Annotated in this window: 53 protein-coding genes, 4 tRNA genes and 1 pseudogene (1 of these 58 only partly in view); 28 read left to right on the plus strand and 30 right to left on the minus strand. The window is 66.4% G+C overall.

Annotation, left to right across the window (positions count from 1 at the left end; all coding sequences use genetic code 11):
- The 4 genes and pseudogenes from J8I82_RS38375 to J8I82_RS19440 all read left to right on the plus strand — a co-directional run.
- Positions 1-120 (plus strand): annotated as a pseudogene (locus J8I82_RS38375) (allantoinase); the annotation flags it as partial.
- 12 nt (positions 121-132) lie between these two features.
- Positions 133-651: a 2-oxo-4-hydroxy-4-carboxy-5-ureidoimidazoline decarboxylase gene (gene uraD, locus J8I82_RS19430; protein WP_209760407.1), complete on the plus strand. Its 519-nt coding sequence runs from the start codon at positions 133-135 to the stop codon at positions 649-651.
- A gap of 182 nt (positions 652-833) precedes the next feature.
- The gene (locus J8I82_RS19435) at positions 834-1901 is read left to right on the plus strand and encodes a porin (protein ID WP_209760408.1); all 1068 of its coding nucleotides are present in this window, start codon (positions 834-836) and stop codon (positions 1899-1901) included.
- A 238-nt stretch (positions 1902-2139) separates the two neighbouring features.
- A complete protein-coding gene (locus J8I82_RS19440) occupies positions 2140-2385 on the plus strand; it encodes a hypothetical protein (protein WP_029045604.1) in 246 nt (81 codons plus the stop codon).
- Between the two features lie 119 nt (positions 2386-2504).
- On the opposite strand, the gene J8I82_RS19445 is transcribed toward J8I82_RS19440, so the two are convergent.
- Entirely contained in the window at positions 2505-4826 is a 2322-nt protein-coding gene (locus J8I82_RS19445) for an NADP-dependent malic enzyme (RefSeq protein WP_209760409.1), read from the minus strand.
- A gap of 296 nt (positions 4827-5122) precedes the next feature.
- The gene (locus J8I82_RS19450; RefSeq protein WP_209760584.1) at positions 5123-5749 is read right to left on the minus strand and encodes a DUF4136 domain-containing protein; all 627 of its coding nucleotides are present in this window, start codon (positions 5747-5749) and stop codon (positions 5123-5125) included.
- 286 nt (positions 5750-6035) lie between these two features.
- Between J8I82_RS19450 and pepN the strand changes: the two genes are divergently transcribed.
- The 3 genes from pepN to J8I82_RS19465 all read left to right on the plus strand — a co-directional run bounded on the left by pepN (position 6036) and on the right by J8I82_RS19465 (position 10120).
- Positions 6036-8750, plus strand: a complete 2715-nt coding sequence (gene pepN, locus J8I82_RS19455) for an aminopeptidase N (RefSeq protein ID WP_209760410.1) — start codon at positions 6036-6038, stop codon at positions 8748-8750.
- 96 nt (positions 8751-8846) lie between these two features.
- Entirely contained in the window at positions 8847-9863 is a 1017-nt protein-coding gene (locus J8I82_RS19460; RefSeq protein WP_063237169.1) for a class 1 fructose-bisphosphatase, read from the plus strand.
- 181 nt (positions 9864-10044) lie between these two features.
- Positions 10045-10120 (plus strand) — tRNA-Thr (locus J8I82_RS19465).
- A 98-nt stretch (positions 10121-10218) separates the two neighbouring features.
- On the opposite strand, the gene J8I82_RS19470 is transcribed toward J8I82_RS19465, so the two are convergent.
- The 3 genes from J8I82_RS19470 to J8I82_RS19480 all read right to left on the minus strand — a co-directional run bounded on the left by J8I82_RS19470 (position 10219) and on the right by J8I82_RS19480 (position 12853).
- Entirely contained in the window at positions 10219-10359 is a 141-nt protein-coding gene (locus J8I82_RS19470; RefSeq protein WP_209760411.1) for a hypothetical protein, read from the minus strand.
- A 108-nt stretch (positions 10360-10467) separates the two neighbouring features.
- Complete coding sequence (gene ppk2, locus J8I82_RS19475; protein WP_209760412.1) at positions 10468-11385, minus strand: polyphosphate kinase 2; 918 nt, start codon at positions 11383-11385, stop codon at positions 10468-10470.
- 79 nt (positions 11386-11464) lie between these two features.
- A complete protein-coding gene (locus tag J8I82_RS19480) occupies positions 11465-12853 on the minus strand; it encodes an FAD-binding oxidoreductase (RefSeq protein WP_209760413.1) in 1389 nt (462 codons plus the stop codon).
- A 242-nt stretch (positions 12854-13095) separates the two neighbouring features.
- Between J8I82_RS19480 and J8I82_RS19485 the strand changes: the two genes are divergently transcribed.
- Positions 13096-14208, plus strand: coding sequence for a CapA family protein (locus J8I82_RS19485; RefSeq protein WP_209760414.1), 1113 nt, complete (start codon positions 13096-13098; stop codon positions 14206-14208).
- A 69-nt stretch (positions 14209-14277) separates the two neighbouring features.
- Here J8I82_RS19485 and J8I82_RS19490 read toward each other — a convergent pair whose 3' ends face one another.
- Positions 14278-14433 (minus strand): hypothetical protein, encoded by a 156-nt coding sequence (locus tag J8I82_RS19490; protein WP_209760415.1) that lies wholly within the window; start codon positions 14431-14433, stop codon positions 14278-14280.
- A 287-nt stretch (positions 14434-14720) separates the two neighbouring features.
- Positions 14721-16334, minus strand: coding sequence for a flagellar assembly protein A (locus J8I82_RS19495; protein WP_209760585.1), 1614 nt, complete (start codon positions 16332-16334; stop codon positions 14721-14723).
- Between the two features lie 266 nt (positions 16335-16600).
- Between J8I82_RS19495 and J8I82_RS19500 the strand changes: the two genes are divergently transcribed.
- Entirely contained in the window at positions 16601-17467 is an 867-nt protein-coding gene (locus J8I82_RS19500) for a class I SAM-dependent methyltransferase (RefSeq protein ID WP_209760416.1), read from the plus strand.
- A gap of 1 nt (position 17468) precedes the next feature.
- Here the strand turns inward: J8I82_RS19500 and J8I82_RS19505 are convergent, their stop codons facing one another.
- Positions 17469-18062 carry a DUF1415 domain-containing protein gene (locus J8I82_RS19505; protein WP_209760417.1) on the minus strand — a complete coding sequence of 198 codons (594 nt, stop codon included), beginning with the start codon at positions 18060-18062 and terminating at the stop codon, positions 17469-17471.
- A gap of 102 nt (positions 18063-18164) precedes the next feature.
- Here J8I82_RS19505 and J8I82_RS19510 point away from each other — a divergent pair, with 102 nt between their 5' ends.
- Positions 18165-19436, plus strand: coding sequence for a TIGR03862 family flavoprotein (locus J8I82_RS19510; protein WP_209760418.1), 1272 nt, complete (start codon positions 18165-18167; stop codon positions 19434-19436).
- Here the strand turns inward: J8I82_RS19510 and J8I82_RS19515 are convergent.
- Together J8I82_RS19515 and J8I82_RS19520 are read right to left on the minus strand one after the other, a co-directional pair.
- Positions 19433-21058, minus strand: coding sequence for an NAD(P)/FAD-dependent oxidoreductase (locus tag J8I82_RS19515; RefSeq protein ID WP_209760419.1), 1626 nt, complete (start codon positions 21056-21058; stop codon positions 19433-19435). The genes J8I82_RS19510 and J8I82_RS19515 overlap by 4 nt on opposite strands.
- A 76-nt stretch (positions 21059-21134) precedes the next feature.
- A complete protein-coding gene (locus J8I82_RS19520; RefSeq protein ID WP_209760420.1) occupies positions 21135-21515 on the minus strand; it encodes a hypothetical protein in 381 nt (126 codons plus the stop codon).
- Positions 21516-21690: 175 nt separating this feature from the next.
- Between J8I82_RS19520 and J8I82_RS19525 the strand changes: the two genes are divergently transcribed.
- Together J8I82_RS19525 and J8I82_RS19530 are read left to right on the plus strand one after the other, a co-directional pair.
- Positions 21691-23127 (plus strand): aminotransferase-like domain-containing protein, encoded by a 1437-nt coding sequence (locus tag J8I82_RS19525; RefSeq protein WP_209760421.1) that lies wholly within the window; start codon positions 21691-21693, stop codon positions 23125-23127.
- A 206-nt stretch (positions 23128-23333) separates the two neighbouring features.
- A complete protein-coding gene (locus J8I82_RS19530; protein WP_209760422.1) occupies positions 23334-24839 on the plus strand; it encodes a sensor domain-containing diguanylate cyclase in 1506 nt (501 codons plus the stop codon).
- Positions 24840-24907: 68 nt separating this feature from the next.
- Here the strand turns inward: J8I82_RS19530 and lpxO are convergent, their stop codons facing one another.
- The 3 genes from lpxO to J8I82_RS19545 all read right to left on the minus strand — a co-directional run bounded on the left by lpxO (position 24908) and on the right by J8I82_RS19545 (position 26920).
- Positions 24908-25810 (minus strand): lipid A hydroxylase LpxO, encoded by a 903-nt coding sequence (gene lpxO, locus J8I82_RS19535; RefSeq protein ID WP_209760423.1) that lies wholly within the window; start codon positions 25808-25810, stop codon positions 24908-24910.
- A gap of 139 nt (positions 25811-25949) precedes the next feature.
- Positions 25950-26273 (minus strand): hypothetical protein, encoded by a 324-nt coding sequence (locus tag J8I82_RS19540; protein ID WP_209760424.1) that lies wholly within the window; start codon positions 26271-26273, stop codon positions 25950-25952.
- A gap of 203 nt (positions 26274-26476) precedes the next feature.
- Entirely contained in the window at positions 26477-26920 is a 444-nt protein-coding gene (locus tag J8I82_RS19545) for a carboxymuconolactone decarboxylase family protein (RefSeq protein ID WP_209760425.1), read from the minus strand.
- A 132-nt stretch (positions 26921-27052) separates the two neighbouring features.
- Here J8I82_RS19545 and pdxR point away from each other — a divergent pair, with 132 nt between their 5' ends.
- Complete coding sequence (gene pdxR / locus J8I82_RS19550; RefSeq protein ID WP_209760426.1) at positions 27053-28501, plus strand: MocR-like pyridoxine biosynthesis transcription factor PdxR; 1449 nt, start codon at positions 27053-27055, stop codon at positions 28499-28501.
- Between the two features lie 154 nt (positions 28502-28655).
- Complete coding sequence (locus J8I82_RS19555) at positions 28656-28964, plus strand: hypothetical protein (protein WP_209760427.1); 309 nt, start codon at positions 28656-28658, stop codon at positions 28962-28964.
- A 49-nt stretch (positions 28965-29013) separates the two neighbouring features.
- Here J8I82_RS19555 and J8I82_RS19560 read toward each other — a convergent pair whose 3' ends face one another.
- Positions 29014-29697, minus strand: coding sequence for a Fe2+-dependent dioxygenase (locus J8I82_RS19560; RefSeq protein WP_209760428.1), 684 nt, complete (start codon positions 29695-29697; stop codon positions 29014-29016).
- Positions 29698-29877: 180 nt separating this feature from the next.
- Here J8I82_RS19560 and J8I82_RS19565 point away from each other — a divergent pair, with 180 nt between their 5' ends.
- Positions 29878-30159: a hypothetical protein gene (locus tag J8I82_RS19565; RefSeq protein ID WP_209760429.1), complete on the plus strand. Its 282-nt coding sequence runs from the start codon at positions 29878-29880 to the stop codon at positions 30157-30159.
- A 129-nt stretch (positions 30160-30288) separates the two neighbouring features.
- Here J8I82_RS19565 and J8I82_RS19570 read toward each other — a convergent pair.
- The 4 genes from J8I82_RS19570 to J8I82_RS19585 form a co-directional block, all read right to left on the minus strand.
- A tRNA-Met gene (locus J8I82_RS19570) sits at positions 30289-30364 on the minus strand.
- Positions 30365-30442: 78 nt separating this feature from the next.
- The gene (locus J8I82_RS19575) at positions 30443-30682 is read right to left on the minus strand and encodes a hypothetical protein (RefSeq protein ID WP_209760430.1); all 240 of its coding nucleotides are present in this window, start codon (positions 30680-30682) and stop codon (positions 30443-30445) included.
- A 175-nt stretch (positions 30683-30857) separates the two neighbouring features.
- Complete coding sequence (locus tag J8I82_RS19580; RefSeq protein ID WP_209760431.1) at positions 30858-31118, minus strand: hypothetical protein; 261 nt, start codon at positions 31116-31118, stop codon at positions 30858-30860.
- 257 nt (positions 31119-31375) lie between these two features.
- Positions 31376-31452: transfer RNA gene (locus J8I82_RS19585), tRNA-Arg, on the minus strand.
- 134 nt (positions 31453-31586) lie between these two features.
- On the opposite strand from J8I82_RS19585, the gene greB reads away from it, so the two are divergent.
- Complete coding sequence (gene greB / locus J8I82_RS19590) at positions 31587-32153, plus strand: transcription elongation factor GreB (RefSeq protein ID WP_209760432.1); 567 nt, start codon at positions 31587-31589, stop codon at positions 32151-32153.
- 12 nt (positions 32154-32165) lie between these two features.
- On the opposite strand, the gene J8I82_RS19595 is transcribed toward greB, so the two are convergent.
- From J8I82_RS19595 to J8I82_RS19610, 4 genes are all read right to left on the minus strand, one after another.
- Positions 32166-34697, minus strand: coding sequence for a RelA/SpoT family protein (locus tag J8I82_RS19595; RefSeq protein ID WP_245179918.1), 2532 nt, complete (start codon positions 34695-34697; stop codon positions 32166-32168).
- Between the two features lie 91 nt (positions 34698-34788).
- Positions 34789-34992, minus strand: a complete 204-nt coding sequence (gene rpoZ / locus J8I82_RS19600) for a DNA-directed RNA polymerase subunit omega (RefSeq protein WP_006578656.1) — start codon at positions 34990-34992, stop codon at positions 34789-34791.
- Positions 34993-35084: 92 nt separating this feature from the next.
- A complete protein-coding gene (gene gmk, locus J8I82_RS19605; RefSeq protein WP_209760433.1) occupies positions 35085-35747 on the minus strand; it encodes a guanylate kinase in 663 nt (220 codons plus the stop codon).
- Positions 35748-35801: 54 nt separating this feature from the next.
- The gene (locus tag J8I82_RS19610) at positions 35802-36737 is read right to left on the minus strand and encodes a YicC/YloC family endoribonuclease (RefSeq protein WP_209760434.1); all 936 of its coding nucleotides are present in this window, start codon (positions 36735-36737) and stop codon (positions 35802-35804) included.
- 205 nt (positions 36738-36942) lie between these two features.
- On the opposite strand from J8I82_RS19610, the gene J8I82_RS19615 reads away from it, so the two are divergent.
- From J8I82_RS19615 to hemW, 5 genes are all read left to right on the plus strand, one after another.
- On the plus strand, positions 36943-37980 hold the full coding sequence (locus J8I82_RS19615) for a serine/threonine protein kinase (RefSeq protein ID WP_209760435.1): 1038 nt from the start codon (positions 36943-36945) through the stop codon (positions 37978-37980).
- Between the two features lie 55 nt (positions 37981-38035).
- Complete coding sequence (locus J8I82_RS19620; RefSeq protein WP_029045631.1) at positions 38036-38950, plus strand: PP2C family protein-serine/threonine phosphatase; 915 nt, start codon at positions 38036-38038, stop codon at positions 38948-38950.
- 108 nt (positions 38951-39058) lie between these two features.
- Positions 39059-39778, plus strand: a complete 720-nt coding sequence (gene rph / locus J8I82_RS19625) for a ribonuclease PH (protein ID WP_209760436.1) — start codon at positions 39059-39061, stop codon at positions 39776-39778.
- Positions 39779-39792: 14 nt separating this feature from the next.
- Positions 39793-40410: an RdgB/HAM1 family non-canonical purine NTP pyrophosphatase gene (rdgB, locus tag J8I82_RS19630; RefSeq protein WP_209760437.1), complete on the plus strand. Its 618-nt coding sequence runs from the start codon at positions 39793-39795 to the stop codon at positions 40408-40410.
- Positions 40407-41651, plus strand: coding sequence for a radical SAM family heme chaperone HemW (hemW, locus tag J8I82_RS19635; protein ID WP_209760438.1), 1245 nt, complete (start codon positions 40407-40409; stop codon positions 41649-41651). The genes rdgB and hemW overlap by 4 nt, the downstream gene beginning before the upstream one ends.
- Before the next feature lie 78 nt (positions 41652-41729).
- Here the strand turns inward: hemW and J8I82_RS19640 are convergent, their stop codons facing one another.
- The gene (locus tag J8I82_RS19640; protein ID WP_209760439.1) at positions 41730-42236 is read right to left on the minus strand and encodes an outer membrane lipoprotein; all 507 of its coding nucleotides are present in this window, start codon (positions 42234-42236) and stop codon (positions 41730-41732) included.
- A 297-nt stretch (positions 42237-42533) separates the two neighbouring features.
- Here J8I82_RS19640 and J8I82_RS19645 point away from each other — a divergent pair.
- Positions 42534-42623, plus strand: a tRNA-Ser gene (locus J8I82_RS19645).
- A 43-nt stretch (positions 42624-42666) separates the two neighbouring features.
- On the opposite strand, the gene J8I82_RS19650 is transcribed toward J8I82_RS19645, so the two are convergent.
- Genes J8I82_RS19650 through J8I82_RS19670 form a run of 5 tightly spaced genes read right to left on the minus strand, consistent with a single transcriptional unit; the run spans position 42667 to position 46629 of the window.
- Positions 42667-43041, minus strand: a complete 375-nt coding sequence (locus J8I82_RS19650) for a hypothetical protein (protein WP_209760440.1) — start codon at positions 43039-43041, stop codon at positions 42667-42669.
- Positions 43042-43086: 45 nt separating this feature from the next.
- Positions 43087-44262 (minus strand): osmoprotectant ABC transporter ATP-binding protein OsmV, encoded by a 1176-nt coding sequence (locus tag J8I82_RS19655; protein WP_209760441.1) that lies wholly within the window; start codon positions 44260-44262, stop codon positions 43087-43089.
- On the minus strand, positions 44259-44909 hold the full coding sequence (locus J8I82_RS19660; RefSeq protein ID WP_209760442.1) for an ABC transporter permease: 651 nt from the start codon (positions 44907-44909) through the stop codon (positions 44259-44261). The genes J8I82_RS19655 and J8I82_RS19660 overlap by 4 nt, the downstream gene beginning before the upstream one ends.
- Before the next feature lie 15 nt (positions 44910-44924).
- Positions 44925-45860 (minus strand): glycine betaine ABC transporter substrate-binding protein, encoded by a 936-nt coding sequence (locus J8I82_RS19665; protein WP_209760443.1) that lies wholly within the window; start codon positions 45858-45860, stop codon positions 44925-44927.
- 52 nt (positions 45861-45912) lie between these two features.
- A complete protein-coding gene (locus J8I82_RS19670) occupies positions 45913-46629 on the minus strand; it encodes an ABC transporter permease (protein ID WP_209760444.1) in 717 nt (238 codons plus the stop codon).
- A gap of 676 nt (positions 46630-47305) precedes the next feature.
- Here J8I82_RS19670 and J8I82_RS19675 point away from each other — a divergent pair.
- The 6 genes from J8I82_RS19675 (at position 47306) to J8I82_RS19700 (ending at position 54145) form a co-directional block, all read left to right on the plus strand.
- Complete coding sequence (locus tag J8I82_RS19675) at positions 47306-48235, plus strand: pirin family protein (protein WP_209760445.1); 930 nt, start codon at positions 47306-47308, stop codon at positions 48233-48235.
- Between the two features lie 445 nt (positions 48236-48680).
- Positions 48681-50240, plus strand: coding sequence for an ABC transporter ATP-binding protein (locus tag J8I82_RS19680; RefSeq protein WP_209760446.1), 1560 nt, complete (start codon positions 48681-48683; stop codon positions 50238-50240).
- Entirely contained in the window at positions 50233-51342 is a 1110-nt protein-coding gene (locus tag J8I82_RS19685; RefSeq protein ID WP_209760447.1) for an ABC transporter permease, read from the plus strand. Before J8I82_RS19680 ends, J8I82_RS19685 begins: the two co-directional genes overlap by 8 nt.
- 18 nt (positions 51343-51360) lie before the next feature.
- Positions 51361-52281 (plus strand): ABC transporter permease, encoded by a 921-nt coding sequence (locus J8I82_RS19690; protein WP_209760448.1) that lies wholly within the window; start codon positions 51361-51363, stop codon positions 52279-52281.
- A 55-nt stretch (positions 52282-52336) separates the two neighbouring features.
- A complete protein-coding gene (locus J8I82_RS19695) occupies positions 52337-53482 on the plus strand; it encodes a BMP family ABC transporter substrate-binding protein (RefSeq protein ID WP_209760449.1) in 1146 nt (381 codons plus the stop codon).
- Between the two features lie 369 nt (positions 53483-53851).
- A complete protein-coding gene (locus J8I82_RS19700; protein WP_062797448.1) occupies positions 53852-54145 on the plus strand; it encodes a YkvA family protein in 294 nt (97 codons plus the stop codon).
- 70 nt (positions 54146-54215) lie between these two features.
- Here J8I82_RS19700 and J8I82_RS19705 read toward each other — a convergent pair whose 3' ends face one another.
- Together J8I82_RS19705 and J8I82_RS19710 are read right to left on the minus strand one after the other, a co-directional pair.
- Positions 54216-55193 (minus strand): quinone oxidoreductase family protein, encoded by a 978-nt coding sequence (locus J8I82_RS19705; protein ID WP_209760450.1) that lies wholly within the window; start codon positions 55191-55193, stop codon positions 54216-54218.
- 42 nt (positions 55194-55235) lie between these two features.
- On the minus strand, positions 55236-55245 hold the final stretch of the coding sequence (locus tag J8I82_RS19710; protein WP_209760587.1) for a methylglyoxal synthase. The gene runs 392 nt beyond the window's last position; 10 of the gene's 402 nt are visible here — the last part of the coding sequence; its start codon lies off the right edge, out of view; it ends in the stop codon at positions 55236-55238.

The following is a 55245-nucleotide window of genomic DNA, read 5'->3' on the forward strand; positions in this document are numbered from 1 at the left end:
TTCCGCGCGCTGCAGCGCTTCCTCGACTACGTGCAGGGCCATGACAAGGTGTGGATCTGCCGCCGTGTCGACATCGCCCGCCACTGGGTCGAGACCCATCCCTACACACTCGCCAGGTAACCCGGATTCAGCATGAGCCAGACCTATACCCTTGCCCAACTCAACACCATGCCTGTCGCGGAATTCGTGCAGGTGCTGGGCGGCATCTATGAACATTCGCCGTGGTTCGCCGAGGCCGCTGCCACGCAGCGCCCCTTTGCCGATGCCGCCGCGCTGGCGCAGGCGCTGCGCAGCGCCGTGGATGAAGCCGGCGAGGCCGCGCAGCTGAAGCTGGTGCGCGCCCACCCGGAGCTTGCCGGCAAGGCCGCGGTGCGCGGCGAGCTGACCGCCGAGTCCACGCGCGAGCAAAGCGGCGCCGGCCTCGACCTGTGCACGCCGCAAGAGTTCGATCGCCTGCAGGCGCTCAACGCCGCGTACAACCAGAAGTTCGGCTTTCCGTTCATCCTCGCCGTGCGCGGATACGACCGCCACGGGATCATCGCGGAGTTCGCGCGCCGCGTCGAAAACTCGCCGCAGGAAGAGTTGCAAACTTGCATCAACCAGATCCATCGCATTGCGCAGTTCCGTCTCGACGACTTAGTATCCGCCTGACAAAAAAGCGTCACCTGTATAACAAAAAACGCTGTACCCGATGCCGCCGGTCCCCAAGCAACACCACCACACCGAGCCAAAGCCAGGCGGCACGAATAAAAGCACAAAGACATTAAAAGAACCCGACAGGGACCCAGTACACAACGTTCCAAGCAGGATCCAGAAACCACGGAGGTCTAAACATGCAGAAGCAGTACAAGCCGGCACTGAAGCTGGCGGCGGTAGCGGCTACCCTTCTTTCCGGCACGGCCATGGCCCAGTCCAGCGTGACGCTGTACGGCCAGGCCGACATGTTCGTCGGCGCGGTCAAGAGCCCGGGTACGGGCGAGCGCGCATGGGTCGCCAATTCGGGCGGGATGCAGACGTCTTACTGGGGTATCAAGGGCACCGAAGACCTGGGCAGCGGCACCAAGGCCATCTTCGACCTGAACGGCTTCTTCCGTACCGACAGCGGCAACAGCGGCCGCTTCACCGGCGACTCGATGTTCAGCCGCAATGCCTATGTCGGCCTGCAGAACGACAAGGCCGGCACCATCAAGCTGGGCCGCAACACCACGCCGTACTTCGTGTCGACCATCCTGTTCAACCCGCTGATCGACTCGTACGTGTTCTCGCCGACGATCTTCCACACCTACTTCGGCGCGACCAGCGGCGCAGTGGTGGATCCGGGCGTCATCGGCGATTCGGGCTGGAACAACTCGGTGCTGTACTCCACGCCGAATTTCGGTGGCCTGACCGCCAACTTCATCTACGCCTTCGGCGAGCAAGCCGGCGCCGCCGGCAAGAACAAGTGGGGCGGCAACCTGATGTACTTCAGCGGCCCGTTCGCGGCCACTGTTGCCTACCAGCAGGTGCGTTTCGACAACGTACCGACCGACTTGAACTCTGCCGGCCTGTCGCGCCAGGACGCCGCGCAGGTCGGGCTGTCCTATGACTTCAAGGTGGTCAAGCTGTTCGCGCAGGGCCAGTACATCAAGACCCGCGCCACGACCGCGCCGTCTGGCGACACCAAGCACATCGACGGCCAGTTCGGTGCCTCCGTGCCCATCGGCGCCGGCAGCCTGCTGGCCTCCTACGCCTATGGCAAGGTCGACAACTCGCTGGGCGACTTCAAGCGCAACACCTTTGCCGTCGCCTACGACTACAACCTGTCCAAGCGTACCGACGTCTACGCCGCCTATTACTACGACAAGATCACCGGCATCGAGCACGGCGATACCTTCGGCGTGGGCGTCCGCCACAAGTTCTGATGGCGTAACCGTCTCACCGGCAGTCCTGATGCCCGCCCTTCCGGCGGGCTTTTTATTGCACTTGCACCAATCACTTGTAGCAGGAAAACATCAGGGAATGCTGCGTTGCGCCATTAGATGCCAAGCGCATGGCGGATCGGAAGCCTTCGCTCCATAGCGGGATTCAATTGGAAGCGCCACCTTGCGCTACCTAGATTGGTGTTCCAGGCCTCAAAACTCGATCCTAGAGAGGTGACTCATGCGGCGATATGCGAAGACGCGATCCGAACTGATGGCCATCCTGAACCAGTGCCTCGACAACAACCCCGAGTGCGGCGAATGCGAGCTGCACGCGGTGCGAATGCACCAGCCTGACCATACCGGATGCAACTGGAGCGCCGAGGTCGATTTTCGACAGGAATACGTCGAAAACCTCGACACCCAGCTGGCCGCGGCCAAGTCCATCATCGTGGTCATGCGCGAGCAGTACAACGTGCTGCAATAGCCACCGCACCGAATGCTGCCGCGCGAGTCGTGTGGCAAGGCAGCATTTAACAAAAAGCCGGGTCACCGACCCGGCTTTTTGCTTCCTGGCGCAATGCCAGCAGCTACCCTCTCAGCACATCAGCGGATGGCATTGCACTCCGCCACCGCCACCGCCGTCATGTTGACGATGCGGCGCGTGGTTGCCTGCGGGTTCAGGATGTGCACCGGCTTGGCCGCGCCCAGCAGGATCGGGCCCACGGTCACGCCCTGCCCGCCCGTGATCTTGAGCAGGTTGAAGGCGATGTTGGCGGCGTCCAGCGTCGGCATGACCAGCAGGTTGGCGCTGCCGGCCAGCTTGGTCGTCGGCAGGAAGTGGCGGCGCACGTCTTCGTCCAGGGCGGCGTCGCCCTGCATCTCGCCTTCCACTTCCAGGTGCGGTGCCGCCTTCGCCAGGATCGCTGCAGCCTCGCGCATCTTGCGCGCCGACGGACGCGTCGAGGAGCCGAACATCGAGTGCGACATCAGCGCGGCCTTGGGATGCAGGCCGAAGCGGGCGATCTCCTCGGCGGCCAGCTGCGCAATCGCGGCCAGTTCCTCGGCGGTGGGATCGTCATTGACGAAGGTGTCGGTGATGAACAGCGTGTGCTTTTCCAGCATCAGCGCGTTCATCGCTGCGAACACCCTGGCACCCGGCGCCAGCCCGATCACGTCGCGCACATGCTCCAGATGCGCTTCGAAGCGGCCCACGGTGCCGCACAGCAGCGCGTCGGCGTCGCCCATGTGCATCAGCATGGTGCCGATCAGCGTGTTGGAGCGGCGCAGTGCCACCTTGGCCATGTCCGGCGTGACGCCGTCTCGGCCGCGCAGCGCGTGGTAGGCCTCGTGGTAGGCGCGGTAGCGCGGGTCTTCTTCCGGGTTGACCAGGTCGAAGTCCACGCCGGCCTTCAGACGCAGGCCGGCCTTCTCGATGCGCATCTGGATCACGTGCGGACGGCCGATCAGGGTCGGGCGCGCCAGCCCTTCGTCGACCACGCCCTGCACCGCGCGCAGCACGCGCTCCTCCTCGCCCTCGGCATAGGCGACGCGCTTGGGCGCGGCCTTGGCGGCCGAGAACACCGGCTTCATGATCAGGCCGGTGTGGTAGACGTAGGTCGAGAGCTGCTGGCGATACGCTTCCAGGTCCTGGATCGGACGCGTGGCCACGCCGGACTCTTCAGCGGCCTTGGCCACCGCCGGCGCGATCTTCTCGATCAGGCGCTGGTCGAACGGCGTCGGGATGATGTAGTCGGGGCCGAACTTCAGCTCGCGGCCACCGTAGGCGGCGGCCACGGCCTCGTTCAGTTCGGCTTCGGCCAGATCGGCGATCGCCTTCACGCACGCCAGCTTCATCGCTTCCGTGATCTTGGTCGCGCCGCAATCGAGCGCGCCGCGGAAGATGTACGGGAAGCACAGCACGTTGTTGACCTGGTTCGGGTAATCCGAACGGCCGGTCGCGATGATGCAGTCCGGGCGTGCGGCCTTGGCCACTTCCGGGCGGATTTCCGGCTCGGGATTGGCCAGTGCCAGGATGATGGGCTTGTCGGCCATGGTCTTGACCATGTCGCCGGTCAGCACGCCGGCGGTCGAGCAGCCCAGGAAGACGTCAGCGCCCTTGACGATGTCGGCCAGCGTGCGCGCCGAGGTGTCCTGCGCGTAGCGGGCCTTGTTGGCTTCCATGTTGGCGTCGCGGCCAACGTAGATCACGCCCTTGGAGTCCACCACCGAGACGTTCTCGCGCTTCACGCCCAGGCTCACCATGGTGTCCAGGCAGGCGATCGCCGCGGCGCCGGCGCCCGACACCGCCATCCTGACCTTGGCGATATCCTTGCCAACCACCTTCAGGCCGTTCAGCAGCGCCGCCGCCGAGATGATGGCGGTGCCGTGCTGGTCGTCGTGGAAGACGGGAATGTTCATGCGCTCGCGCAGCTTCTGCTCGATGTAGAAGCATTCCGGCGCCTTGATGTCTTCCAGGTTCACGCCGCCCAGCGTGGGTTCCAGCGCGGCGACGATCTCGACGATCTTGTCCGGGTCGCGCGCGTCGAGCTCGATGTCGAACACGTCGATGCCGGCGAATTTCTTGAACAGGCAGCCCTTGCCCTCCATCACCGGCTTGCCGGCCAGCGGGCCGATGTCGCCAAGGCCCAGCACGGCGGTGCCATTGGTCACCACCGCCACCAGGTTGGCACGCGAGGTGTATTCGGCGGCGGTGGTGGGATCCTTGGCGATCTCCTCGCAGGCGTAGGCTACGCCCGGCGAGTAGGCCAGCGACAGGTCGCGCTGGTTGGACAACGCCTTGGTCGCGGTGACCTGGATCTTTCCCTTGGTGGGACTGCGGTGGTATTCCAGTGCAGCGAGGCGCAGTTGCGCTTCAGGACTGTTCGGGGCATGTTGCGGTGCATCACCGCTGTTCTGGCTGCTCATTGGCTCGTCCGGAAAATGGCCCGGCCGGAAGCGCCCTTCTCCTGCCATGGTTCGTATCGGCCGCAATCGGGAGAAGGACCGGAAGCGAAAAAACATCTGGCAGCGAAACTGACGATCCCGACCAAGAAGGCACGGAAAAATCGAGCAGTCATTCTAGCCCACGGCTCCGTGCAAAGTGCCACCAAAGCCAGTCCGGAAGCCGTTTTTTGGGCGGAATGTTCCAGTTAAACAGCTTTTACCAATGGGTATGCAATGAACGTGCAGAAGCATGCCTCTGCACGCATTTGCACGCAGTTCTATTTCTGCGGCTTCTCGACCTCCAGCGTGACCCGTCGCGGCCGTCCGCTGTCCCCCGGGAAGTTCGCAAAGATGCTGCGGATCAGGTAGGGCATCGTCGCGGGCAGGCTGCCGTTCTCGGTCTGGTTCTGCGCGGTGACCTGGTAGACGCGCTTGCCGCTGGCAGCGTCCCTGAAATAGACCCGCAGGTTCGAGAACAGCACCGGCACGTCGCGCACCACCGTCTGCGGCGGCCAGTAGCCCGGCCCCCACGGACCCCATGGGCCCCACGCCCCCCAGGGACGGTAATAGCCCCAGTACGGCCCCCAATAGGGCCCCCAAGGTCCATACCAGGGATCGGGATAGACCGTCTCGGCCACGCGCACGATGCCTGGCGCGGCGTCGTAATCCATGCTGATGCGGTAGCGAGCCTGCTTCTCCGGCACCTGCTCGTAGCCGACGTCGTACAGCGCCTCGGCCAGCCATTGCTCGTAGGTCTGGCGGTCCAGCTGCCCCGCCTGCTCCGGCGTGCGTTCAAAGCTGTAGGTGCGCGGCGCCTCGTTCTGCCAGCCGGGCTGGCGGAAGGCGGTGACATCGGTCACCACGGTGCTGGCGCAGCCTGACAGCAGCAGCGCCAGCAGCGCCATCGCGCCCCAGAGGCCCGGGAATCCCATGGCTCCGGCAGTTCTTTTTATTTCATTGCCGACACCGCCTGCGCGCTGCCACATAGAGCTACCTCGCTTTCCACACTCTCGAAATCTTCCTGCGTGTCGCTGAGACCACGCAGCAGCGGCGGAATTCCCGCCGGTCCGGGCGCGGCGCCTGACGGTGAACCCCCACCCCCTTGGCTACAATGAGGACTTCGGCGCCATGCTTCGCCCCCGCGCGCGCATGGCACCCTCCCCAACGGTCTTCCGAGGACAGGATCTCTCCATGCTGCGCACCGATACGCCCGTTACCGTCTATCGCAAGGACTATACCGCGCCCCCGTTCGCCATCGACCATGCCGACCTGGTGCTCGATCTCGATCCCCAGCGCACCGTCGTCACCAGCACGCTGCGTTTCGCACGCCAGGCCGGCGCCGCCGCAGACGCGCCGCTGGTGCTGTGCGGCGACGAACTCGAACTGGTCGGTGTCAGCCTGGACGGCAAGCCGTTGGCCAACGCCACCCAGGATGCCGGCACGCTGACCATCCCAGGGCTGCCCGCGCAGGGCTCGCTGGAGATCACCACCGCGTGCCAGCCCGCGGCCAATACGACGCTGTCGGGCCTGTACGTGTCCAACGGCAACTTCTTTACCCAGTGCGAGGCGGAGGGCTTCCGCCGCATCACCTACTTCCTCGACCGCCCGGACGTGATGGCGACCTTCCGCGTCACGCTGCGCGCCAATCGCGACGCCTACCCGGTGCTGCTGTCCAACGGCAACCTGGTCAGCAAGCAGGACCTGCCCGACGGCCGCCACGAAGCCGTGTGGGAAGACCCGTTCCGCAAGCCCTCGTACCTGTTCGCGCTGGTGGCCGGCAAGCTGGAATGCATCGAGGAAAAGATCCAGTCCGCCTCCGGCAAGGACAAGCTGCTGCAGGTCTGGGTCGAAGCGCGCGACCTGGACAAGACCCGCCACGCGATGGACTCGCTGGTCCATTCGATCCGCTGGGATGAACAGCGCTTCGGACTGGAACTCGATCTCGACCGCTTCATGATCGTCGCCGTCGGCGACTTCAACATGGGCGCGATGGAGAACAAGGGCCTGAACATCTTCAACACCAAGTACGTGCTGGCCAATGCCGAAACCGCCACCGACACGGACTTTGCCAATATCGAGGCGGTGGTCGGCCACGAGTACTTCCACAACTGGACCGGCAATCGCGTGACCTGCCGCGACTGGTTCCAGCTGTCGCTGAAGGAAGGTCTGACGGTGTTCCGCGACCAGGAATTCTCCGCCGACATGATGGGCTCGGAATCGGGCCGCGCGGTCAAGCGCATCGAGGACGTGCGCGTGTTGCGCCAGGTGCAGTTCCCCGAGGATGCCGGCCCGATGGCGCACCCGGTGCGCCCCGACAGCTACGAAGAGATCAACAACTTCTACACCGTCACGGTGTACGAAAAAGGCGCCGAGGTCGTGCGCATGTACCAGACCCTGCTGGGCCGCGACGGCTTCCGCAAGGGCATGGACCTGTACTTCCAGCGCCACGACGGCCAGGCCGTTACCTGTGACGACTTCCGCGCGGCGATGGCCGATGCCAACGGCCGTGACCTGACGCAGTTCGGCCTGTGGTACAGCCAGGCCGGCACGCCGGTGGTGACCGCGCGCACCGCGTGGAATGCCGACGACGGCAGCCTGACGTTGACGCTGACGCAGCGCTGCCCCAAGGTCGGCATCGAGACCAGCGCCGGCACGCCCGACAAGCAGCCCTTCCACATCCCGTTCGCGCTCGGCCTGCTTGGCGCAGACGGCAAGGACCTGCCGCTGCAACTCGAGGGCGAAAGCTCGCCTGGCGCAACCACGCGCGTACTCGACTTCACGCAGGCGGAGCAGGCCTTCCGCTTTGTCAACCTGCCGCGGGGCGCCGAGGCACCGCTGCCGTCGCTGCTGCGCAATTTCTCCGCGCCGGTGATCGTCGATGCCGAATACACCGACGCGCAGCTGACCTTCCTGCTCGCACACGACAGCGACGCCTTCAACCGCTGGGAAGCCGGCCAGCGCCTGGCCACGCGCGCGCTGCTGCAGCTGGTCGCCGACGTGCAGGCCAGCCGCGACCTCACGCTCGATCCGGCGCTGGTCCAGGCCATGCGCGCCGTGCTGACCGACGACACGCTCAACCCCGCCTTCCGCGAGCAGGCACTGGTGCTGCCCGCCGAAGCCTACCTGGCCGAGCGCATGGGCGTGGCCGATCCCTCCGCCATCCACCGCGCCCGCCAGTTCATGCGCGAGGGCCTGGCCCGCGCGCTCAAGGCCGACTGGCTGGCCGCCTACGAGGCCAACGCGACGCCCGGCGCCTACTCGCCGGATGCGACTTCGGCCGCCAGGCGCGCGCTGCGCAACCTGGCGCTCGGCTACCTGGCCGACAGCGGCGATGCCGACATGCACGCGCTGGCCGACAAGCAGTACCAGGCCGCCGACAACATGACCGACCGCTTCGCCGCGCTGTCGGCGCTGGTCAACAGCTTCGCGCCCGGGCGCGAGCATGCGCTCGCCGATTTCTACGAGCGCTTCGAGGACGACGCGCTGGTGATCGACAAATGGTTCTCGCTGCAGGGCATGCAGCGCGGCAGTGTGGGGCCACAACCGGGGGGACCGCACGCCGGCAAGCGCACCATCGACACCGTGCTCAGGCTGATGGAGCACCCCGCATTCAACCTGCGCAACCCCAACCGCGCGCGCTCGCTGATCTTCAGCTTCTGCTCCGGCAACCCGGCGCAGTTCCATGCCGAAGACGGCTCGGGCTACCGCTTCTGGGCCGACCAGGTACTGGCGCTCGACGCCATCAACCCGCAGGTGGCCGCACGGCTGGCGCGGGTGATGGACCGCTGGCAGAAGTACGAGCTGACGCTGCGCGACCGCATGCGCGCCGAGCTGGAGCGCGTTGCCGCCAGCACCACGCTGTCACGCGACGTCAGGGAAATCGTCGGCAAGGCGCTGGCCGCCTGAACTGCAGAGTATGTCAGGGAGGCCCCGCAACGCCCCCTTTGCCCGGCCGGGGCCGGCCGGGCATGTAGAATTGCGGCCATCCAAGGAGAACCAACCATGACTCGCATCAGCCTCACCCGCTACCTGGTCGAGGAGCAGCGCAAGCACAACACGATCCAGCCCGAACTGCGGCTGCTGATCGAAGTGGTCGCGCGCGCCTGCAAGGCCATTTCCAACGCCGTCAACAAGGGCGCGCTCGCCGGTGTGCTGGGCTCGGCCGGCACCGGCAACGTCCAGGGCGAAACCCAGCAGAAGCTGGACGTGATCGCCAATGAAGTGCTGCTCGACGCCAATGAGTGGGGCGGCCACCTCGCCGCGATGGCGTCGGAGGAAATGGAATCGTTCTACGAGATTCCCAACCGCTACCCGAAGGGCGAGTACCTGCTGCTGTTCGATCCGCTCGACGGCTCGTCCAACATCGACGTCAACGTGTCGATCGGCACCATCTTCTCGGTGCTGCACATGCCCAAGCCTGGCCAGACCGTGACCGAAGCCGACTTCCTGCAGCCCGGCACCCACCAGGTCGCCGCCGGCTACGCCGTCTACGGTCCGCAGACCACGCTGGTGCTGACCGTTGGCAACGGCGTGCACGTATTCACGCTGGACCGCGAGGCGGGCAGCTTCGTGCTGACGCAGTCCAACCTGATGATTCCGGAAGACACCAAGGAATTCGCCATCAACATGTCGAACATGCGCCACTGGGCCCCGCCGGTGCGCAAGTACATCGACGAATGCCTGGCCGGCGACGAAGGCCCGCGCGGCAAGAACTTCAACATGCGCTGGATCGCCTCGATGGTCGCCGACGTGCACCGCATCCTGACCCGCGGCGGCGTCTTCATGTATCCGTGGGACAAGCGCGAGCCGGAAAAGGCCGGCAAGCTGCGTCTGATGTACGAAGCCAACCCCATGGCGATGCTGGTCGAGCAGGCCGGCGGCGCGGCCACCAACGGCCAGATCCGCATCATGGACGTGCAGCCGGAAAAGCTGCACCAGCGCGTGTCGGTGATCCTGGGTTCGAAGAACGAAGTGGAACGCGTCACGCGTTACCACCACGAAGCCGAAGGCAAGGCCTGAGCCTCGCCCACCGGCAACAAGACGGGGCGCCAGCTGGCGCCCCGTCTTTCGTCCGCCTCCCGCAAGCGGAGCAGGAGCCGCCTGGATCGTGCCGCCGGATGGCACGGGCGACACAAAGGGCTTCCCAAGCCTGAAAAACGCTGCTATTATTGCGGGCTGTTCCAGTTCACCGGAACTTGTTGCCGAAGTAGCTCAGTCGGTAGAGCAGCTCATTCGTAATGAGAAGGTCGGGGGTTCGATTCCTCTCTTCGGCACCAAAAAGAATTCAGGGCATCGCCCACGCAAAACGCAAACCCGGACAGCGTCACGCTCTCCGGGTTTTTTGTCGCCTGAAGCCACAGTGCCGACACAGTGATCAGCGCCCCAACCGCCGCGCCCACCAATACCGGAACGGATGGTCGAAGTCGGGATAGAGCACCGGCTGGCTGAAGCAGCCAGCGTGCTTCATCAGGAGGAAGGCGACAAGCAGGGTCGCCCAAAAAACAAGCAGTTCCACGATGCACGGCCACCCTTGTTTGCCAGGTGGCCGTTTTCATTATAGGGAGCGCTGCCGCCGCGGGGCCGATACCGCACCCCGCACTTACCCTAGCTCCAGCAAGGTGGATCAGTACACTTCCGGCACAAACATCTCTTGCGGTACCGGATGCCGCACGTAGTCCTCATGCCGCTCGCGCGCCGGCAGCACGATCGACGGTGCGTCCACGTCCTGGTAGGGCACCAGGCTGAGCAGGTGGTGGATGCAGTTCAGCCGCGCGCGCTTCTTGTCGTCGGCCTGCACCACCCACCATGGGGCCTCGGCGATGTGGGTGCGCTCGAGCATGGTCTCCTTGGCCTTGGTGTAGTCCTCCCAGCGCCGCTGCGATTCCAGGTCCATCGGGCTGAGCTTCCATTGCTTGAGCGGATCGTGGATGCGGCTGAGGAAGCGCAGGCGCTGTTCGTCGTGCGTGATCGAGAACCAGTACTTGACGACCTGGATGCCGGAGCGCACCAGCATCTTCTCGAACTCGGGCACCGAGCGGAAGAATTCTTCGTACTGCTCGTCGTTGCAGAAGCCCATCACGTGCTCGACGCCGGCGCGGTTGTACCAGCTGCGGTCGAACAGCACGATCTCGCCTGCCGCGGGCAGGTGCGCCGCGTAGCGCTGGAAGTACCACTGGGTGCGTTCGCGGTCGTTGGGCGCGGGCAGCGCGGCCACGCGGCACACGCGCGGGTTCAGCCGCTGCGTGATGCGCTTGATCACGCCGCCCTTGCCGGCGGCGTCGCGTCCTTCGAACAGGATCACCAGCTTGTGGCCGGTGGCCGCGACCCAGCTCTGCAGCCGCACCAGCTCGCCCTGCAGGCGGAACAGCTCGCGGAAATAGTGGCGGCGGCTGTCCTGCTCGGCCCCGTCGGGCAGGTGCACCGGGTCGCCGAAGGCTTCGCTGGCTTCGCGGTCGTCCAGCTCCAGTTCGATCTCTTCGTCGTAGTAGTCGGCCACTTCGTTGTGGATGCGCCGTACCAGCTCGGCCTCGCCCGGTCTCATCTGCTCCTCCTGTCGGATACATCGCGGTCGCGCCGATGCTGGCACGCCAGTGTTGCAGCCGCGTGAACGCCTTCGCGCGCTATGCCGCCGGGTTGATGTTGTGGTTGTGGCGGAACAGGTTGTCCGGGTCGTAGCGGCGCTTGACCTCGACCAGCCGTGCGAAGTTGGGACCGTAGGCGGCGCCGACGCGGTCGGTTTCTTCCTGCGTCAGGAAGTTCACGTAGACGCTGCCCAGCGCGAACGGCGCCGCGGCGCGGAATACTTCGCGGGCCCAGCCGATGCAGGCGTCGTCCTCGGCCGGCGTGTCCCAGCGCGCGTGCAGGTTCATGATGAACTGCGCATCGCGGTTGGCATAAGCGGTGGCGTCCGGCGCCACGCGGTTGGTCTGGCCGCCCATTGCGCCGACGAACACCTCGCATTGCGGCGACGGCAGCTTGCCGATCTGCTCGACCAGCATCGCGATCATGCCGTCGTCGAGGCCGTCGAAGTTATGCGATTTCCAATAGTTGCGCGCGCCCGGCGCCAGCAAGGGATCGAAGGCCTGTTGCCATGCCGTGAACGGCATCGGTCCGACATGCTCGCCATAAGGCGTGCCCAGCTTGCGCAGCGGCTCGACCAGCGCGGGGCCATGCTCCGGCGGGCCGATATAGCAGATCGCCAGCGCCACGATCGGCTTGCCATGCGCCTCCGGTGGCAGGAACGGCAGTGGCGGGGCCTGGCGCAACACCGCCCAGACCGTCAATTCATCCGGCATCGACTTGAACTGCTCGCGGAAGGCCGGCAGCACGTTGGCAGCCTGCTCGAGTGGGTAGACGATCAGGCCGCCATAGACTTCGGGGCCGACGGGGTGCAGCCGAAACTCGAACATTGTGACCACGCCGAAATTGCCGCCGCCGCCACGCAATGCCCAGAACAGGTCGGATTGCTCGTCTGCGCTGGCGCGCACCAGCTTGCCGTCGGCAGTGACCACTTGGGCCGAGACCAGGTTATCGACGGTGGTGCCGAACTTGCGGCTGAGCCAGCCGAAGCCGCCGCCGAGGGTCAGGCCCGCGACGCCGGTGGTCGAGTTGATGCCAAGCGGCGTGGCCAGCCCGAAGGCCTGCGCCTCATGGTCGAAGTCTCGCAGCGTGGCGCCAGGTTCGACCCAGGCGCGCTGCGCCCCCGGATCGACGCGCACCGAGCGCATCGCCGACAGGTCGAGCACCATGCCGCCATCGCAAATCGCCAGCCCGCCGATATTGTGGCCGCCGCCGCGTACCGCCAGCAGCACGCCGCGCTCGCGCGCAAAGTTGACCGCGGCGATCACGTCGGCGGCGCCGGCGGCCTGCACGATCAGCTGCGGCCGGCGGTCGATCATTGCGTTCCAGATGCGGCGGGCTTCATCGTAGGCCGCGTCGTCGGGCTGCAGCAGCCGGCCGCGCAATTGCGCTTTCAGTGATTCGACATGTTCTTGCGATAACTGGCTCATGATCTGTCTCCCGATGCGGGTTGGAACCATCGGACGACGCGCGGCTGCCGGGGGTGCAGGAAGATGGCCACGAGGACCGATGACTTCACCATTTAAGGCAGGCCCCCGCCGAATGTAAACGCGGCATCAACCGCGACGTTTGGCGCGCCTCGCCCAAGTGCCGCAACGCGATCATGGCGCCATGCCCGCCTATCATGGAAGCACTGCCGGCACCGTGCCAACCTGCGCCGACCGGCTGTGCAATGGACACAACCAGCCCCCCTCCCCTGTTCCTGTGCGGCGACGTGATGACCGGGCGCGGCATCGACCAGATCCTGGCGCATCCCAGCCAGCCGCTGCTGCATGAGTCGTATGTGCATTCGGCGCTCGACTATGTGCGCCTGGCCGAGCGCAAGGCGGGCCCGATCGCGCGTCCCGTGGCGCCGGCGTATCCATGGGGCGATGCGCTCGCCGAGCTCGATCGTCGCGGCGCCTGGCCGCGCATTGCCAACCTGGAAACGGCGATCACCACCAGCGACGACGCATGGCCCGGCAAGGTGGTGCATTACCGCATGCATCCGGGCAATGTCGATTGCCTGCAGGCGGCGGCCATCGACTGCGTGGCACTGGCCAACAACCATGTGCTCGACTGGGGACGCGCGGGCCTGGCCGATACGCTGGCGGCGCTCGATGCCGCGCAGATCGCGCATGCCGGTGCCGGCCCCGACGAGGACAGCGCAATGCGGCCGGCGTGGCTGCCCCGGCCGGGCGGCGGCCGCGTCGGTGTGTTTGCCTTCGCCATGCATGATTGCGGCACACCCGCGGCATGGCGTGCCACCGCCGGCCACTCCGGCGTGAATTTGCTGGATGACTGGTCCGCCGCCTCGTGCGATCGCATCGCCGCGCGGATTGGCAAGGACAAGCGTGCCGGCGACCTCGTGGTGGCATCGATCCACTGGGGTGGCAACTGGGGCTACCACATCGATCCGGCGCAACGCGCCTTCGCGCATCGGCTGGTGGAACGGGCCGGCGTGGATATCGTGCACGGACATTCCTCGCACCATCCGCTCGGCATCGAGCTGCATGCGGGCAAGCCCATCCTCTATGGCTGCGGCGACTTTATCAACGACTACGAGGGCATCGGCGGCTACGACGACTACCGGCCGGACCTGGCGCTGATGGTCTTCGTCGGCTTCGATGCGGCGGGCAACGCAGACCTGCGGCTGGTGCCGCTGCGGCGCAGCCATTTCCGGCTCGAATATGCGGGCGAAGTCGACATCGCATGGCTGCTGGCGATGTTCGCCTACGAAGGACGCTCGCTCCGCACGCGGGTCGAGCGCAGCGCGCTGCACGAACTGCGCCTGTCGGCGGCATGACGCCGGCGCCATGAAAAAAGCCCGCCTGCACGGCGGGCTCTTGCGGCACGCAGCGCCAGGCTGCGGTGCCTAGTGGCGGTGAATCATATGGTCGAACCATGTGCGCACCGACTGCTCCTGCTGCTGCAGCAGCGTCGGGTTCTTCTCGCGCATGATCCAGATGACAAAGGCGGCGCAGGCGACCAGGGCGATCAGCGCCAGTGCCGTGATCAGTGCGGCAGTCATAGCAACCTCCTGTAAGCGACTGGTTGCACCTTCAGTGTAGGTCGGAACGCGCGCGATGCGGATGCCTGCAAAAGCAGGAAGGCCAGCCGCATTGGCTGGCCTTCCGGTATCTCAAGTGCCACGTGAGTCGGTTCCGTGTAACGCTTCCACAGTTTGCTGGTCCGCTTCTGCATTCACTGCCCGAGACTAGCTCTCTCGCCCATCCTGCGGCACCCCAGGACATATCTGCAGGATAGTACAAATTCGGGCGCGGGGAAGCTCTCGCTCGGGTGCCGATCAGGTTCCGCTCACGTCACCGCAATTCGGTCGTCGACCAGGCGGATCTGGCCACCGGGCTTGTCTTCCATCACCTTGAGCACGCGATTGCCCACCTGCAGCGTGACGCCGCCATGGATGCGCCGTGCCACGTCAATGACGGCGTCGGCGGCGGGCTGCATCTGCTGGCCCAGCTCGGCCAGGCGGCCTTCCAGTTCGAACTGGTCACGCGAGAGCTTGAACAGCGTGGCACGCGCCTTCTCGCGCAGGTCGCCGACGGCCTTTTCCGGATGCCTGGCAAAGAATGCGACCAGCTGCTTGACCTTGTTCTGCTCTTCCAGCAGCCTGCGGCGGTCGGCCTCGAGCGCGGCGCGTTGGGCGTCGGCATAGGGGTTCACTCCCACCTGCACGCTGGTGGCACTGCCGGCAGGACTGCCGAGCACCGCGGCGCGCACCGCCAGCATGGCGCGCGTGCGCCCGCCGCTGATGCTGCCCTGCACGCCGGTGCCGCCGACCACGATGCGCGCGCCCGCGGCCACGTCGCTCTGGCGGATGCCGCTGTCGACGGTCACCTCGGTGCCGGCCTCGACCACGGCGTTCTCGATGAAGCGCGCCTTGACCGCGCCCTTGCAGCGCACGCTGGCGCGGCTGATGCCGCCGTCGGCACGGCCGCTCTCGGCCTTGCCGATGATGCCGCCCTTGACCACGACGTTACCGCCGGCGTCGATATCGGCAGCTTCGATAGTGCCCTCGACCAGCACGTCGCCGCTGACGCGCACCGACATGCCGGTGCGGATATCGCCCGTCACGCGCAGCGTGCCGTCAAAAGCGACGTTGCCCGAATGCAGGTCGACTGCCTCGACCTGCACCACCGGGCTGACGGCGATGCCATGCACGCCGGCCACTGGCGCGCCGGCGATCACGGCAACCAGCAGGTCGGGGTCGTCTGGATCGGCGGCGGCGCCGGTCAGGCCCTCGGCAAAGGGCGGATCGTCCATGGGATCGGCGGCAATGGGCTTGCCGAACACGTCCACGCCGTCATGGCCGGGCACCGCCGGAATGCGGCGCATCAGCGGCGTGCCGGGGCTGACCAGCAGCAGGTTGCCGAGGTCGCGCAGGTCGACGCGGGCATCGTCTTCATCGGATTGCACCGGCTTGCGCGGTTGCAGCAGGTTGACAAAGCGCGCCGGCTCGCCCTGGCGCGGCGCCACGCCAGCGGCGATGGTGCGCAGCTCGCAGCGGCCTTCGGCCAGCGCGGCGTCGAGCGCCAGCACCTGGATCGGCGCCGCCACGCCGCGCCCGGCGACGGCGCGACGGATATCGTCCCCCGTGACCGGGCGGCCGCCTTCGGCCGGCAACAGCGTGAGCCGCACCGCCAGGCCGTCGTCCGTGATATCGAGCTCGAACGCGCCATCGACCAGTACGCCGATGGCGGCGTCGATCTCATGCTCGGCGCGCTGGCATTGCTGCAGGAACTGCGCGACCGCGCGTGCGTCCAGCCTGGCGCCGGCCCAGCCGTGGCTGTCCAGGCATTGCTTCAGGCTGGCGTGATCCGGCGCCAGCCTGCCCGGCTCCGGTGTGTAGCGTGCATGCACCTGCTCGCCTGGCTCGGTCAACTCCAGGCGCAAACCCGACTCGTGCCTCATGAGTCCCCTGACATTGTTGCGGAGCTGCATGGCGATCGCCCAAGGCGGCCTGCCCGCGCTGGCGGACAACGAACGCGTTCCCGGACCGCTGGCGCTCCACTTGTTATCGAACCATGACCATCGGCAGCGGAAGGGCGAAACTTGAGCGAGCAACGGTCCCCGCCGAGGTGGGGTGGGCCAGATCATCAGCGGATGGCCTCGCCGGACTTTTCGGTAAACTGTCGGCATTTCCGGGACGCGCCGCGTCCCGCAGCCTTGCAGTCCCCATGTCAAATACCCACGAAATCCGCCCCGGCCAGTCCATCGAGCTGCTCAAGGAACTCCATATCCTGACGCGCGACGGCAAGATGAACCAGGACAGCCGGCGCAAGCTCAAGCAGGTCTACCACCTGTTCCAGTTCATCGAGCCGCTTCTGCAGCAGGTCAAGGATGAGCGCGGCCGCGTCACGCTGGTCGACCATGGCGCCGGCAAGTCGTACCTCGGCTTCATCCTGTACGACCTGTTCTTCAAGGCATTGAAGGACGATTCGCATATCTACGGCATCGAGACGCGCGAGGAACTGGTGAAGACCTCGCAGGCGCTGGCAGCGCGGCTGGGCTTTCCCGGGATGTCGTTCCTGAACCTGTCGGTGGCGGACTCGATCACCTCGCCAAAGCTGCCGCCGACCGTCGACGTGGTCACCGCGCTACATGCGTGCAATACCGCCACCGACGATGCCATCCGCTTCGCGCTGGCCAAGCGCGCGCAGCACATCGTGCTGGTGCCCTGTTGCCAGGCCGAGGTAGCCAGCGTGCTGCGCAAGCACAAGGGCAAGCTGCTGGCGGGCAATCCGCTGACCGAGATCTGGCGCCACCCGCTGCATACGCGTGAATTCGGCAGCCAGGTGACCAATGTGCTGCGCTGCCTGCAGCTGGAGGCGCATGGCTACCAGGTCAGCGTGACCGAGCTGGTGGGCTGGGAACACTCGATGAAGAATGAGCTGATCATCGCCCAGTACAAGGACCTGCCGCGCCGGCGCTCGGCGGAGCGGCTGCAGAACGTGCTGGAAACGCTGGGGCTGGAAGAGATGAACGAGCGTTTCTTCACTGTCCCGGTATCGGACACACGGGCCGAGCCGGCCGAGCCGGCGTAAGTCAGTCTTTCGCGGGCGGGTTCTTGCCTTCGGCTTCGTCCTCGCCCGCCATCCAGCGCCGCCAGCCCGCATGTCCCAGGCGGCGCATGGTTGCCTGGTTGCGCTCGTAGATATCCGCCGCGTCCGGGAAGGCCGCCGCCGCGCGCGCGATGCTGTCCTCGCGCAGCAAGTGCAGGATCGGATACGGCGCGCGGTTGGTGTAGTTCTCGATATCGTCGGGCCCGGTCTCGGCGAACTGGTATTGCGGATGGAAGCTGGCGATCTGCAGCGTGCCTTCCAGGCCGAGGCTGCCGAGCAGGCGGTCGGCGAAGTACAGCAGGTCGTTGTAGTCGAGGAAATCGGCCACTGCGTCGGGCAGGATCAGCAGCGTGGTGTCGATCTTTGCAGGATCCGATTCCTCGAGCAGGCGCAACTCGCGCTCGAGTTCTTCCAGCACATCCGGCGCTTCGGTTGCCGTGCTGACCGCGTAGCGCACCTGCTCCTTCACATAGACGCTCTTGGCAAAGGGACACAGGTTCAGGCCGATCACCGCGCGTTCCAGCCAGTGGCGGGTGGCGGCGATGACTGCGTCTGCGGATGTGGCGGCAGAAGACATGGTGGCAATAGCTTGGACAATACGGGGGAAGCCGTCATTCTAGCGCTGCCGCAGGCTCTATAATCCGCGGCGGAAACACCCTTTGCCCTTGCCGAACGCCCCATGTCCCTTACCCCTCCTCCTCCAGCCAACGCCAATCGGCCTGACGTCGCCATCATCGGCGGCGGTCCGGCCGGCCTGATGGCTGCCGAAGTGCTGGCGGCGCAAGGTGCCAGCGTCGCGGTCTATGACGCGATGCCGTCGGTGGGGCGCAAGTTCCTGATGGCCGGCAAGGGCGGCATGAACCTCACGCATGCGGAACCGGAACCGGCCTTCCTCGGCCGCTATGGCGCCCGTGCTCCACAGATCACGCCGATGCTCGCGGACTTCGGCCCGCAGGCGCTGCGCGAGTGGGTGCACGGCCTTGGCATCGACACCTTCGTCGGCAGCTCGGGCCGCGTTTTCCCGACCGACATGAAGGCCGCGCCGATGCTGCGTGCATGGCTGCACCGGCTGCGCGAGGCCGGCGTGCAGTTCCATATGCGGCATCGCTGGCTCGGCTGGCTGGGCTGTGACGAAGGCGCGCCGCATGCGCTGCGATTTGCCACGCCGCGGGGCGAGGCATCCGTGTCCGCGCGTGCCGTGGTGCTCGCGCTCGGCGGCGCAAGCTGGGCGCGGCTGGGATCGGATGGCGCGTGGGTGCCGCGGCTGGCTGGCCGTGGCGTCGATATCGCGCCGCTGCGCCCCGCCAATTGCGGCTTCGATGTGGCATGGAGCGAATCGTTTGCCGATCGTTTCGCCGGCACGCCGCTCAAGCCGGTGGCGATTGCATTGACCGATCGCGACGGCAACGCGCACTACCGCCAGGGCGAGTTCGTCATCAGCGCCACCGGCATCGAAGGCAGCCTGGTCTATGCGTTGTCGGCGCCGATCCGCGACCGGATCGAAGCCGACAGAAGCGCGGTGATCCACCTCGACCTGCTGCCCTCGCACACCGCGGAACAGGTCGGCAACGAAGTGAACCATCCGCGCGGCTCGCGTTCCCTGTCGAGCCATCTGCAAAGCCGGCTCGGCATTACCGGTGTCAAGGCCGGTCTGCTGCGCGAATGCCTGACGAAAGATGCGATGCAAGATCCCGGCACGCTGGCCGTGTCGCTGAAGGCGCTGCCGCTGCGACTGCTGCGGCCGCGGCCGATCGACGAGGTCATCAGCAGCGCGGGGGGCGTGCGTTTCGAGGCGATGGATGAACGCCTGATGCTGCGCGCGTTGCCAGGCGTCTTCTGCGCGGGCGAAATGCTGGACTGGGAAGCGCCCACCGGCGGCTACCTGCTGACGGCATGCTTTGCCAGCGGGCGCACCGCGGCGCTGGGCGCCGCGGCGTATCTGCAGGCCTAGGCCAGCTTGCCGCCGACGATGCTGAGCGCCACCGCTTCGGCCACCTCGATACCGTCGATCGCGGCCGAGTAGATGCCGCCGGCATAGCCGGCACCCTCGCCCGCCGGGTACAGGCCCCTGACGTTGATGCTCTGGTAATCGTCGTTGTTGCGGCGGATGCGCAGCGGCGACGAGGTGCGCGTCTCCACGCCGGTCAGCACGGCGTCATGCAGCGCGAAGCCCGGCAGCTTCTTGTCGATCTCCGGAATGCCTTCGCGGATTGCCTCGATCACGTAGTCGGGCAACGACGTGCTCAGATCCGTCGGCGTCACGCCCGGCTTGTACGAAGGCTCGACCGAGCCCAGCGACGTCGACGCACGGCCGGCGATAAAATCGCCCACCAGCTGGCCCGGCGCGTTGTAGTTGCTGCCGCCCAGCTCGAACGCGCGTTCTTCCCACTTGCGCTGGAACTCGATGCCGGCCAGCGGTCCGCCGGGATAATCTTCCGGGGTAATGCCGACCACAATGCCGGCGTTGGCATTGCGCTCGGCGCGCTTGTACTGGCTCATGCCGTTGGTCACCACGCGCCCCGGCTCCGATGCCGCCGCCACCACCGTGCCGCCCGGGCACATGCAGAAGCTGTACACCGAACGCCCGTTGCTGCAGTGGTGCACCACCTTGTAGTCGGCCGCGCCCAGCAGCTTGTTGCCGGCGAACTTGCCGAAGCGGCTGCGGTTGATCAGGCCCTGCGGATGCTCGATGCGGAAGCCCAGCGAGAACGGCTTGGCCTCCATGAAAACGCCGCGATCGTGCAGCATCTGGAAAGTATCGCGCGCGCTGTGGCCGACCGCCATGATGACGTGGTCGGCTTCCAGGTATTCGCCGTTCGACAGCTTCAGGCCGCGCACCTGGCCGCCGTCGATGTCGATATCGTCGACGCGCGTTTCGAAGCGGATCTCGCCGCCCAGCGCGATGATCTCGGCGCGCATCTTCTCGACCATGCTGACCAGGCGGAACGTGCCGATATGCGGGCGCGCCTTGTACAGGATGTCTTCCGGTGCGCCGGCACGCACGAACTCGTTCAGCACCTTGCGCCCGTAGTGCTTCGGGTCCTTGATCTGGCTGTACAGCTTGCCGTCCGAGAACGTGCCCGCGCCGCCTTCGCCGAACTGCACGTTCGACTCCGGGTTGAGCACGCTCTTGCGCCACAGGCCGAAAGTGTCCTTGGTGCGCTCGCGCACTTCCTTGCCGCGCTCCAGCACGATCGGACGGAACCCCGACTGCGCCAGGATCAGGCCGGCCAGCAGCCCGCACGGGCCCATGCCGATCACCACCGGGCGCAGCGCGGGGCCGCCTTGCGGGGCGCGCGCGACGAAGTGGTACTCCATGTCGGGCGTCACGCTCCAGTTGGGCTTGCCGGCCATGCGCTTGCGCGCCGCGGCTTCGTCGCTGACTTCGAGATCGATGATGTAGGTCAGCTTGATATCGGAGCGCTTGCGCGCATCGTGGGCGCGGCGGAATACGGTATAGCCGATCAGGCCGTCTCCCTTGACGCCGATCTGCGCGGCGCTGGCACGCACGGCGGCGTCCAGGTCGCTTTCGGTATGGTCGAGCGGGAGTTTGACTTCACTTAGACGTAGCATGGGGAACCCGGGAACTGCGGCCGGGGGGTTGGGCACACCAATGTGCCAGGCCGGCCGGAGCGCAATTTTATAGTTTTTAGGGCGCCGGGTCGGCAATCCGTTGCGGCCGATGACGCCATGGCGCCGGCACGCGGCGCCTGCGCCACCCGAGCAGCGCCGCCAGGCGCCTGAACATGCCAGGCGGCATGGCGATGGTGAAGGCGGCGTCGACATGCGCTGCCACCTGCAGCCAGCCTCGTTCCGGTATGGTCAGCGTTTCCCCCGCGCCCAGGCGCCAGCGGGGGACGTGCCAGCTTTCGGCCAGCCATTGCGGCGGCCCGCAGACCTCGATCCGGCCGGCGCCTGCATGCAGCACCGTGCCCGCCCGCACGCGCAGGTGCAGGCATTGTCCGGCAGACAGGCATGTGGCGGATGCCGGCAACACGGCTCCTGAAGGGTCGATCGACAGGCTTGGCATGGCTTGGCTCCGGTAACAGGTTCAGGCCTCCAGCCTATCGGCCGCCTCACGCACACGGCAGGCACACCCCCGCGCAACCACCACCGGAACAGCAAGGAAAAACCGAGGCTGTTACGATACAGGCACCCCGCATCTGTATCTGTACCCGGATGGCCATCCGCCCCACCATGCCGCCATGGAATCCACCCCGCTCTACCGCCAGGTTGCCGGCCACTACCGGCGCGCCATCGAATCCGGCACGCTGACCGCCGGCGACCGCATGCCATCCGTGCGCGCACTGATGGGACTGCATGGCGTCAGCCTGTCCACGGCGCTGCAGGCCTGCCGCCAGCTGGAAAGCGACGGCCTGCTCGAAGCCCGCCCGCGCGCCGGCTATTTTGTCGCGGCACCTGTGCGCGCGCCGCTGGCACCGCTGACCGAACCCGACGCCGCGCTGCCCGATCCCGCGCAGTACGTCGGCATCCACCAGCGCATTTCGGGACTGCTGGCGCGCAGCCAGCACCAGCATGTCCATACCAACCTGGGCGGCGCCTACTGTGCGCCCGCGCTGTATCCCGCCGAGGCGCTGCGCAGCGCCGCGGCGCGCGCCCTGCGCCGGCATCCGATGCTGTTCGGCGAGGCGGTCGAGCCTGAAGGCCATGCGCCGCTACGCGGTGCCATCGCGCGTCAGGCGCTGCACGCGCGGATGCAACTGGCGCCGGAGGAGATCGTCATCACGCACGGCTGTACCGAGGCGCTCAACCTGGCGTTGCGCGCGGTGGCCGGCCCGGGCGACGTGATCGCGGTGGAATCGCCCACCTACTACGGACTGCTGCAGATCCTCGAAAGCCTCGGCATGCGCGCGCTGGAAATCCCGTGCAGCCCGCAGACCGGGATGTCGCTCGAGGCGCTCGAACTGGCGGCGCAGCACTACGACAATATCCGCGCGGTGGCGGTGGTGCCCAACCTGCAGAACCCGCTCGGCTGCATCATGCCTGACACGCACAAGGCGCGCCTGGTGCAGTGGTGCGAGGCGCGCGGCATCGCGCTGATCGAGGACGACTGCTTTTCCGCCACCGCCGACGGCGATACCCAGCCGGCGGCGGCCAAGGCCTGGGATGGCAGCGGCAACGTGATCCACTGCGCCTCGCTGCACAAGGTGCTGGCGCCTGGCATGCGGCTCGGCTGGATCGCTGCCGGCAAATGGCAGCCGCGCGTGGAAATGCTCAAGTTCGGGCTGTCGCGGCCCAACGAGATGCTGTCGCAGATGGCGGCGGCGGATTTCCTCGCCAGTGGCGCGCATGAACGGCACCTGCGCCGGCTACGCACGCGGCTGCAGCTGCAGCGCGAATGGTTCGCCCAGGCGGTGGCAGCAAGCTTCCCGGCCGGGACGCGGCTGGGCTCGCCGCGCGGCGGCATGCACCTGTGGGTGGAGATGCCCGCGCAGGTCTCGTCCGAGGCGGTTTTCGACCAGGCGCTGCAGGCCGGCATCCGCGTGATGCCCGGGGTGATGTTCTCCAACGCCGGGCGCTTCGACCATTGCCTGCGCATCAACTGCGGCACGCCGCGCTCGGCGCAGATCGAGCGCGCACTGGCCACGCTGGCCGGCGTGGTGCACCGCCTGGCCGGCTAGTCTGCGGCAGCGCGCATTTTTGCAACACACATGCAGGGCGGACTGCCGGATTGACCTGCTTTTTGCGCCCCGTTTGCCCCATTTGCCACCGCCTGGCCTATGCTTGTGCGCTGGCGCGCGCCCGTGGCCCGGCTGGTCCCCGCTGCCGGCGGCCCCCCCTGCCAGGCGCCGCCATCAGACGGGAACAAGAATAAAGGAGAGTGGCCTTGAGCAGTCCATCCGCGGCATCGCGCAACCGCCCTGCCGGCACCGAACCGGGCAACAGCGTCGACGACTACCAGACGCTGTTCCAGCTCGCCCCCGTGTCGCTGTGGCTGGAAGACTTCAGCGACGTGCGGGTGCATTTCGAACAGCTGCGCCGCGACGGGGTCACCGACCTGCGCGCCTACCTGCGCGCCAACCCGCACCAGGTAGCGCAGTGCTCGTCGCTGATCCGCGTGATCGATGTCAACCAGCGCACGCTCGACCTGTTCCGCGCGGCCGGCCTCGATGACCTCATCGCCAACCTCGAGACGGTGTTCCGCGACGACATGTTCGACCAGCACGTGGAAGAACTCGGCCAGCTCTGGGACGGCGGCAACCGCTTTTCCAGCCAGACCGTCAATTACACGCTGGACGGCGAACGCCTCGACATCCGGCTCGAGGCCACGGTGATGCCCGGCCATGAAGGCAGCTGGGAGCGCGTGCTGCTGTCGATCGAGGACATTACCGCGCGCGTGCGCACCGAACGCGAGCTGCGCTGCAGCGAGCAGTACGCCGTGGGCCTGTTCGAACACTCGCCGGTGTCGCTGTGGGTGGAAGACTTCAGCGCGGTCAAGGTGCTGCTGGACGAAGTGCGCGCGGCCGGCATCACTGACTTCCGCACCTTCCTCAACGTGCATCCGGACTTCGTCTCGCGCTGCATGCAGGAAATCCGCGTGCTCGACGTCAACCGGCAGACGCTGCTGATGTTCGGCGCCGGGTCCAAGCAGATCCTGTTGTCGCGCCTCGGCGATGTGTTCCGCGACGACATGCGCATCCACTTTGCCGAGCAGCTGGTCGACCTCTGGCACGAGAAGCTGTGGCAGCAGCGCGAAGTCATCAACTACACCCTCGATGGCCGCCAGGTCGACGTCTTCATGCAGTGGTCGGTCTTCCCCGGCTGCGAAGCCGACTGGGACCAGGTGCTGGTGTCGCTGACCGACATCACCGCGCGCAAGAAGGCCGAGGCCTATGTCGAGTTCCTGGGCAAGCACGACGTGCTGACCAAGCTCTACAACCGCGCCTACTACGAAGACGAACTGGCGCGGCTGGGCCGCAAGGGCCCGTGGCCGGTCAGCGTGGTGGCGGTGGACCTGAACGGGCTGAAAGTGGTCAACGACCAGTTCGGCCACGGCGACGGCGACGGACTGCTGCGCCGCACCGGCGAGGTGCTGAAGAAAGCGGTGGGCGAGCAGGCCTGCGTGGCGCGCATCGGCGGCGATGAATTCATGGTGCTGCTGCCCGGCCGCGACGAGCGCGGCGCCGCCACGGTGGTCGAGCAGATCGAACAGGTGGTCGAACTGAACAACACCTTCTATCCCGGCGTGCGCCTGAGCTTCTCTATCGGCCATGCCACCTGCGTGCAGGGCGAGCGCCTGACCGACGCGGTCAAGGTGGCCGACAGCCGCATGTACGAAGCCAAGCGTGCGCACTACGAGGCGCTGGGCAACGAGCGCCGCCGCGGCAACTGAAGCAGCCTGACGCAAGAAAGCAAAAGAGCCGGCAGGCGCCGGCTCTTTTGCTGATGACATCTCGCGAATTACAGGAAGATGACCAGGGCCACGCCCCCCACGATCAGGCCGAACTTGGCCACGTAGTACAGCTGGCGGTTCCATGCCTTGAAGCGGCGGCGATATTGCCCGCCCAGCCAGACAAAGCGGAACAGCTTGTTGATCATGCCGGTCTGGTCGTGCTCGTCGTTGGGCGAACTCGCCGCGGTCATGACCTTGCGGCCCATCCAGTGGTTGAACCTGGCGGCCCAGCCATAGCGCATCGGCCGCTCGATATCGCAGAACAGGATCAGCCGGTTGGCGTCGCTGCGGTTTTCGGCCCAGTGCAGGTAGGTCTCGTCGAATACCACGCCCTCGCCGTCGCGCCAGCTGTGGCGCTCGCCGTCGACCTCGATAAAGCAGCGGTCGTCGTTGGGCGTGGACAAACCCAGGTGGTAGCGCAGCGAGCCGGCAAACGGGTCGCGGTGCGGATTGAGCTTGCCGCCAGGCGGCAGCTCGGCGAACATCGCCGCCTTCACGCTCGGCAGCTCGCGCAGCAGCGCCACGGTCTTGGGGCACAGCACTTCGGCGGACGGGTGCTGGGCCTCGTACCACTTCAGGTAGAAACGCTTCCAGCCGTACTTGAAGAATGAATTGAAGCCGGCGTCGTCGTTCTTGTCCGCGGCCTTGATCTTGCGCATCGCGGCCAGCGCCAGGCCTTCGTCGCGGATCTCCGGCCACGCGGCGCGCAGCTTCTCCAGGTCCGGGAAATTATCGACCGGGATGTACGGCGTGCGCGGCACGCCCGAGAACGCGTACATGAAGCAGTTGATCGGCGCGACCAGCGCCGAATGGTCCAGCAGCTGGCGCCAGATCTTCAGCCTTACCTTGCCGCGGAAGTGCACATACAGGATGGCACCGAGGTAGCCCGCGACGATTATCCACTTGATCACCCGAAGGTCCTCCTGGTTGGCCGCCCTGGCGCGCCAATGACGGACGCAGCGGGCAGGCTGGGCGAAAACCGGCATTTTACCGAAATGGCCGGCACGCCGCAGCTAGTGGCGGCTGAGGCACATCACAGCGAGAGGCGATCTAGGACTCGCGATCCTGCCCGCCGCGCGACTGGCGCGCGATGCGATCGATCAGCGCCTGGGCATCCTCGGGCATGCCCTGCAGTGTCAGCAAGCGGGCGTTGAGCACGAGGTTTTCCAGCACCAGCTTGGCGGTCGAGGCCCACATCGTGGCCAGCAGCGCTTCCATCGGCATGCCGGACGTTTCCATCTGCTCGGAGCGCTCGGCGATCAGCCGGCACGCCAGCTGGCGCAGCGCGCTGTCGTCGAACGGCAGGTCGGCGTAGTCGATCGGGTCTTCCTTTTCGACCTCGGCCATCAGTTGCAGCAGGGTGTCTTCTGTCATGGGCAGACTCCTGGCAAGGCATGAACGCGATGGGCACCGCCAGTCACGCGGCGACGAACTTCTCAGCATCGCGCTCGACCTGATCGGCATTGCCATAGCCTACCATCGCATCGGCCATCGGGCCACGATGCCTCCCTGCCGCGCGCCGCGGTTGTGCCTTCCGTTCGGCGCCTGTGGCGAGCGAATGCAGCGCGCCGCTATGTTCAGAGCGCCGGCGGCTGGCGACGGAAGCCGACGCCGAAGCGGTTCCACGCATTGATCATCGAGATCAGCAAGGTCAGGTCGGCAATTTCCTTCTCCGAGAATTGCTCGCGCACCGCGTTGTAGTCAGCGTCGGGCGCCTGGCTTTGCGGCAGCAATGTCAGCGCCTCGGTCCAGGCCAGCGCGGCACGCTCCCGCGCGGTGAACCAGCTCACTTCGCGCCATGCCGGCAGCAGGCTTAGGCGGCGATCGCTCTCGCCGTGCTTGCGCGCGTCGGTCACATGCATGTCGAGGCAGAAGGCACAGCCGTTGATCTGCGAGGCACGGATCTTCACCAGTTCCTTCAGGCTGTTTTCGAGCCCGCAGCGGGCCAGGTAGATCTCCACGCCGACCATGGCCTTGTAGGCGTCCGGGGCCACGTCTTGCCAGTTCATGCGTTCTTCCATGTCGATGCTCCAGGGATCCGGTTGAGTGATGGGCGGGCGCTGGCCCGTTGGACTCAAAGATAGCCCCGGAGATTGGCTCCGTACACTGCCAATTTCCGGCAAAATTAGTAGTCCAATTTCCGGACAAGGACCATGGAGCTCCATCTCGCGCTGGACCACGCCGGGGACCTTACGGGGCAGATCGTCCACCAGATCCGCAACGCCATCCAGGCCGGGCGCCTCGAGGCCGGTGCACGCATGCCACCCACGCGGCTGCTCGGCACGCAGCTGGGCGTCGCGCGCAAGACCGTGACCACCGCCTACGAGCGGCTGGTGGCGGAGGGCTGGCTGCACGCCCGCGTCGGCGACGGTACCTATGTCGCCGAGGGTCTGGCGCGCAAGCCGGTGCGCATTGCCGCCGCGCCGGTGCTGCCGCCGGCGGTGCAGCGCTGGATGGCGGTCGAAGCGCCCTTCCTCGGGCCGGCAGGTGGTGCGCGCTATGCCTTCCAGCCGGGCCAGGCCGACACCGCGCGCTTCCCGCACGAAGCCTGGTCGCGCTGCGTGCGCACGGTACTGGCGGCGGAGCGGCAACGCACGCCCGGGCCAGCGGACCCCTGCGGCGAGATGCCGCTGCGGCAGGCCATTGCCACCCATATCGCCTTCACTCGCGGCGTGCAGGGCGCACCCACCGATATCCTGGTCACCGCCGGCGCGCAGCAGGGCATCGACCTGGTCGCCCGGCTGCTGCTTGGGCCGGGCGCCGTGGTAGCCATGGAAAATCCCGGCTACCCGATGGCGCGCGCGCTGTTCCAGGGGCTGGGCGCGCGCGTGGTGCCGGTGCCGGTCGACGGCGAAGGACTGGTGGTGGAGACACTGCCCGGCGAGGCGACGCTGGTCTTTGTCACGCCGTCGCACCAGTCGCCGCTGGGCATGCCGATGAGCCTGGCGCGGCGGCAGGCGCTGCTCGACTGGGCCGCGCGCCGCCATGCGGTGATCCTGGAGGACGACTACGACAGCGAGTTCCGCTATGGCGGGCAGGCGCTGGACGCGTTGCAGACGCTGGACCGCCATGGGCGCGTGGTGTACCTGGGCACGTTTTCCAAGACGCTGCTGGCCAACCTGCGCTGCGGCTACCTGGTGGTGCCGCCATGGCTGATGCCGGCGGCACGCAAGGTCAAGCACCTGATGGACTGGTACACCCCGACGCTGATCCAGCACGCGCTGGCGCGCTTCATGTCGGAGGGACACCTGCTGCGCCATATCCGGCGCTCGCACGCGCGCCATGCGCAGCGGCGCTCGCGGCTGCTGGCGCGGCTGCACGGCGACCTGTCACCGTGGCTCGAAGCCCTGCCGGCAATGGCCGGATTTCACCTGGCAGCGCGGCTGCGCGTGCCGGTGGCTGCCGACGCGCTGGTGGCGATGGCACGCCTCGCGGAGCTGGAACTGGCCACCCTCGACCCCTTCTACGCCACGCCGCCGCCGACCTGCGCTGGCCTGCTGCTCGGCTTCGGCGCCATCGACCTGCTCGACATCGATCCGGCGCTCGACCGGCTGGCAATGGTACTCTCTGCCCTGGCCCCCGAGCCGGCGCACGTCGTGTGACGCCGTCGACATTCCGGAAAAGTGCCGGTCTCAGGGTACGCACCGAATGCGTGGGAGCGCACGCCCCGGCATACTGGCGTCCGCAAGCTTCCGTTGAACAAATCTGACGGGAAGCAGTCTCATTCGCACTTCCAACTACACCAGAGTCGCGTTCATGACCAAGCGTTTGTTGTCCGCCATGCGTCAGTACGCATGGTTTTCAGGGGTGAAGCACCATGTCGTGCAGGGCGTCGAAGCCCTGGCGGAATTGCTCAAGTCCCCTTCCGCCGCGGCGCGTGCCGTCGCAGCCGTGATCGCCGAGACCGAGCACGGCGTGCAGGTCTGGGTGTCGTATCTCGGCAAGCCGCTGGACCCGCACACCAACTACGTGCTGTGGCCGAACCGCGTCCTGCGGCCGGCACGGCGCCGCATCCAGCCCTCCCCGATCGAGCAGTTGCAGATGCGACGGCGGCGCGACGATTAGCCACGCCCTTCGCTGCATCGACATAGCGCCCCGCCGGCGCTGGTGGCGCTCAGGCGTCCGCCCAGCGGCGCAGCAGGTTGTGGTAGACACCAGTCAGGCCGATCACGGCTTCATGCGACTGGCCGAGTTCCTGCGCCGTCTGGCGAATGCGCCTGTCCATCTCGAACAGCAGCGAACGCTGGCCATCGTCGCGCACCATGCTCTGGATCCAGAAGAAGGACGACACCCGCGCGCCGCGCGTGACCGGCGTCACGTGGTGGATGCTGGTAGCCGGGTACAGCACCATATGCCCGGCCGGCAGCTTCACGCGTTGCTGCCCGTAGGTGTCCTCGACCACCAGTTCGCCGCCGTCGTACTGGTCCGGTTCGGTCAGGAACAGCGTTGCCGACAGGTCGCTGCGGATGCGGAAGCTGGTGCCGCGCAGGTAACGGATCGCATTGTCGACATGGTTGGCAAAGGTGTGCCCGCCCTCATAGCGGTTGAACAGCGGCGGGTAGACCTTGAGCGGCAGCGCCGCCGAGAAGAACAACGCGTTGTTGCCCAGCGCATCCTGGATCAGGTCGCCAACCTGGCGCGCCGCGGGCGAGCCTTCGGGCAACTGCAGGTTGCGCTTGGCCAGCGCCGACTGGTAGCCCGAGGTTTCATTGCCGTCGGTCCACGGCGCGGCATCGATGATCTGCCGCACCTGCGCCACCTGGTCCTTGGAAAGTACGTCTGGAATCTGCAGCAACATGGTGGCGACAACCTTTGGGCAAGAATGGGAAAGCGCGCACGCCGGACGGACGCTTCACGAAGACGGTATTGTATGTGAACCGTGATCTCGCTCGAACAAGAATCATTATTGTTTGACCTTGCGCAGGCGCCGGTTCCACTACAATGGTTTTTGTGTTCCCGTCATCGCCAAGGAGAAGACATGTCCGAACCGCTACACGACGAAGCGCTGGTCAATCTTTATCTGGAACGAATTTCAGCCCTGTCGGTGAGCGCCTTCGATGGTGCCGATGTCGGCGCCGAGCTCGATGCCGTGATGCGCGAGGCGGTGGCCAAATGCCAGGCGGCCGGCGGTCCGCAGTCACAAGGCACGCTGGCGGTGCTGGCCAAGCGGCTGCGTGAGCGCGCGGAAGCGGCCGAGCGCGAAGACCAGGCATTGGTACGCGATACTTTCCTGAAGGCGGCACAGCGATTGCCTGCCTGACGGCGTGCAGGCGCCATGCGCGTGATCATCGCGCGGCTTTGCGGATTCAATTCGAAACTGGGAATGAATCAGGCCGATCGGCCTGGAGAACAACGCCTCGAAGAATTGCGGCGAATGCCGCGAAGGCGTTGGTTGCGGGGGCAGGACTTGAACCTGCGACCTTCGGGTTATGAGCCCGACGAGCTGCCAACTGCTCCACCCCGCGTCTGAAGAAAAACATTATGCAGTATTCGCACGCATCTGGCAAGGCTTTTCTATGTTCGCTGTGAAATCGCTGGCTTGCTCACGCGCGATGCATGGATTTGCCGTCGGCATCGTGCGTGGCGAGCAGCACCTCGATGTAGCGGTTCACCTGATCGAGCGCCTCGAGCTTGGTGTCGAACGCATGGTTGGGAAACGGGCTATGCCGCCCGGCGACGACGATGCCATCGCTGCGACGAACGATTTTGACCAGGATGGCCCACTTGCGTTTGGGCAGGGCAATCACTTCGTAGACGACCTTGTAGCCTTCGAATTCAGGCATGGCGCGGCACTCCTTCTGCCGCGATGGCGAGCAAGACGCCGCTCGCTTCCACATCCAGCGTAGGAATGCCGCCCCGGATCAAAAATGATCCGGGTCAAGGTGGATAGATCATCGTGTGATATATGCCGTTGCGTCGTTCGCAATATCATATCAGCCCATGTGGCGCGCCCGGCCATTACTCCGGCGGCGGCCCTAGCATCCGATCCACCAGCGCATAGCCGGCACCAAAGGCCGCCACTTCCGCAGCGTGCCGAGTGGCGAATTGCTGCGCGCCACTCGCCAGCACTTCGATGTCGCCCGCGTCGGCGGGGTCCGCCCCCTCCTGCGCCACACGCACTTCGTAGCCCCATCGTCCAATACTGCGCTCGCCCTGCGGCGAGACCAGCACGTAGACATCCATGTCGCGGTACTGCTCGACGCGCCAGTCGTTTTCCATACCCATTGCTCCGGAGGGTCGGCGTGCTTCGCCTGTTGGTTCGAGCCTAGGAGGCGGCACGCGAGCGCGCAAGCCGTGGCGCGCCAAAAAGCGCTGCCGGCGCATGGACGACACGAGGACAACACAGGGGACGACAAGGTGACAGGCGAGAAGGCACCGGCCGGGCGGCCAAGCGATGCCCTCGACGGACGGAGGGAAGGAAAGCAGCAAAACAAAAAGGGCTTCCGTTTCAGGAAGCCCTTTTCTTACTGCATAGGTGGCGCGGCTGGCAGGATTCGAACCCACGACCCCTTGGTTCGTAGCCAAGTACTCTATCCAACTGAGCTACAGCCGCACTCGAGAAAAGAGATTATATCTGAGATTTCAGATTTGTGAACCCCCTTCGGCACTTTTTTCTCATCTTTTCGCGAGCGTGGGTCTGTCCGCAGCGTTTTTCTATAATGAGAACCCGAAGAAGTGATCCGGACCATGAACAAGGCATTTGTCAAAGAGTCCTCAGGCGACGAGGACGACGACCTCCCCGAAGGCGCAACGCCGCTGCCTCCCGGCACCAAGAACTACATCACCGCCGATGGCTACAACCGCCTGCGCAATGAGCTGATGCAGCTGATCGACGTCGACCGGCCCGACGTGGTGCAGATCGTCTCGTGGGCGGCGTCCAATGGCGACCGCTCCGAGAACGGCGACTATCTCTACGGCAAGAAGCGCCTGCGCGAGATCGACCGCCGCATCCGCTTCCTGACGCGCCGCCTGGACAAGGCCGAAGTGGTCGATCCCTCATTGCAGGGCGACAACGACCAGATCTTCTTCGGCGCCACCGTCACCTATGCCAACCGCGCCGGTGAAGAGACCACCATCACCATCGTGGGCATGGACGAAGTGGACCTGGACAGCAATCGTGTCAGCTGGATCTCGCCGATCGCCAAGGCGCTGATCAAGGCGCGTGAAGGCGACACCGTGCCGCTGCGCACGCCCGCCGGGGTCGAGCAGATCGATATCCTGGAAGTCAGCTACCCGACAAAAAACAATCAGTAGTCAGGCGCCTGCCTAGCCGTCGTTGCGGTCGCGGAAGATGCGGATGACGTCGGGGTTGCGGCGCAGCCCACGCATCACGTTGGCCAGGTGCAGGCGGTTCTGCACCTGGATGATGAACTGCATGTAGGTGGCTTCCTGATGGCTGCCGTCCTGCTGCTCCATCGCCACGTGCGCGACGTTGGCATCGGCGGCGGTCAGGTCCGCGGCGACGCGCGCGACGATGCCCTTGACGTTGCGCACCATCACCTTGATCGACACGTCGAAGGCCCGCGTGGTCTTCTTGGCCCACATCACGTCGATCCAGTGCTCCGGATCCTTGCTGTGCAGGCGCTTGGCGATCTTGCAGTCCTGTACGTGGATCTGCAGCCCTTCGCCCTTGCCCAGGTAGCCGACGATCGAATCGCCCGGGATCGGGCGGCAGCATGCCGAGAAGATCATCGACATGCCCTCGTCGCCGGTGATCGGCACCGCGGGCGCCTCTTCGCCGGCAAAGGTCTGCACCGCCGCCAGCAGCGCGCTGTCGACGTCGCCGGACAGCTCCTGCAGCAGGATTTCCATGCGCTTGGCCACCACCGCCGGCACGCGCCGGCCAAGTGCCAGGTCGGCAAAGATGTCTTCGCGCTGCTTGTTGCCGGTCCACTGGATCATGCGCTCCCACACCGACTGCGGCACGGCCTTCAGTTCGATGCCCAGCTGGCGCGCAGATTGTTCCAGCAGCCGCTCGCCGAGCTGGATCGCTTCGTCCAGCTTGGTGGTCTTCAGGTAATGGCGGATCGCCGCGCGCGCCTTGCCGGTGCGCACGAACGACAGCCACGCCGGGTTCGGCTTGGAGTACGGCGCCGTCACCACCTCGACGATATCGCCGCTCTTGAGCTCCGTGCGCAGCGGCAGCAGCTCGTTGTTGATCTTGACCGCGACGCACTGGTTGCCCAGGTCGCTGTGCACCGCGTAGGCAAAGTCCAGCGCGGTGGCGCCGCGCGGCAGCGCGCGGATATGGCCCTTGGGCGTGAACACGTAGACCGCGTCGGGGAACAGGTCGATCTTGACGTGCTCGAGGAATTCCTGCGAATCGCCGCTCTGGCTCTGGATATCGAGCAGCGACTGCAGCCACTGGTGCGCCTGCTGCTGGATATCGTTGGCGTGGTCGGCCTGGTGCTTGTACATCCAGTGCGCGGCCACGCCGGCCTCGGCGATCTGGTGCATGTCGCGCGTGCGGATCTGGAACTCGACCGGCGTGCCGAACGGACCCACCAGCGTGGTGTGCAGCGACTGGTAGCCGTTGATCTTCGGGATCGCGATGTAGTCCTTGAACTTGCCCGGCATCGGCTTGTACAGGCCATGCAGCGCGCCCATCGCCATGTAGCAGTGCATCTGCGTTTCCACCACCACGCGGAAACCGTATACGTCCAGCACCTGCGAGAACGACAGCTGCTTGTCGTGCATCTTGCGGTAGATGCTGTACAGCGTCTTCTCGCGGCCGGACAGTTCGGCCACGATGCCGGCATCGGCGAGTCCCTTCTGCGCGGCCTCGAGAATGCGCTTGACTACCTCGCGCCGATTACCGCGCGCGGCCCTGACCGCTTTTTCCAGCGTGGCGTAACGGAACGGCGAGCCTACCTTGAACGACAGTTCCTGCAGTTCGCGGTAGATGGTGTTGAGACCGAGACGGTGCGCGATCGGCGCATAGATCTCCATGGTCTCCAGCGCGATGCGGCGGCGCTTCTCCGGCGGCACGAAGTCGAGCGTGCGCATGTTGTGCGTACGGTCGGCCAGCTTCACCAGGATCACGCGCACGTCGCGCGCCATCGCCAGCAGCATCTTGCGGAAGCTTTCCGCCTGCGCCTGCTCGCGGCTCTGGAATTCGAGCTTGTCCAGCTTGGTCAGGCCATCGACCAGTTCGGCGACCTTGGGACCGAATTTCTCGGCCAGCTCGCTCTTGGTGATGCCCTGGTCTTCCATCACGTCGTGCAGCAGCGCCGCCATGATGGACTGCACGTCCAGCTTCCAGTCCGCGCACAGCTCGGCCACCGCCACCGGATGGGTGATGTAGGGCTCGCCACTCTGGCGGTACTGGCCCAGGTGGGCCTCGTCGGAAAACTGGAAGGCCTCGCGTACGCGCGCCAGGTCGGGCGCCTTCAGGTACGCGAGCTTTTCCATCAGCCGGGTGATGGAAATGACCTGCTGGCGCGGCGGCACCGCCGGCTGCGAAGTCGGACCGAAGAAGTGCCGGTATGACTGCGCCAGCACTGCATCGATAAACAGACTGTCCGCTACCGGAGGCGTCGCTTCCTGCACTGCCGCCAGCTCATCCGGCAGCGCGAGAGCCCTCGCCTTGCCCGGTGCGAGCGCGGGCGCGACGGCACGTTCCCCGACGACATCGTCGCCAAGCGGATCGGGAAGATTGGGAGCGCCGGTGCGCGCGTTCACGGAAGACTGGCCCGGGATGGTGCGCTTACGCGCCGTGGGCGGCGCCGCATCGCCGTGCGCGCCCGCCGCGGGCGTTGGCGGAGAGGAAGGCTGGGAGGGCAGATGCGGCGAAGGCATGGCGGCGGCCCCTGGAATCCGGCTGGAGAGCCTGGAAATATGCTGGCACGTTGCGAGGATGAGCCATGGGCCGGCCGCTCGATCGGGTCGATCAGGTCGGGACCTTCTTCAGCATCTCGATGCCGACCTGGCCCGACGCGATCTCGCGCAGTGCCACCACGGTCGGCTTGTCCTTGGCCTCGACCTTGGGCGTGTGGCCCTGCACCAGCTGGCGCGCACGGTACGTGGCCGCCAGGGCGAGCTCGAAGCGATTCGGGATGTGTTTCAGACAATCTTCGACGGTAATACGCGCCATATCAAATCCACCTTGGGACAAAACCTGTTGGGTTGCTATTTTACAGCACGCGGCGGAAAACGCCGGAGGTGCCTGCGCTCGCGTGCCTCGGCTCAGTGGATGCCGAGCTCGATGAACAGCTCCGCGTGCCGTGCCTTTTGCGACGAAAAGCGCAGACGGGTAGCCCGAACCACGTTGCGCAGCTCTTCCAGCGCATCGTCGAAGACCTCGTTGATGATGACGTAGTCCGACTCCGACGCATGCGACATCTCGCTGCCCGCCGCCAGCAGGCGGCGCACGATCACGTTGGGCTCGTCCTGGCCGCGCTTCTTCAGGCGCTCTTCCAGCGCGGTCAGCGACGGCGGCAGGATAAAGATCTCGACCGCGTTGGAGAAGCGCTGATGCACCTGCTGCGCACCCTGCCAGTCGATCTCGAGCAGCACGTCGTTGCCTTGCGCCATCTGCTGCTCGATCCACACGCGCGAGGTCGCGTAGTAGTTGCCATGGACCTCGGCCCACTCCAGGAACTCGCCTCGGTCACGCGCGGCGCGGAAGGCGTCGACGCTGACGAAGTGGTATTCGCGGCCGTCCTGCTCGCCCGGGCGCGGCGCGCGCGTGGTATGCGAGATCGACAGGCGGATGGCCGGGTCCTGCGCCAGCAGCGCGTTGACCAGCGTCGACTTGCCGGCTCCCGACGGCGCCACGACCATGAACAGGTTGCCAGGGTAGACGGTGTCGATGGGAGGATGCGGCGCGGTTTGAGACGTTTGGCTCATGATGATGATTCGGTGACTTCGGGTGATTCCTGGGGTATGCCGGTGCTTGCTGCGTTATTCGAGGTTCTGGACCTGCTCGCGCATCTGCTCGATCAGCAGCTTGAGCTCCATCGACGCATCGGCCAGCTCCTTGGCGGCGGCCTTGGAGCCGAGCGTGTTGGCCTCGCGATTCAGCTCCTGCATCATGAAGTCGAGGCGCTTGCCGACCTGCCCACCCTTCTTCAGGATATGGCGGGTCTCGTTCAGGTGTGCCTGCAGCCGCGACAGCTCTTCCGCGATGTCGATGCGGATGCCGTAGACGGTGGCTTCCTGGCGGATGCGCTCGGCAATCTCGTCGCGGCTCATCGACGGCATACCGGTGGGCGCGGCCAGGTTGAACGCTTCCTGCAGGCGCTCGGTCAGCTTTTGCTGATGGTGCGCGATCAGCTGCGGGATCGCCGGCGTCAGGCGCTCGACGATCGCCAGCATGGCGTCGACGCGCTCCATCAGCGCCGCCTTGAGCGCCTCGCCCTCGCGGCGGCGCGCTTCCAGCAGCTGGTCCAGCGCCTCGCGCGCGGCGCCGGTCACGGCTTCGCGCAGCGCGTCCTGCGACAGCTCGGGCTCGACCAGCACGCCCGGCCAGCGCAGGATCTCGCCCATGCGCAACGTGCCGGCGCTGGGGAAGGTGCCGGCCACGGTGGTCTCCAGCGCGCGGATCTGCGACAACAGGCCGTCATTGAGCGCCAGCGTGGCGCCGCCCGAGTCGGTGCGCTGCAGGTTGATGCGGCATTCCAGCTTGCCGCGCGACAGCTCGGCCATCAGCATCTCGCGCAGCGCCGGCTCAAAGGCGCGGCACTCTTCCGGGGCCCGGAACAACAGGTCGAGGAAACGCGAATTGACAGTGCGGAATTCCACCGAAACGGAGGCGCTGCGCCCGCTCGGCTCGCCCTGTGCGTTGGTCAGTGGCGCCTGGCGCGTCGCCAGGCCATAGCCTGTCATGCTGTGGATCATTGGATGTTCTCGTGAGTGGAGGCGGCCCCGGGGCGCTGCCGGCCCCGCGGGCTCCCTCCTCGAGCCTCCCGCAACCGGATCCGGGAGCGCTCTCAAAACGTTGAAAGGAGGGCAACAATGCCCGTATTTGTGTTCTTTACAAGTGACCGATTAGCCCGGACAATCCGTTGGCAAATCCGCGGAGGCAAATCCGGCCCCTATTCCCATGACAGAGTCCAAGGGCACGACACAACCGAAGAGTGCACCGCTGCCCGTCGGCACGCTGTTGTCCAACTATCGTATTGTAAAGAAGTTGGCCAGCGGGGGGTTCAGTTTCGTCTACCTGGCCACCGATGAAACCGGCGCACCGGTCGCAATCAAGGAGTATCTGCCGTCGTCGCTGGCACGGCGCAACCCGGGCGAACTGATCCCCGTGGTGCCCGAGGAAAACGCCGCGGCGTTCCGCCTCGGCCTCAAATACTTCTTTGAAGAAGGCCGCTCGCTGGCCCGCATTTCCCATCCCAGCGTGGTGCGCGTGGTGAATTTCTTCCGCGAGAACGCCACGGTCTACATGGTGATGAACTACGAGCTGGGCAAGACGCTGCAGGAGCACGTGCTGGCGGCCCGGCAGCAAGGCCGCGCCAAGGTGCTGCGCGAGCATTTCATGCGCAAGGTCTTCCACGACCTGATGAGCGGCCTGCGTGAAGTCCATATCCACAAGCTGCTGCACCTGGACATCAAGCCCGGCAACATCTACCTGCGCGAGGACGAGTCGCCGATCCTGCTGGATTTCGGCGCCGCGCGGCAGACGCTGACCATGGAAGCGGCGCGCTTCCAGCCGATGTACACGCCCGGCTTCGCCGCGCCCGAACTGTACGGCAAGCATTCCGACCTGGGCCCCTGGACCGACATCTACAGCCTGGGGGCCACGCTCTATGCCTGCATGGCCGGCATGCCGCCGCAGGAAGCCAACCAGCGCGAGAAGGAAGACCGCATGGGCGAGGCGCTGGTGCGGCTGCGCAGCAGCTATACCAACGGCATGGTCGACCTGGTCGAATGGTGCCTGCGGCTGGCGCCGTCTGAGCGGCCGCAGAGCGTGTTCCGGCTGCAGAAGGAACTGCGCGAGCAGACCAACGCGCTGAGCGAGCAGTCGCTGCTGGCGGCTGCGCCGCCGGCCCCTGCCGAGCGCCCCGCTCCCGCTTCGCGCTTCCTTACGCTGCTGCGCCGCCGTGACGAGCCGACCTCCGGCGCGAGCGTAGAATAAATCACAAATCGCGCCCATCGGGGCGCGGTGACCTTACTGAATTTCCGAAGCCAACATGCGATTCTCTGTCTACCAGGAAAGCAGGAAAGGCGGCCGCCGCGTCAACCAGGACCGCATGGGCTATTGCTTCACGCGCGACGCGTTGCTGATGGTGCTGGCCGACGGGCTCGGCGGCCACGCGCACGGCGAAGTCGCGGCGCAGCAGGCGCTGCAGACGCTCGCGCGGCAGTTCCAGACCCAGGCGCGCCCGGCGATACGAAACCCCGCGGAGTTCCTGCAGGACACCATCATGCTGGCGCACCGCGAGATCCACCGCTACGCGGAAGCCAACCGCATGGCCGACGTGCCGCGCACCACGGTGGTCTGCTGCCTGGTCCAGCACGGCCAGGTTTACTGGGCCCATGCCGGCGATTCGCGCTACTACCTGTTGCGCAAGGGCCGCCTGCTGACGCGCACGCGCGACCATTCCAAGATCGAGAACCTGCTGCAGCAGGAACGCGTGCTGCCGATGCACGTGGCCAACCACCCCGAGCGCAACAAGCTCTACAACTGCCTGGGTTCGCCCAACCTGCCGCTGATCGACCTGGGCGGCCCGGTGCGGCTGGAGCCCGGCGATGTCGCCTTGCTCTGCTCCGACGGCCTGTGGGGGCCGCTGGACGAGCAGGCGCTGGTCGACAAGCTGTCGCGGCTGTCGGTGGTGCAGGCGGTGCCGGCGCTGATCGAGCTGGCGCTGCAGAACGCCGGCGAAGGTGCCGACAACACCACCGGCATCGCCATGATGTGGGAGCTCGACAACAACGCCACCGGGCCGGATTCGGTGATGACCGATACGCTGCCGCTGAACGCGTTCACCACGTCGATCCTGGACCGCACCGGCACGGACAGCGACCTGCTGTCCGAGGAAGAGATCGAGCGCTCGATCGCCGAGATCCGCGCCGCCATCGACAAGACCAGCAACCTGATGCGCTGACCTGGTTCGCCGCCGGCCTTTGTCCTTCGCCGCGCGCCCGTATGCAGCGCGCGCGGGCCGGCGGCGGTAGAATCGCGGTTTCTCCCCCGATTCCGACCCGAACATTCCATGCGACCCAGCGGCCGCGCAGCCGATGCGCTGCGTTCCATCAGCCTTACCCGCCACTACACCCGCCACGCCGAGGGTTCCGTCCTCTGTGCCTTTGGCGATACCAAGGTGCTGTGCACCGCCAGCGTGCTCGCCAAGGTGCCACCGCACAAGAAGGGCAGCGGCGAAGGCTGGGTCACGGCCGAGTACGGCATGCTGCCCCGCGCCACGCACACGCGCTCGGACCGTGAGGCCGCGCGCGGCAAGCAAACCGGCCGCACCCAGGAAATCCAGCGCCTGATCGGCCGCGCCATGCGCTCGGTGTTCGACCTGGCGGCGCTGGGCGAATACACCATCCACCTCGACTGCGACGTGCTGCAGGCCGACGGCGGCACCCGCACCGCGGCCATCACCGGCGCCTTTGTCGCCGCGCACGACGCGGTCACCACCATGCTGCGCGATGGCCTGATCGCCGGCAGCCCGATCCGCGACCACGTGGCCGCGGTCTCGGTCGGCATGGTCGAGGGCGTGCCGGTGCTCGACCTGGACTACGCCGAGGACAGCAGCTGCGACACCGACATGAACGTGGTCATGACCGGCAGCGGCGGCTTTGTCGAGGTGCAGGGCACTGCCGAAGGCGCGCCTTTCAGCCGCGCCGACCTCGACGCCATGACGCGCCTGACGGAAGCCGGCATCGCCCGCCTGGTGCAGCACCAGCGCGAAGCGCTCGGCCTGGCCTGACGCAGGATCCGACCATGCAACGACTGGTACTGGCCTCCAACAATCCCGGCAAGCTGCGCGAGTTCGGCACGCTGCTGGCACCGCTCGGCTTCGACGTAGTGCCGCAAGGCGACCTGGGCATCCCGGAGGCCGAAGAGCCCTTCGTCACCTTTGTCGAAAACGCCCTGGCCAAGGCGCGCCACGCCAGCCGGCTGTCCGGCCTGCCCGCGCTGGCCGATGATTCCGGCATCAGCGCGCGCGCGCTCGGCGGCGCGCCCGGCGTCTATTCGGCGCGCTATGCGCAGATGGCCGGCAAGCCCAGGTCGGATGCGGCCAACAACGCGCACCTGGTGTCGCAACTGGCCGGCAAGCTGGACCGCCATGCGCACTACTACTGCGTGCTGGTGTTCGTGCTCCATGCCGAGGACCCCTGCCCGCTGATCGCCGAAGGCGTGTGGCATGGCGAGGTCGTCGACGCGCCCCGCGGCGCGGGCGGCTTTGGCTACGATCCGCATTTCCTGCTGCCGGGGCTGGGCAAGACCGCCGCCGAGCTGTCGGCGGAAGAGAAGAACGCGGTCAGCCACCGCGCGCAGGCACTGCGTGCGCTGGTGGCCAGGCTGCAAGCCGACGCCGCGCAGCGCAACGGCCGATGATCCCGATCGTACCGGCCGGCAGCGCGCCGTCCGCCGCTTCTCCCGTCGACAGCAAGCAGCTTTGGCTCAAGCCCGGGCAGATCAGCCTGCCGGGATCGCCGCCGCTGTCGCTGTACGTGCATATCCCGTGGTGCGTGCGCAAGTGCCCGTATTGCGATTTCAATTCGCACGCGGCGCCGGGCGCCGACAACCATGAGATCCCGGAAGAGATCTACCTGGACGCGCTGCGCGCCGACCTGGAGCAATCGCTGCCGCTGGTGTGGGGCCGCCCCGTGCATACCGTCTTTATCGGCGGCGGCACGCCCAGCCTGCTGTCGGCCGGCGGCATGGACCGGCTGCTGTCCGATATCCGCGCCTTGCTGCCCCTCGATGCCGACGCGGAGATCACGATGGAGGCCAATCCCGGCACCTTCGAGTCCGGCAAGTTCGCCAGCTATCGCGCCAGCGGCATCAACCGGCTGTCGATCGGCATCCAGAGCTTCAACGACCGGCACCTGCAGGCGCTCGGCCGCATCCATGGCAGCGCCGAGGCGCGCAAGGCGATCGATATTGCGCAGGCGAGCTTCGACAATATCAACCTCGATGTGATGTACGCCCTGCCTGGACAGACGCCGGAAGAATGCCGGCAGGACCTGGAAACCGCGCTGTCGTACGGCACCACGCACCTGTCGCTGTATCACCTGACGCTGGAGCCGAACACGCTGTTCGCCAAATTCCCGCCCGCGCTGCCGGACGACGACAGCGCATACGAGATGCAGGACCTGATCGAGGCACGCACGGCCGCGGCGGGCTATCGCCACTACGAGACGTCGGCCTATGCGAAGCCGCATCGCGAGGCGCGCCATAACCTCAACTACTGGCGTTTCGGCGATTACCTGGGCATCGGCGCGGGCGCGCATGGCAAGCTGTCGTTCCCGCACCGCATCCTGCGCCAGATGCGGCACAAGCATCCCGCTACCTACATGGCGCAGGCGCTTGCCGGCAATGCCGTGCAGGAAGCGCGCGACGTGAGCGCCGACGAGTTGCCGTTCGAGTTCATGCTCAATGCGCTGCGCCTCACCGAGGGCGTGCCCGCAGCGAGCTTCCACGACTACACCGGGCTGCCGTTGCACACCATCAGCAAGCAACTCGCCGACGCGGAAAAGAAGGGACTGCTGGAAGCCGACCTGACGACCATCCGCCCGACGGAACTGGGGCGGCGCTTCCTGAATGACCTGCAGGAGATGTTCCTGAAGGACTGAGTTTTGGACGCAGAGGCGTCACAAAAGACAAAGGCCACGCAATCGCGTGGCCTTTGCCGTTCCGGACAGGAGTCAGCGTCAGTACGGCGTCGCCATATCGTTGGCCACGCGTGCGCGCATGCCGACCTGCAGGTTGCCCAGGTTCGACTGCGTCACGGTGGCGACGCGTCCATCGTCCAGGCGCACGTTGACGCGATACGCGTTCTGCGTATTGCTGCCCGCGCGCTTCTCGATCTGGTTACCCGCCACCGCGCCGACCACGGCACCGCCGATGGTGGCCGCGGTCTGCCCGCGCCCGCCGCCGATCTGGTGGCCCAGCAGGCCGCCGGCCGCACCGCCGATGACGGTGCCGAGCAGGCCCGAACTGCCCTGCGTGGAGGTGATCGGCTCGATCGATTCCACGCGGCCGTAGTACACCGAACCGGCCGGCGCCTGCGAGGTGTTGGGCGTCTGGTAGCCCGGAGGCGGCGCCGTGTTGTATCCGGTATTGCTGTAACCGCCGTTATACGGCGCGGCACAACCAGCCAGCACCGCCACCGCAGTAGCTGCCGGCAGGATCAGCCATTTCTTGCTTTGCATTCGCATATTGAGTTCTCCTCTGTTGCCAGTTGAAGCAGGGATCGGGGCACACACCGGCGGCACACGCCGCGATCCCGTGCACTCCAATATGAGCGGCGGGCCCATGTGAAGGTTCCGCTGTGTCAGACAGACGCCGACAACCGCGGGCAGCGGTGTGGCAGGAAGCTTACGCATGCAGTGTTGCCGCGCTGCAAGACCACCCCGTTGCACGCGGGCCTTGTATAATGCGCGGCCTGACCGTCAGGTCGATGGCAACGAGGCGCCGAAGGACCGTCCTTTCGCGCTACAATGCCCGCACTTTCCGGAAGCGTGGCCGAGTGGTTTAAGGCAGCAGTCTTGAAAACTGCCGATGGGGTGACCCATCCGTGAGTTCGAATCTCACCGCTTCCGCCAGACAGCAAGCCGGCCCGCACCGGGCAACCGGTGCGGGCCGTTGTTATTGGGAAGTGGCTTCCGGACACTGCATCAGCAGCCGGTAGGCTTCAGCCTCTGAAACCTTCAGCCGGTACTTCTGCGCCAGCACGCGCGCAAAGGCGTGTGCCGATTCCGGGTCGCTGTACCGCAACTGCTCCCGATACGCCTCCACCTCATAGCGCAGCCGCCAGCGCCGGCTGGCGAGATAGAGCACACCCATCAGCCCCCAGCTGCGCCAGAACTGGCGCACGTGGACTTTTTCGTGTTCGATCAGCGCTTCACTGGCGCCGGGCCGCAGAAGGATCAGCGGGCCTGGCGTAAAGCCGTCAAACCCGCGCGGAATCAGCCAGCGGGTTTCGACGACCAGGCAAAGCGGGGAGCGGCAGTAGCGGAGCATGCGTCAAGCATAGCCCGGATGCCCGCGCCCTGCCTTGCCGTGTTCTCAGGCCGCCGCGCGCAACGGCGCAGGCGCGGCAGCCGCGGGCATTGCCAGCGCCGACTCGCCGCGCGATCGGCCAGAGCTGAGATAGCCGGCGATCGATTCCTGCGTCACTTCGCCCAGGTAGTCGCCGTCGGCGCCCATCACCGGCAGCCAGCTGGTGTTGTGCTGGTACATGCGCGACAGCACGATGCGCAGGTGCTCGTCGAACGCCGCGGTCACCGCGAACTGGCGCATCACCTCGCTGCACACGCCCTTGCCCGAGCGCGCGTCGCGGCGCGTGACGTAGCCGACTGCACGCTGCGCCTCGTCCACCACCGGCAGGTGGCGCACGTCGGCATCGTCCATCACGCCCAGCGCCTCTGCCAGCGGCATGCCGGGGTGGCAGCTCGGCGGCATGGTGGCGGCGTCGCCGGCGCGCACCAGCAGCAGGCGCTTGAGCGTGTTGTCGTGGCCGACGAAGGCCTGCACGAACTCATCGGCAGGGTGCGCCAGCAGCGCGTCGGGGTGGTCGAACTGCACCAGCTTGCCACGGCGGAATACGGCCACCTTGTCGGCCAGCTTGATCGCCTCGTCGATATCGTGCGAGACCATGATCACGGTCTTGCCGAGCTGGCGCTGCATCTGCAGGAATTCGTTCTGGATGCTCTCGCGGTTGATCGGGTCGACCGCGCCAAACGGCTCGTCCATCAGCAGCACCGGGGCATCGGCCGCCAGCGCGCGGATCACGCCGATGCGCTGCTGCTGCCCGCCCGACAGCTCGCGCGGGTAGCGGCCGAGCATCAGGTTGGGGTCGAGCTGCACCATCGCCATCAGTTCGCGCGCGCGCTCGCGGCATTGCTTCTTGTCCCAGCCGAGCAGGCGTGGCACGACCATGATGTTCTCTTCGATGGTCATGTTGGGGAACAGGCCGATCTGCTGGATCACGTAGCCGATCTTGCGGCGCAGGGTCACGCCGTCGATGCCGCGCGTGTCCTCGCCCTCGATGCGCACCGTGCCTGAGGTCGGCTCGATCAGCCGGTTGATCATCTTCAGCGTGGTGGTCTTGCCGCAGCCCGACGGGCCGAGGAAGACGCAGATCTCGCCGCGCGGCACCGTCAGCGACACGGCATCGACGGCACGCACTTCGGTGCCGTCTTTCTGCTGGAAGGACTTGGTGAGTTGGTCGAGTTCGATCATAGACGGATCCCCTTCGGCGTCAGCGCCCGCTGCAACCACTGCAGGAAAGCGTCCGCCACGATGGCGAGCAGGCTGACCAGGACCGCGCCCACGGCCAGCTTGCTCATGTTGCTCTGGCTGATCGCCTGCAGGATCAGCACCCCAAGGCCACCCGCGCCGATGATGGCGGCAATGGTGGCAACCCCGATATTCATCACCACGGCGGTACGCACCCCGCCAAGGATCACCGGCACCGCCAGCGGCAGGTCGACCAGCCGCATCCGCTGCCAGGTGGTCATGCCGATGCCGCGGCCCGCTTCCTGGATGCCGGGGTCGACATTGGCCAGCGCGGTGTAGGTGTTGCGCATGATCGGCAGCAACGAGTACAGGAACACCGCCGTCACCGCCGGCACGTAGCCGAGCGCATGGCCGAAGCGCGCGAAAATCGGGATCATCAGCCCGAACAGCGCGATCGACGGCAGCGTCAGCACGATGGTGGCCAGCGCCAGCAGCGGCGTCGCCAGCGCGCGGAAGCGCGTGATCACGATGCCCAGCGGCACCCCGATCAGGATCGCCAGCCCCACCGCCGAGCCGACCAGCGCGAGATGCTCGCCGGTCATTTTCAGCAGCGTGGGCCAGCTGTGTTGCAGGTAAGCAAATAGGTCCATTCGCAAATCCTCAGATCAGTCGTGGCTGCGCAGGAAGTCCTCCGCGACCTTGTCCACCGGCTGCTGGCCGATGTCCACCTTGTAGTTCATGTCGGTCATGCTCTCGTTGTCGAGCTTTGCAGCGAGTGCATTGAGCAGGCCGGCCAGTTCCGGATGCTTGTCGAGCACCGGCTTGCGCACCACCGGCACCGCGTTGTATGGCGGGAAGAAATGCAGGTCGTCTTCCAGCAGCACGAGGTCGAAGCCCTTGACGCGGCCATCCGTGGCGTAGACCAGGCCCAGCTCGACCTGGTTGTTCTTCAGGGCGGTGTAGACCAGGCCCGGGTCGAGCTGGACCACGTCGCGGCGCGAGAACGGCAGCTTGTACAGCGCCTTGAGCGGCTCCAGGCCGTCCGGGCGCGCGGCGAATTCCATGTCCACCGCGAACGGGTGGCTGGCATCGGGGCCGGCCTTGCGCATCTGCTCGGCGAACGCCGACAGCGTGGTCACGCCTTTGCCAGCGCGTTCCTTCGGCATCGCCAGCGCGTAGGTGTTGTTGATGTTGGAGGCATCCAGCCACACCAGCCCGCGCTCGCCGTCCATCTGCCGGACGCGCTCATAGCTTTCTTTCGCGCCCAGCTTTTCCTGGACCTTGTTGAACACGATCAGCGCGGTGCCGGTGTAGTCCCAGACCACGTCGAGCTGGTTGCTCTCCATGGCCTGGCGCATCAGCGTGCTGCCCAGCCCGGCGGTCAGCTCAGTGGTGAAGCCCTTGGCGCGCAGGTACTTCGACGTGATCGACGACAGCAGCAGCTGCTCGGTAAAGTTCTTCCCGCCTACGCGGATCGGTGCCGCGGCGGCAGCGGCGGCGTGCGCTCCGGGCGCCGTGGCCAGTGCCAGCCCTGCCGCGAACGCGGTGACGGCTGCCACCAGCATCGCGGCGCGCCGCGCGCGGCGGCGGATGAATTGCATTGGGTCTTTCATGTCGGCCCTCTTGGTAACCTTGGTAACCTTGGTCGTCGCCTCAGCGCGCCAGCCCGCGGCGGCGCAGGTACATCTGGCCGGCAGCGGCGAACAGCGCGTCCAGTGCCAGTGCCAGCAGCGCGGTGGCGGCCGCGCCCAGCAGCAGCAGCGGCTGGTTGTTCAGGTAAATGCCCGGGAAGATCAGCTCGCCCAGGCTGTTGGCGCCGATCAGGAACGACAGCGGCACCGTGCCGACGTTGATCACCAGCGCGATGCGGATGCCGGCCAGCATCACCGGCAGCGCGTTCGGCAGTTCCACGCGCACCAGCCGCTGCACCGGCGTCATGCCGATGCCGCGCGCCGCTTCGAGCAGCGTGGGCGAGACGTTGCGCAGCCCCTCGTAGCTGTTGCGCACGATCGGCAGCAGCGAAGCCAGCCAAAGCGCCAGGATCGCCGGGCGCTCGCCGATGCCGAGCACTGCCAGCGCGAGTGCCAGCACCGCCAGCGACGGCACCGTATTGCCGACGTTGAAGACCTGCATCAGCCGGTCGGCCCAGCGGCGCATGCACGGGCGGCTCAGCGCGATGCCGGCCGGGATGCCGGTGGCCAGCGCGAGCGCCATCGAGATCGCGACCAGGCGCAAATGGTCGGCGACGTCGTAAATCAGGCGCTCCTGATATTTCTGAATCACATCGACGCCAATCCATGCGACCAATGCGGCGATCGCGGCAAGCGTCAGTCCTGCCCAGGCGAAAGACCGGGCCGATTGCTTTGACATACTCTCCCCTCCTGCGGCTCGAAAAGAGCGCAAGACGCCACTTCCCGATCGCGGAAAACAATATGGGCTGGTGGGTGCGGAGATGGAGGCGCCACCGGCCCGGTTCAGATTGCATTGCCGCCATGACCGGCACGATTGCCGGCGGACGGTCTGTGGGCCCTTCCGCATTGGCGGGGGAGCCCGATTGACGGGAAGCCGGCCAGTGTCCGGGCAGTCCCTGAAGCGGCGCAACCGGCGACGCATAGGCGTGGCGACCAGTTGGCCAGTGGCAGCGCAGGTATTGAGGTTTTTCGGCGCGCCGCCGATCCATCGGCCGTTGACTGGCAAGGGCTGGCGCGGGTTCGACCACCTTGCAATTCACATCAACGGATGACAAAGAGAGCGCTATTATAGCGATCTTCTTCGATCTTGTCATCTTTCCGGTTTCCACCCCCGATTTTGCGGCAATTTTATGCTTCCGCGAGGTGTTGGCGGCACCGGTCTGAAGGGCTGGCGCCGGCCGTCACGTCGTTCCAATTTTGATAGCGGCGTGCAAAAGCATCGACCCATGGATGGAACAATCTGTTGTCTTCCCGCCCTCTACTCTTTCCCGGCCAAACCACTAAATTGACGGGGTAGCTGAAACGACGGGATCGCGCGGCACGATCGCAACGCCTCCCGCCCACAGGAGAAAGACATGGATACCCGTAGCCTCTTCACCACCGTTCCCGCCACCGCCGCGGAAAGCGTGCAGCGCTCGCGCACCGTGGACCGCGTCGTGCGGGGCATCGCCACGTCCGACGGCGCCGGCGTCAAGCTGACCCGCGTGCTGACGCAGAACCTGCAGCGCCGGCTGGACCCGTTCCTGATGCTCGATGCCTTCGGTACCGACAGCAAGGACGACTACGTCGGCGGCTTCCCCGATCACCCGCACCGCGGCTTCGAGACCATCACCTACATGCTGGCCGGCCGCATGCGCCATCGCGACAGCGCCGGCAACGAAGGCCTGCTGCAGAACGGCGGCGCCCAGTGGATGGTGGCCGGCGCAGGCGTGGTGCACTCGGAAATGCCCGAGCAGGAAGACGGCCGCATGGAAGGCTTCCAGCTCTGGCTGAACCTGCCGGCTGCGGACAAGATGACCGCGCCGTGGTACCGCGACATGCCCTCGGCCGAGATTCCGACGGTGGCGCTGGGCAATGGCGGAACGGTTCGCGTACTGGCAGGTGCCAGCCACGGCGTGGCCGGCGCGGTGACGCGCCCGGTGACCGAGCCGCTCTACCTCGACGTGCTCCTGCCGGCCGGACAGGCGTTCACGCAGGCACTGCCGGCCGGGCATAACGCCTTTGTGTACGTCTATCAGGGCGAGGTGTCGATCGGCGACGGCGATGACCGCGCGGTGGTCGAGCCCCAGCGCATGGGCGTGCTGGACAATGCCGGCACGGCCGACGGCGTGGTGGTGCGGGCTGACGCGGACGCGCGCTTCCTGCTGATCGCCGGCAAGCCGCTGAACGAGCCGATTGCGCAGTACGGCCCCTTCGTGATGAACACGCAGGAGCAGATCTACCAGACGCTGGCGGATTTCCGGGATGGGCGGTTCGCGACGATCGCGGCGGGTTCTGGGGCGTAATTCGCCTACCGGTTTGCTCCCCCTCTCCCGCGCGCGGGAGAGGGGTTGGGGGAGAGGGCCGGCGCTGGCAAGTAGCAACGGCCCTCACTACGTGGGCACTCCCGCCCTCTCCCCCGCCCCTCTCCCATAAATGGGAGAGGGGCGACAACATTCGCAATCCTGACCCCATCAGCTTCGGCAAGCCGCCGCCTCCGCCAGGAGGCGGCGGCTTTTTTCCGTGCCGTAGCCGGCATGCGACTTGCAACCTGCCTGCAACCGTTGCGGGGACTGGACACTCGCCCGTTCCGGGCCTTCCAGACCCCGCGCACTTATATAATTCGTCACCAATATCGAGCATCACCAGTTCATGATGAATGCTGCAATGCGTCGCGGCGATCCTGCGCCACGCACTGCCGCGCTTTGACATCCCGACGTTGCTGCCCTCACAACAACCCGAGCCGCCTCAGTGACATCACAAACCCCTCCCAGGCTGGCGCTCGCCCATATCAGCAAGCGCTATCCGGGCGTCGTTGCCAACGACGACGTCAGCCTTACGGTCGCCCCCGGCGAGATCCACGCCGTCCTGGGCGAGAACGGCGCCGGCAAGTCCACCCTGATGAAGATCATCTTCGGCGCCGTCCGGCCCGATGCCGGCGAGGTGCACTTCAACGGGGCGCCGGTCACGATCAGCAGCCCGCACGATGCCCGCAACCTGGGCATCGCCATGGTGTTCCAGCATTTCTCGCTGTTCGACACGCTGACCGTGACCGAGAACATCGCGCTCGGCCTGCCGGCCAGCCAGCAAGGCAACATGAAACAGCTGGCCGAGCGCATCCGCGCCACCGCCGAGCGATACGGCCTGCCGCTGGAACCGAACCGCCACGTGCACACGCTGTCGGTCGGCGAGCGCCAGCGCGTGGAGATCGTGCGCGCGCTGCTGGCCAACCCGCAGCTGCTGATCCTGGACGAGCCCACTTCGGTGCTGACGCCGCAGGCAGTGGAAACGCTCTTCGTCACGCTGCGCCAGCTGGCCGACGAAGGCACCAGCATCCTCTACATCAGCCACAAGCTCGACGAGATCCGCGCGCTGTGCCATCACGCCACCGTGATGCGCATGGGCAAGGTCACCGGCGTGTGCGATCCGCGCCAGGAAACCGCGGCGTCGCTGTCGCGGCTGATGATCGGCGGCGAACCGCCGCGCGAGGCGCGCGTCGCCGCCGAACGCGGCCCGGTGCGGCTGAGCGTGCAGGAACTGTCGCTGCCGCGCTCGCATGCCTTTGCCACCGAACTCGACCGCATCTCGCTTGACGTGCATGCGGGCGAGATCGTCGGCATCGCCGGCGTTTCCGGCAATGGCCAGCAGGAATTGCTCGCGGCGCTGTCGGGGGAAGACACGCGCGCCTCGCATGGCTCGGTACAGCTTGGCGGCAAGCCTGTCGGCAAGCTCGACGCGCGCCAGCGCCGACGCGCAGGGCTGGCCTTCGTGCCGGAAGAACGCCTGGGCCGTGGCGCGGTGCCGGGCATGAGCCTGTCCACCAACATCCTGCTGTCGCACCAGACGCCGCCCTACGTGCGGCAGGGCATGATCTCGCCGCGCGCGGCGACCGGGCTCGCGGCGGCGGTGATCGACCGCTTCCGTGTCAAGGCCAGCGGGCCGGATGCGCTGGCACGCAGCCTGTCCGGCGGCAACCTGCAGAAATTCATTGTCGGCCGCGAGATCGAAAGCGGCCCGAAGGTACTGATCGTGGCGCAACCGACGTGGGGCGTGGACGTGGGCGCCGCGGCGCAGATCCATAACGAGATCCTGGCGCTGAAGGCCACCGGCTGCGCCATCCTGGTGGTGTCGGAAGAACTCGACGAGCTGTTTGCGATCTGCGACCGGCTGCACGTGATCGCCAAGGGCCGCCTGTCGCCCCCGGTGCCGACCGTGAACGCCACGCGCGAGCAGGTCGGCCTGTGGATGAGCGGCATGTGGCAAGGCGGCCCCGCCCAGGCACGTACCGCGGAGGTGGCAAGCCATGGCTGATGTGCGACGCCTCTTCCCCCGTTCCCCGCTCACGCTGGCACCGCGCGGGCTGCCGTCGCGCACCATGGCCTATGCCTCGCCGGTGGTCGCGCTGGCGCTGACGCTGCTGTTCGGCGCGCTGCTGTTCCTGGTGCTGGGCAAGGACCCGGTGGCCGCGCTCAAGGTGTTCCTGGCCGATCCGCTGCGCGACAAGCGCGCCATCGGCGAGGTGCTGCTGAAGACGGTGCCGCTGGTGCTGTGCGCGCTGGGGCTTTCGGTGTGCTACCGCGCCAATGTGTGGAACATCGGTGCCGACGGCCAGCTGATCGCCGGCGGCATCTGCGCGGGCGCCGCGGTGCTGTATTTCGACGTGCCGGGACAGGCCATGAACGGCACCGTGGTGCTGGTGCTGGCGTCGCTTGCCGGCATCGTCGGCGGCATGGCGTGGGCTTCGCTCACTGCGCTGCTGAAGGACAGGTTCAATGCCAACGAGATCCTGGTCTCGCTGATGCTCACCTATATCGCGCAGCAACTGCTGCTGTGGGTGGTCAACGGGCCGCTGAAGGATCCTAACGGCATGAATTTCCCGCAGTCCAAGGTGTTCTCGTCCGAGTTCCTGCTGCCCAACCTGATGTCGGGCTCGCGCCTGCACGCCGGCTTTGCGGTGATGCTGGTGCTGGTGGCGGTGATGACGGTGTTCGTGTTCCGCAGCTTTGCCGGCTATCGCCTGCAGGTCGGCGGCACCGCACCCGCGGCGGCGCGCTACGCGGGCTTTTCGGCGCGCAGCGCATTGTGGAGCGCGCTATTGATCTCGGGCGCGACCGCGGGGCTGGCAGGCGCGTTTGAAGTGGTCGGCCCGATCGGCCAGCTGCTGCCGTCGATCTCGCCGGGCTACGGCTTCACCGCGATCATCGTCGCGTTTATCGGGCGGCTGCACCCGGTCGGCACCGTCTTCGGCGGCATCATGATGTCGCTGTTCTATATCGGCGGCGAGATGGCGCAATCGCGCCTGGGCCTGCCTTCGGCCATAGGCTGGGTGTTCCAGGGCATGCTGCTGTTCTTCCTGCTGGCCTGCGACACCCTGATCGAAAACCGCCTGCGCTGGCGCGCCACCACGGCCTGAGCGGAGCAGACAAAACACATGGAACAACTCGCTCCCCTCATCGCCACCGCCATCAACGCCGGCACGCCGCTGCTGCTGGCGGCGCTGGGCCTGCTGATCAACGAGCGCTCGGGCGTGCTCAACCTGGGCGCCGAAGGCATGATGCTGGTCGCGGCGGTGGCCGGCTTCATGGTCGGCTACCAGACCCAGTCGCCGATGCTCGGCTTTGCTGCCGGCGCGCTGGCCGGCATGCTGATGGCCACGCTGTTCTCATGGCTGGCGCTGGTGCTGGCCACCAACCAGGTCGCCACCGGCCTGGCGCTGTCGATCTTCGGCACCGGGCTGTCGGCCTTCATGGGCCAGCGCTTCGTCGGCCATGCCATGCCGGCGCAGGCCAAGGCCGTGCCCGGGCTGGCCGACCTGCCCTTCGTCGGTCCGGCGTTCTTCCAGCATCACTGGATGGTGTACTTCAGCCTGCTGCTGTGCCTTGCCATCATGTGGTTCCTGTTCCGCACGCGCGCGGGCCTGACGCTGCGCGCGATCGGCGAATCGCCGGAATCCGCGCACGCGCTGGGCTATCCGGTGCGCACCATCCGCTTCGGCGCGTTGCTGTTCGGCGGCGCCTGCTGCGGGCTGGCGGGCGCCTACCTGTCGCTGGTCTATACCCCGATGTGGGTCGAGAACCTGGTCGCCGGGCGCGGCTGGATCGCGCTGGCGCTGACCACCTTCGCCACCTGGCGCCCCGGCCGCGTGCTGATCGGCGCGTGGCTGTTCGGCGGCGTGACGATCCTGCAGTTCTACCTGCAGGGCATCGGCGTATCGGTGCCGTCGCAGTTCCTGTCGATGCTGCCGTACGCGGCCACCATCGTGGTGCTGGCGCTGATCTCGCGCAACCCGGCGTGGATACGACTGAACATGCCGGCATCGCTGGGCAAGCCGTTCCGGCCCGGCAATGCCTGATCGCTATTTCTGACGGAAATCCCAGAGCTACCAACAATTCACACAAGGAGAAATCATGATCGTCACGCGCAGGAAGACCCTGGCGGCGCTGGCCGCCACCGCAGTGCTGGCCCTGGCCGGCTGCGGCAAGAAGGAAGCCGACAAGCCTGCCGAGACCGCCGGCGCCGCTTCCGCGCCCGCTGCCGGGCAGGCGGCCGAACCGCTCAAGGTCGCCTTCGTCTATATCGGCCCGGTCGGCGATGCCGGCTGGACCTACGCGCATGACAACGGCCGCAAGGCCGTGGAAGAAAAGTTCGGCAACAAGGTCAAGACCACCTTTGTCGAGAACGTGCCGGAGTCCGCCGCCGACGCCGAGCGCGTGTTCCGCGACCTGGCCAGCCAGGGCAACAAGCTGATCTTCGGCACCACCTTCGGCTACATGGAGTCGATGCTCAAGGTCGCCAGGGAATTCCCGGACGTGAAGTTCGAGCACGCCACCGGCTTCAAGACCGCTGACAACATGGCCCAGTACGACGTGCGCACCTATGAAGGTGCGTACCTGGCAGGCGTGGTCGCCGGCAAGATGAGCAAGACCGGCAAGATGGGCGTGGTCGCGTCGGTGCCCATCCCCGAGGTGATCCGCAATATCGACTCGTTCACGCTGGGCGCGCGCAGCGTCAACCCCAACGCCACGGTCAAGGTGGTGTGGGTCAACAAGTGGTTCGATCCGGGCAAGGAGCGCGAAGCCGCGACCACGCTGATCGGCCAGGGCGTCGACATGCTGATGCAGAATACCGACTCCGCCGCCGTGGTGCAGACCGCGCAGGAGAAGGGTGTGCATGCCTTCGGCTGGGACAGCGACATGACCAAGTTCGGCGACAAGGCCCACCTGGCCGCGTCGGTGATCTCGTGGGGCGTCTACTACAACAAGGTGGTGGAAGACGTGCTGAACAACCAATGGAAGAACAGCACCACGTGGTGGGGCCTGAAGGAAGGCATGATCGACCTGAAGTCGTTCAACGCGGTCGTGCCGGAAGATGTGAAGAAGCTGGTCGAGGAGCGCAAGAAGGGCATTGCCGATGGCAGCGCGCCGATCTGGAAGGGTCCGATCAAGGACAACACCGGGAACGAGCAGCTGGCGAAGGATCAGGTCGCGGATGACAAGTTCCTGCACGGCGTGAAGTTCTATGTCGAGGGTGTGGAAGGGAAGATCCCGGGGTGATGGGTGCGCCAAAGCCGCCCGGACTCGCCTAGGCAGAGTGCACCAAAGCCGCTCGAGCTGGCCTAAGCAAGGTGTTCTCCCTCTCCCCTCACGGGGAGAGGGTTGGGGTGAGGGGCGGTTTGGCGAGGAACCACATTAAGCGAGGCCAACGGTTCTAACCCACCTGCCTCAGCCTTTGACCCTCCCGCCCTCACCCCCGGCCCCTTTCCCACGTCATGGGAGAGGGGAGAAAACCGCGGGCATCAGAAGCCGCGATATCACTGCTTCTCCCATCACATTCCACCCGCGGAACTTGAAGCCGTCAACAACGGCCCAAGCTATCTGCGTATGCGCCAGTGTCAGGCGCGCGCCATGTGAAGGAGGCCTCTCATGTTGAAGCGATTCTCGGCCCTGTGGACGCTGGTACGCCGCGACGGGCGGCTGTTCTGGTATGCGCTGCGCCACCCGGATGCCCCGGCATGGCTGAAACCCGCGGCGATCGGGCTGTTGCTGTACGCGATTTCGCCGATCGACCTCGTGCCCGACGTGGTCGCGGGTCTCGGCATCATCGACGACGTGGTGCTGATCCCGCTGGCCGTCCACCTGATCCTGAAGCGCCTGCCGCCGCATATCCTGCGCCAGGCGCAGGCACGCGCCACCGCCACCACGGTCCGGCCGCACTGAGGCCGCCAAAGAAAAATCCCCGGGGCACTGAGTGTCCCGGGGATTTTTTTATACCTGCGCCGAACCGGATTCAGCGCGGCAGCAGAATCGTCGAGCCGGTGGTCTTGCGCGCTTCCAGGTCGCGGTGCGCCTGCGCCACTTCCGACAGCGCATAGCGCTGGCGGATATCGACCTTGACCTTGCCCGTCGTGACCGCGTCGAACAGGTCGGCCACCATCGGCTCGAGCAGCTCGCGGTGCACCACGTAGGTCATCAGCGTCGGGCGCGTCAGCCGCAGCGAACCCTTGTTGCCCAGCACCGAGAGATCGAACGGCGGCACCGGGCCCGAGGCATTGCCGAAGCTCACCATGGTGCCGCGCGGCGCCAGGCAGTCGAGCGAGCCCTGGAAAGTGTCCTTGCCGATCGAGTCATAGACCGCCGGCACGCCCTTGCCGTTGGTGATTTCCTTGACGCGGTCCACGAACGACTCGCGCGTGTAGACGATGGTATGGGCGCAGCCGTTGGCGCGCGCCAGTTCGGCCTTCTCATCCGTGCCGACGGTGCCGATCACGGTCACGCCCAGCGCCTTCAGCCACTGGCTGACGATCAGGCCCACACCGCCGGCAGCCGCGTGCAGCAGCACCGTGTCGCCCGGCTGCACCGGGTAGCTGTCGCGGATCAGGTATTGCGCGGTCAGGCCCTGCAGCATCATGGCCGCGGCGGTGTCGAACGGAATCGCGTCCGGCAACCGCACCACGATGTCGGCCGGCATCACGCGCACCTGCGCATACGCGCCGGTCGGACGGCCGGCATAGGCAACGCGGTCGCCCACGCTCACGTGGCCGACGCCCTCACCCACCGCCTCGACCACACCCGCGCCCTCCATGCCCAGGCCGCCGGGCAGCGGCTGCTTGTACAGGCCGGTGCGGAAGTAGACGTCGATGTAGTTCAGGCCCACCGCTTCATGGCGCACGCGCACCTGGCCGGGGCCGGGCTCGCCCACTTCCACATCGACCCACTGCATGACTTCGGGACCGCCGGTCTGCTCGATCCGGATGGCTTTGCTCATCTGCGTCGCTCCTAGTTGTGGTGTTGCATCGATCGGGAGAATTCAGCTTGCC

The sequence above is a fragment of the Cupriavidus consociatus genome, assembly GCF_017814975.1.
In the GTDB taxonomy this organism is placed as follows: Bacteria; Pseudomonadota; Gammaproteobacteria; order Burkholderiales; family Burkholderiaceae; genus Cupriavidus; species Cupriavidus consociatus.

Bases quoted from the DNA above. Each gene is read 5' to 3' on its own strand.
- uraD (WP_209760407.1), top strand. From the start codon at position 133: ATGAGCCAGACCTATACCCTTGCCCAACTCAACACCATGCCTGTCGCG.
- J8I82_RS19435 (WP_209760408.1), top strand. From the start codon at position 834: ATGCAGAAGCAGTACAAGCCGGCACTGAAGCTGGCGGCGGTAGCGGCT.
- J8I82_RS19440 (WP_029045604.1), top strand. From the start codon at position 2,140: ATGCGGCGATATGCGAAGACGCGATCCGAACTGATGGCCATCCTGAAC.
- J8I82_RS19445 (WP_209760409.1), bottom strand. From the start codon at position 4,826: ATGAGCAGCCAGAACAGCGGTGATGCACCGCAACATGCCCCGAACAGT.
- J8I82_RS19450 (WP_209760584.1), bottom strand. From the start codon at position 5,749: ATGGCGCTGCTGGCGCTGCTGCTGTCAGGCTGCGCCAGCACCGTGGTG.
- pepN (WP_209760410.1), top strand. From the start codon at position 6,036: ATGCTGCGCACCGATACGCCCGTTACCGTCTATCGCAAGGACTATACC.
- J8I82_RS19460 (WP_063237169.1), top strand. From the start codon at position 8,847: ATGACTCGCATCAGCCTCACCCGCTACCTGGTCGAGGAGCAGCGCAAG.
- ppk2 (WP_209760412.1), bottom strand. From the start codon at position 11,385: ATGAGACCGGGCGAGGCCGAGCTGGTACGGCGCATCCACAACGAAGTG.
- J8I82_RS19480 (WP_209760413.1), bottom strand. From the start codon at position 12,853: ATGAGCCAGTTATCGCAAGAACATGTCGAATCACTGAAAGCGCAATTG.
- J8I82_RS19485 (WP_209760414.1), top strand. From the start codon at position 13,096: ATGGACACAACCAGCCCCCCTCCCCTGTTCCTGTGCGGCGACGTGATG.
- J8I82_RS19490 (WP_209760415.1), bottom strand. From the start codon at position 14,433: ATGACTGCCGCACTGATCACGGCACTGGCGCTGATCGCCCTGGTCGCC.
- J8I82_RS19495 (WP_209760585.1), bottom strand. From the start codon at position 16,334: ATGAGGCACGAGTCGGGTTTGCGCCTGGAGTTGACCGAGCCAGGCGAG.
- J8I82_RS19500 (WP_209760416.1), top strand. From the start codon at position 16,601: ATGTCAAATACCCACGAAATCCGCCCCGGCCAGTCCATCGAGCTGCTC.
- J8I82_RS19505 (WP_209760417.1), bottom strand. From the start codon at position 18,062: ATGTCTTCTGCCGCCACATCCGCAGACGCAGTCATCGCCGCCACCCGC.
- J8I82_RS19510 (WP_209760418.1), top strand. From the start codon at position 18,165: ATGTCCCTTACCCCTCCTCCTCCAGCCAACGCCAATCGGCCTGACGTC.
- J8I82_RS19515 (WP_209760419.1), bottom strand. From the start codon at position 21,058: ATGCTACGTCTAAGTGAAGTCAAACTCCCGCTCGACCATACCGAAAGC.
- J8I82_RS19520 (WP_209760420.1), bottom strand. From the start codon at position 21,515: ATGCCAAGCCTGTCGATCGACCCTTCAGGAGCCGTGTTGCCGGCATCC.
- J8I82_RS19525 (WP_209760421.1), top strand. From the start codon at position 21,691: ATGGAATCCACCCCGCTCTACCGCCAGGTTGCCGGCCACTACCGGCGC.
- J8I82_RS19540 (WP_209760424.1), bottom strand. From the start codon at position 26,273: ATGACAGAAGACACCCTGCTGCAACTGATGGCCGAGGTCGAAAAGGAA.
- J8I82_RS19545 (WP_209760425.1), bottom strand. From the start codon at position 26,920: ATGGAAGAACGCATGAACTGGCAAGACGTGGCCCCGGACGCCTACAAG.
- pdxR (WP_209760426.1), top strand. From the start codon at position 27,053: ATGGAGCTCCATCTCGCGCTGGACCACGCCGGGGACCTTACGGGGCAG.
- J8I82_RS19555 (WP_209760427.1), top strand. From the start codon at position 28,656: ATGACCAAGCGTTTGTTGTCCGCCATGCGTCAGTACGCATGGTTTTCA.
- J8I82_RS19560 (WP_209760428.1), bottom strand. From the start codon at position 29,697: ATGTTGCTGCAGATTCCAGACGTACTTTCCAAGGACCAGGTGGCGCAG.
- J8I82_RS19565 (WP_209760429.1), top strand. From the start codon at position 29,878: ATGTCCGAACCGCTACACGACGAAGCGCTGGTCAATCTTTATCTGGAA.
- J8I82_RS19575 (WP_209760430.1), bottom strand. From the start codon at position 30,682: ATGCCTGAATTCGAAGGCTACAAGGTCGTCTACGAAGTGATTGCCCTG.
- J8I82_RS19580 (WP_209760431.1), bottom strand. From the start codon at position 31,118: ATGGAAAACGACTGGCGCGTCGAGCAGTACCGCGACATGGATGTCTAC.
- greB (WP_209760432.1), top strand. From the start codon at position 31,587: ATGAACAAGGCATTTGTCAAAGAGTCCTCAGGCGACGAGGACGACGAC.
- J8I82_RS19595 (WP_245179918.1), bottom strand. From the start codon at position 34,697: ATGCCTTCGCCGCATCTGCCCTCCCAGCCTTCCTCTCCGCCAACGCCC.
- rpoZ (WP_006578656.1), bottom strand. From the start codon at position 34,992: ATGGCGCGTATTACCGTCGAAGATTGTCTGAAACACATCCCGAATCGC.
- gmk (WP_209760433.1), bottom strand. From the start codon at position 35,747: ATGAGCCAAACGTCTCAAACCGCGCCGCATCCTCCCATCGACACCGTC.
- J8I82_RS19610 (WP_209760434.1), bottom strand. From the start codon at position 36,737: ATGATCCACAGCATGACAGGCTATGGCCTGGCGACGCGCCAGGCGCCA.
- J8I82_RS19615 (WP_209760435.1), top strand. From the start codon at position 36,943: ATGACAGAGTCCAAGGGCACGACACAACCGAAGAGTGCACCGCTGCCC.
- J8I82_RS19620 (WP_029045631.1), top strand. From the start codon at position 38,036: ATGCGATTCTCTGTCTACCAGGAAAGCAGGAAAGGCGGCCGCCGCGTC.
- rph (WP_209760436.1), top strand. From the start codon at position 39,059: ATGCGACCCAGCGGCCGCGCAGCCGATGCGCTGCGTTCCATCAGCCTT.
- rdgB (WP_209760437.1), top strand. From the start codon at position 39,793: ATGCAACGACTGGTACTGGCCTCCAACAATCCCGGCAAGCTGCGCGAG.
- hemW (WP_209760438.1), top strand. From the start codon at position 40,407: ATGATCCCGATCGTACCGGCCGGCAGCGCGCCGTCCGCCGCTTCTCCC.
- J8I82_RS19640 (WP_209760439.1), bottom strand. From the start codon at position 42,236: ATGCGAATGCAAAGCAAGAAATGGCTGATCCTGCCGGCAGCTACTGCG.
- J8I82_RS19650 (WP_209760440.1), bottom strand. From the start codon at position 43,041: ATGCTCCGCTACTGCCGCTCCCCGCTTTGCCTGGTCGTCGAAACCCGC.
- J8I82_RS19655 (WP_209760441.1), bottom strand. From the start codon at position 44,262: ATGATCGAACTCGACCAACTCACCAAGTCCTTCCAGCAGAAAGACGGC.
- J8I82_RS19660 (WP_209760442.1), bottom strand. From the start codon at position 44,909: ATGGACCTATTTGCTTACCTGCAACACAGCTGGCCCACGCTGCTGAAA.
- J8I82_RS19665 (WP_209760443.1), bottom strand. From the start codon at position 45,860: ATGCAATTCATCCGCCGCCGCGCGCGGCGCGCCGCGATGCTGGTGGCA.
- J8I82_RS19670 (WP_209760444.1), bottom strand. From the start codon at position 46,629: ATGTCAAAGCAATCGGCCCGGTCTTTCGCCTGGGCAGGACTGACGCTT.
- J8I82_RS19675 (WP_209760445.1), top strand. From the start codon at position 47,306: ATGGATACCCGTAGCCTCTTCACCACCGTTCCCGCCACCGCCGCGGAA.
- J8I82_RS19685 (WP_209760447.1), top strand. From the start codon at position 50,233: ATGGCTGATGTGCGACGCCTCTTCCCCCGTTCCCCGCTCACGCTGGCA.
- J8I82_RS19690 (WP_209760448.1), top strand. From the start codon at position 51,361: ATGGAACAACTCGCTCCCCTCATCGCCACCGCCATCAACGCCGGCACG.
- J8I82_RS19695 (WP_209760449.1), top strand. From the start codon at position 52,337: ATGATCGTCACGCGCAGGAAGACCCTGGCGGCGCTGGCCGCCACCGCA.
- J8I82_RS19700 (WP_062797448.1), top strand. From the start codon at position 53,852: ATGTTGAAGCGATTCTCGGCCCTGTGGACGCTGGTACGCCGCGACGGG.
- J8I82_RS19705 (WP_209760450.1), bottom strand. From the start codon at position 55,193: ATGAGCAAAGCCATCCGGATCGAGCAGACCGGCGGTCCCGAAGTCATG.